The sequence below is a fragment of the Hoeflea sp. 108 genome, assembly GCF_000372965.1.
Lineage (GTDB): Bacteria > Pseudomonadota > Alphaproteobacteria > Rhizobiales > Rhizobiaceae > Aminobacter.
In genome coordinates this window covers 4,903,171-4,958,603 of the sequence record NZ_KB890024.1, presented here as the reverse complement: position 1 = coordinate 4,958,603, position 55,433 = coordinate 4,903,171, and the positions used below count along the sequence as shown (strand labels likewise).

Here is a 55,433-nt window from a genome sequence, read left to right as displayed (position 1 = left end):
TAGGGCAGCATCTGGTCTGGTCTCCCACCGGCATCGTCACCATGGCCGAAGCCTGCAAGTCAATGGTCGAGCCGACCTTCGGCAAAGAGCTCAGGTGGAAGGTCCCGTTCAACTCCAGTTCGGACGAAAAACGTCTGCCGCGCCATCGCGGCATGCCCGACAGCTGTTGTCGCCGAGCCAATGCTTGAGCGTCGGGGCGCAGGCGGAGCGGCGGCTTCCGCGAGCCAGCTCGACCAACCTTCTAATTGCCGGAGGGCAGTCCGAGACGCCGCCATTGGTCGCGCGGGATCGTCCCGCCGACGCGGAAGGTCAGCGACCGGATCGTGGTGGCGTCGGCGTCGACCTCACAGCGATAGCTCAGCTCGTGCCATGCCGTCCGCGTGCGGAACGCGGCCTCCGGAACGTCGAGCACGTTGCCCCGCTTCAGCGGCACGAGCGGCACCAGGTCGGGGGAATAGGACGCCTGCAGCAGTTGCTGCTGCAGCGCGCTGGCGCACAGCCTCGCGGCCCGCTTGTCACGCGGCACGCCGGCCATCGCGGTCGTGCTCAAGGCGTCGCCGCCCTGCGACTGCGGCCTCCGGACTCCTGGCAATCCCGAAAAGGGCTGCGCTGCGGCAACATCCGCATTCCGCTGGCTTGGCGCCCTGCTTGCCCCTCCGGGCTTCGTGAACTCCGAACGGCTGGGCTTCGCCGCGGCCGCGGGCCTCGGCTCGGGCGCCTTGGCCAAAGCGGGCAGCGCCAACTCGCCATCGCTGCCTTCGGCCCCAAGGGCTGGCGGAGCCGCAGCTGTCTGCTGGTCAGCACCTTCGGCAAGGCCGACTTGCTTGTCCTCGGCCTGCTGACCTGCGTCCTGGGGCGCGGCCGCCTGGTTGGGCGTGTCCTGGGCCGTGGCGACCTCGTTCGGCACATCCTGGACCGGCTGGGTATCCTTCGCCGCCTCCGCCTGCTTTTCGGCGTCCGGCCGCGTCTCAGCAGGTGGCTTCGCGCCGTCATCCGTCGCCGGTGAAGGTGTCTGCACACCTCCTCCCTGCTCGGCCGACTTGCCGGAGCCGGCATCTTTCTCCCCGAACTGGAAAACCGGCTTCAATACCTCGATCTTCGCCGGCTGGGCCGGCTCGGTTTCCGCCACAGGCGGTTGCTTCGGCTCCTCGGGCTTCTTCTCCTCGGGAGGCTTCGGGGGTGGCGGTGGCGGGGCGGGTTCCGGCCTCGGCTGTTCCGGCGGCGGCGCCAGCGTGACGTTCACCGCTTCCTCCTCAGGCTGCTGCGCAGCCCTCGGCTGGCTGTAGGCCACCAGCACCGCAATCAGCAGCCCGTGCAGGATCAGCGATGCGGGCAATGCCCACAGCGAGTCCCGACGTCGGTTGCTTGTCTCGTCCGCCATGCCGACCGATGTGGAGTGAAATCTGGGCGGCATCAAGCGCTATCGGGCAAAAATAGGCGCCAGGGTGTTGGACGGTGCTGCGAGGGAGCAAAGGACCGACTACGGAATGGCGGTCTTGGATGGCGTGGGCAGGGTTGCGGCCGCCCGCAAAAAAGTCGGCGCGCCGCCGGCAATTGCCAGCGGGCCTACGCCCGATGGGTGCACCCTCTGAACCTGGCAGCTAAGTTCCCGATCGCGTGGTGGCCCGCCTTTTTCGGCGGCCTTACGCTTGTCTTTCGGTGCCTGTCGCTGGTTGGCCGATTCTGGCGGGTCGCGGCCTGCCGCCTGTCCGACCGAGGAACTCGATGCATCGCGGAAGGACAACTCGCGCCGTGCGTTTCCGACATCCTGAAAAGCCGGCTTAGAATCGGCTCATCTCCCTCGCCGGAGCCTGGTACGCACCGGGTGTACGGAGCCGATTTCGGCTGACACGATGCATGACCTCAGGGGAACACCGCTTTCGCGTCCGGACGGGATGCGCGGCGCTCCAGAGCGCCTGAGCGCCAGCGCCGGCGAAAAATTGCAAGCCAGCTGTTGGGAGCCGTTGCCGCCATTCGTCCTGCGGAGGCAAGCGAAGGATTGCGTTTCATGGCATATCCAGGTGACGGTGGCGCCGTGCAATCGGCAGGAGGGTTCCGATGTTCCCCATCATGACTGCTTTTGCAAATTCGCCCGACGAAGGCGCGGGACAGGCGCGCGACATGCGCGTCCGCTGGGCGTTCGAGGAGGTCGGCCAGCCCTATGACGTCAGGCTGGTCTCGTTCCCGCAGATGAAGCAGTCGGCGCATCTGAGGCTCAACCCCTTCGGCCAGATCCCGACCCTCGAAGATGGCGGCCTCGTCCTGTTCGAGTCGGGTGCCATCGTGCTTGAGATCGCCGAGCGGCATGCCGGCCTTCTGCCCGGCGATGTCAACGGCCGGGCGCGGGCCGTCATGTGGATGTTTGCGGCGCTGAACACGGTCGAGCCGCCGATCGTCGAATACGACCAGGCCGACCTTGTCGAGCGCGACAAGCCCTGGTTCGGCCAGCGCCTGCCGATGCTGCAGGACCGCATCCGTGTCCGCCTCGGCCAGCTGTCCGCGGCCCTTGGCGAGGCCGACTGGCTCGACGGCGCGTTCAGTGCCGGCGACCTGATGATGGTGATGGTGCTGCGGCGTCTCTACGGCTCGGGCCTGCTGGAGGAATTTCCTGGTGTTGCTGCCTATGTCGCCCGCGGCGAGGCGCGGCCCGCTTTCCAGCGCGCCTTCGCCGCCCAGCTCGCGGTTTTCACCGCGGCGTTGTCAGGCTGATTGTTCGGTGGGGACAGCGTTTCCGTCCCTACCGCTAAAAAGCTAGATCACGTTCAGTTCGCGGAATGGGCGGCCCTCAGCGATGCGCTGGTAGCCGAAGGCCGAGCAGTCGATCGAACGGTAGCCGCCATGGACGATGAGCTCGGCCAGCGCCTTGCCGACCGCCGGCGCCTGTTGCAGGCCGTGGCCGGAAAAACCGTTGGCGAAGATGAAGTTGTCGACCTCGGGATGCGGGCCGATGACGGCGTTCTGGTCGAGCGCGTTGTAGTCGTAGTGGCCGACCCAGGCGCGCGTCGCCTTGATCGCCTCGAAGGCCGGCACGCGGGTGGCGAGCGCGGGCCAGATCACTTCCTCGAACAGCGACCAGTCGGGGTTGAAATCCTGTGGGTCCGCCGCCTGCTCGCCGTCCTCGCTCTCGGCGCCGCCGGTGATGTACATCGAGCCCTCGGGGCGAACATAGACGCCGCTGGGATCGACCATCAGCGGCATGTCGTCGAAGCGGTCGCGCGCCTCGAACACGAAGACGTTGCGCTTGCGCGGCTCGACCGGCAGCACCAGGCCGGCCATGGCCGAAACCTTGCCGGCGTTGGGACCGGCGGCGTTGATGACCGTGCCGGCATCGATCTTTTCGCCAGTGGCGAGCGTGACCGCGGTCAGGCGGTTGCCCTGGCGCTCGATGGCTGCCACCTCGCCGGTGATCAAGTCGACGTTTTTGGTCTTCAGCGCCTTGCGGAACAGGCCGAGCATGGCATGCGCGTCAAACCAGCCTTCGCCCGTCCGGCCATAGGCGCCGGCGGTGATGCCTTCGGTCGAGATCCATTTGAAGCGCCTGGCAAGCTGGTCGGCGTCCTCAAGCACGATGTCGGCGCCCTCGGCCATCTGCGCGTCGTGGTTGGCCTTGAGGATCGGCAGGCCGTTCTCGCCGGCGAGGATCAGATAGCCGCCCTCGCGGAAGCCGATGTCGGCATCGGGGCCGAACTCCTCCTTCAGGCGCCGGAACAGACCGAGCGTGAACTGCGACAGGCGGATGTTCTCGGGAATGGAGAATTGCTGGCGGATAGAGGCGCAGGACAAAGTGGTCGCCGCGTTGGCGAATTGCGGGTCGCGCTCGATCAGCGCAATCGAGCCGGTGAAACCCTCGTCGCGCAGATAGTAGGCGATCGAGCTGCCGACGATCGCGCCGCCGATGATGACCACGTCGTAGCGTGCCATGAGATGATTCCGTCTGTTCGGATGGAAGAGAAAACCAGTTACGCCACTGCCCCGCAAGCTCTTGCAAGGGCCAGCGTTGCCGGGCAAGAAGACCAGATGTCACATTCTCTGCCCCGTCCGCGCCGTTCGGCGCTTTTTGTGCCGGCCACCAACGAGAAGGCCATCGCTAAGCTGCCCCAGCTTGCCTGCGACGCCGTCATCTTCGATCTCGAGGATGCCGTGCTGCCCGAGCACAAGGCAGCTGCCCGCGAGCGGCTGGCGCGCTTCTTTGCCGAGCGACCTGAAGGCGGGCGCGAATATGTGGTGCGTATCAATTCGCTTGCCAGTCCCTGGGGTGCTGACGATCTGGCGGCGGCCAGCGGCTGGGCAACGGACGGCGTGGTGCTGCCCAAGGTGGAAACGGCGCGCGATCTGCTCGAAGCCAATGACGTGCTCGACGAGGCCGATGCGCCCGATACGCTGAAGCTCTGGGCGATGATCGAGACGCCGCGGGCATTGCTCAATCTACCGGCCATATCAGAACTCGGCCGCGATCCTTCGGCCCGGCTGTCGTGCCTGATCGCCGGCCTCAACGATCTCGCCAAGGACACCGGCGTCAAGATCACGCCCGATCGTCGTTATCTCCAGCCCTGGCTGCTGCAGATGGTGCTGTGCGCCCGGGCCGGCGGCGTCGACATGCTCGACAGCGTGTCCAACGATTTCCGCGACCTCGATGCCTTTGCCCTCGAATGCGGTGAAGCCGCCGCCATGGGCTTTTCCGGCAAGAGCATTATCCACCCGGCACAGATCGGCCCGGCCAATGCGGCGTTCTCACCTTCGGACGAGGCGCTTGCCGAGGCGCGCGCGGTGGTCGATGCCTTCGCGCTTCCGGAGAATACTGCGTCAGGTGTAATCTCGCTCGGCGGCAAGATGGTCGAGCGGCTGCATCTGGCCGAGGCCGAACGGCTTCTGGCGCGGGCGACACAACTCGAAGGCCTCAGGCACTGAAGAGGGAGACTGACATGAAACTCTACCGCTTCCTCACCGGCCCCGACGACGCCACCTTCTGCCACAAGGTGACCGCAGCCCTGAACAAGGGCTGGCACCTGTTCGGCTCGCCGACCTATTCCTTCGACGCCGAAACCAAGACGATGCGCTGCGGCCAGGCGGTGGTGAAGGATGTCGACGGCGTCGAATACGACCCCGGCATCAAGCTCGGCGATTTCTGAGAGCAGGGGCGGCGAGGCTTAGTCGACCGAGGCTTCCAGCCGCTCCATGTCGTCGTCCGACAGGCCGAAATGATGGCCGATCTCGTGGATCAGCACGTGGGTGACGATGTCGCCCAGGGTTTCTTCGTTCTCGGCCCAATAGTCGAGGATGGCGCGGCGGTAGAGGGTGACGCGGTTGGGGCCTTCGCCGGTCTGCGGATTCCAGCGCTCGGCAATGCCGCGTCCCTCGAACAGGCCGAGCAGGTCGAAGGGCGTCTCCAGCGACAGGTCGTCCATGATCTCGTCGGTCGGGAACTCGGCCATCTGGATGACGACATCGCCGGTCAGCTGGCGAAATTCTTGCGGCAGGTGTGCGTAGGCTTCAAGCGCCAGGAGTTCCATTTCCTCGATCGAGGGCGAAAGCTGGTCGTGCCAGGCGCGGGTCTTGTAGATGCGGGCCATTCTTTGTCCTTTTGAGGGCATATAGCCTTTCGCCGCTTCGCTTACGAGGCCTTTGCCACGCCGGGGGTAAATTAGCCGCAAAACAGCGCGTGCCTGGAGAGGAATAAATTCTCCTTGAATCGGCTTGACTCTCCGTGGTGCCTCTGGAATCTATAGGAACATAACAGGAACAACTGATAGGAAAGCAGATCGACATGGCAACCAGCGCCGTGGCGCGGGATGTCGTTTTTGCCCTGCGCCAGAAGATAGCGAAGATAGAGGGAACGCTGCCCGAGAGGCTGGCCGCGCCTTCCGACGGCCAGCCGGTCGCGGGGCTTCTGGTCCGCCGCAACGGCCTTGCCTCGGCACGCGATTTCTTCCTGCCGACCGGCGTCGATCGCCTCGACGAAACGCTCGGCGGCGGCCTGCCCAAGGCGGCGCTGACCGAGATCCACGGAACTGAAACCCGCAATGCCGGTGCCGCCGCAGGGCTGGCGTTTTGTCTCGTCAGCCGCATGCTGAGGGAGCGGTCGCGGCCCAGGGATCTCGTCCTGTGGGTCGGCACGACCGAGGTCTTCAGGGAAGCGGGATTTCCCTACGCGCCGGGCCTGGACAGGTTCTTCGGCATTCCGGCTGAAAGCCTCCTGTTCGCCGAAGCGCCGAAGCCGGCCGATGTTCTCTGGATCGCCGAGGAAGCCGCCCGCATCGAGGAGATCGCGGCCATCGTCGTCGAGCTGCGCGGCAATCCTCGCATCGTCGACCTCACGGCGACGCGCCGCCTGCATCGCCGGGCTCAGGACAGCGGCCGCCCCGTCTTCCTGCTGCGCCAGTCGGCCGAACCGGAGCCGACGGCGGCACCCGTCCGGCTTGTCGTCTCGCCTGCGCCGGCGACGCTGCGGCAAACACTTCTTGGGCCGCTGGTCGGTTCGATCGGCGCGCCCGCCTTCGCCGTCGAGATCGGCAAGAGCCGCACGGCTCTTCCCGGCAGCTTCATTCTGGAATGGAACCCCGATGCACACACCCTCACCGAGAGAAGTCCAGAGAATCGTGTCGCTGTGGTTTCCCCATCTCGCGGCCGAACGCGTCCTCCGGCGCCGCCTGGGGCGATCCTGGCGTTCAAGCCCGCAACAGGTCAAGCCGTTGGTGATCAGCCACCGCGAGAGCAACACCCAGCGCATCGCCGGCCTCGACGCGCGGGCTGAGGCTCTCCGGCTCAAACCGGGCATGGGCATCGCCGAAGCACGCGCCATGCACCCCGACATCGACGTCGTCGAGGCCGATCCCGAGGCCGACCGCAGGCTGCTCGAAGGCTTGGCCGACTGGTGCGACCGTTACACGCCGCTTGTCGCCCTGGACGGCGTCGATGGGCTGTTCCTCGACATTTCAGGCTGCGCCCACCTGTTCGGCGGCGAAAAGGCGTTGCTCAACGATCTCATGATGCGTTTCTTCCACCAGGGTTTCGACGTCCGTGCCGGCCTTGCCTCGACCCCGGGTGCCGCCTGGGCCGCCGCCCGCTTCGCCAGTGGCCAGATCCTTGCTCCGGGCAACGAGCGCAATTTCCTCATCCGCCTGCCGCTGTCGGCGCTGAGGATCGACGTCAAGACGAAGGCGAGCCTCGAAAGCGTCGGCCTGCGCACCGTTGGCGCGATCATGGACGGGCCGCGCGCGCCACTCGTCCGCCGTTTCGGTGCCGAACTCATGGAGCGCCTGGACCAGGCGCTGGGCCGGCTCGAGGAGGCGATTTCGCCGCGCTTGCCCATAGCCCCGCTCTCGGTCGAACGGCACCTCGCCGACCCGCTGTCGCTCGTTGACGACATCGAGCGGCTGATCAGCCTGCTCGCCGCCACCCTCAAGGTCGATCTCGAACGTCGGGAAGAGGGCGCGCGCGGGCTCGAACTTTTGCTGTTCAGGGTCGACGGCATGGTCAGCCGCATAACGGTCGGCGCCTCGCGCCCCATCCGTGAACCGGTACTGGTGCGCAGGCTGTTCCATGAGCGGCTGGCGACGCTCGGCGATACCATTGATGCCGGCTTCGGCTTCGACCTCGTGCGTCTTTCCGCCTTGTCGACGGCCCGGTTCGATGCTCGCCAGGCCGATCTTGCCGGCGAAGTCGAGGATGGCGGCGAGGAATTGGCGATCTTCGCCGATCGCATCGGTGCGCGTCTTGGCGAAACCGCGGTGCTTGAGGCCGTCCCCGTCGAGAGCCATTTGCCGGAACGTGCCGCGCCCGCCCGGCCCTATGCCCGGGAGGAAGCCCGCAAGGAGATGGTCGAGCGGCCGGCCACGGGGGCACCAACGGCGACGAGACGACCAAGGCCGGCCGATCGCCCCATCCGCCTGTTCCGCCAGCCCGAACTCATCGATGTTCCGGCAACCGAGGTTCCCGACGGCCCGCCGCTCAATTTCCGCTGGCGCCGGGCGCTGCATCGCGTGGCCCGTGCCGAAGGGCCCGAGCGCATAGCACCCGAATGGTGGCGTGAGGCCGCGGATGCGCCGACGCGCGATTACTATCGCATCGAGGATGCGGAGGGCCGCCGCTACTGGCTCTATCGGCAAGGCCTCTACACTACGCAGGCGGTACCGCGCTGGTTCCTGCACGGGGTCTTCGCATGAACATGGTCGTCGCAGCCAGCTATGCCGAATTCGGCATCCAGTCGAACTTCTCGTTCCTGCGTGGGGCCTCTGCTCCGGAAGAGCTGGTGATCGCGGCCAAGTTCCTGGGACTTTCGGCCATCGGCCTTGCCGATTGCAACACGGTGGCCGGTGTTGTCCGCGCGTGGAAGATGGCGGAGACGGAAGGGTTGGCCTACCACCCGGGATGCCGGCTGGTTTTCGCTGATGGAACGCCCGACATGCTCGCCTACCCTAGAAATCGCAAGGGGTGGGGGCATCTGTGCCGCATGCTCACTGAGGCGAATGCTCGACCTGAAAGCAAAAAGGGTGCCCCGCTTCTTTATCGGGAGGATCTTTTCGAGTGGGGGGATCTGCTGTCACTTGCAGTCCTGCCCGACGTCGCCGCCGCCACGCAAGATGACGTTGCGCTTCTGCGTAGTCTAAAGGAGCGGTTCGGAGCCTCCTTGTGGCTGGCGGTTGCGCCGAATTTCGGCGGTGACGACCGCTTCAGGATCGAGCAGGCCGCGACAATGGCCGCCATGGCAGGAGTGCCGCTGATGGCGACCAATGACGCGCTCTACCATGCCCCGGGGCAGCGCGCCCTGCAGGACGTCCTGACGGCGATCCGCCTCAGCGTGCCTGTTGCCGAGGCCGGTTTCGAGCTCAGGGCGAACGCCGAACGCCACCTCAAGGAGCCTGTCGATATGGCGAGGCTTTTCCGCAGCCATCCGGAGGCACTTGCCGAGACGCTGCGCTTCGCCGACAGCCTCTCTTTCTCGCTGAAGGAGCTCAAATACAATTATCCAGACGAGCCGACGGAATCGGGCCTCGAACCGCAAGCCGAATTGGAAAGGCTGACCTGGGAAGGGGCGAAAAAGCGCTACCCTGACGGTGTTCCGGAGAAGGTGCAGGGCATCATCCGGCATGAGCTCGGCATCGTCGAAAAGCTCAACTACGCCCGCTATTTCCTCACCGTCCACGAGATCGTGAAATTCGCCCGTTCGGTAGGTATCCTTTGTCAGGGGCGTGGGTCGGCGGCCAATTCGGTCATCTGTTTCTGCATCGGCATCACCGATGTCGGGCCCGACATCGTCGACGTGCTCTTCGAACGCTTTATCTCGGAAGAGCGTGGCGAGCCGCCAGATATCGACGTCGACTTCGAGCACGAGCGGCGCGACGAGGTCATTGCCTTCATCTACAAAAGATACAGCGCCAAGCGCACCGCGCTCGCGGCTTCCGTCGTCACCTATCGCGGTCGTTCGGCCCTGCGCGAGGTCGCCAAGGCGATGGGTCTGTCCGACGACGTCAGGGGCGCCATGTCGGGCTCGATCTGGGGCTGGTATTCGTCCGAACTGGGCGAGAAGGAAGCGACTGCTGGTGGCCTCGACAAGGCGGATCCGGTGACGCGGCATGTCATCGACCGCGCCAACGAGATCATGGGCTTTCCCCGCCATTTGTCCCAGCATGTCGGCGGCTTTGTCATCACCCGCGATCGGCTCGACGAGATCGTGCCGATCATCAAGACGGCGATGGACGAACGCAAAATGGTCGAATGGGACAAGGACGACCTCGACGCCGTCGGCATATTGAAGGTCGATGTGCTGGCGCTCGGCATGCTGACCTGCCTGCGCAAGGCCTTCAAAATGCTTGAGGTACATTACGACGAGCGTGACCGCCATGGCCGCCCGCTCGAGTTGGCGACGTTGCCGCCGGAGGATCCCAAGGTTTATGACATGATCTGCCGGGCCGACACGCTCGGCGTCTTCCAGATCGAGAGCCGGGCGCAGATGTCGATGTTGCCGCGCCTCAGGCCGCGCGAGTTCTACGATCTCGTCATCGAGGTGGCGATCGTCCGGCCCGGTCCCATCCAGGGCGACATGGTGCACCCTTATCTCCGTCGCCGGCAGGGCAAGGAGGACGTCGACTTTCCCAAGACGGAACTTGAGGACATTCTCGGCAAGACGATGGGTGTGCCGCTGTTCCAGGAGCAGGCGATGAAGATCGCCATCGTCGCCGGCGGGTTCACGCCCGGCGAGGCCGACCAGCTCCGGCGCGCCATGGCGACCTTCAAGCGTACCGGTACGATCGGCAATTACCGCGACCGCATGATCAAAGGCATGGTCAAAAGAGGCTACGAGCGCGACTTCGCCGAGCGCTGTTTCAAGCAGATCGAGGGTTTTGGTGAGTACGGCTTTCCCGAGAGCCATGCCGCGGCCTTCGCACTACTTGTCTACGCCTCCTGCTGGTTCAAGGCCTATTATCCCGATGTGTTCTGCGCGGCGATCCTGAACGCGCAGCCGATGGGTTTCTACCGGCCAGCTCAGCTGGTGCGCGATGCACAGGATCATGGTGTCGAGATCAGACAGATCGATATCAACCACTCCGTCTGGGACTGCACCCTCGAGCGGTCGGGCTTCGACCCGAAACGCATCCAGCAACGCCACGCCGAAATGCGGGATGTCATCAGGACCAGCCACGCCGTCCGGCTCGGCTTTCGCCAGATCAAGGGGCTTTCCGACAAGAAGATGCAGACATTCGTCGAGCGGCGCGGCAAGGGCTACGTCTCGGTGCGCGATGTCTGGCTGCGCTCAGGACTCGACGTCGGCGAGATCGAGCTGCTCGCCCAGGCCGACGCCTTCCGCTCGATCGATATCGACAGGCGCGCAGCGATGTGGGCAGTACGGGCGCTTGACGGCAGGAGTGCCGCTGAAATGCTGCCGTTGTTCGACCGCCCCGATGTCCAGCTGGTCGACAACGAGCCCCAGACGCAGCTGCCGCGCATGCCGCTCGGCGAGCATGTCATCCACGACTACCGCTCGCTGGGCATGTCGCTGAAGGCGCATCCGGTGGCCTTCCTCAGGCATCACCTCGACCGTGCCGGTATCACGCCCAATGCCCGGCTCGGCGACGTGCCCGATGGGCGGCGCGTCTCCGTCGCCGGGCTGGTGCTTGTCCGCCAGCGACCGGGCAAGGGCAATGCGATATTTCTTACGCTGGAGGACGAGCATTCGATTGCCAATGTCATCGTCTGGTCGCGGGTTTTCGACCGCTTCCGGCCCGTGATCATGGGGTCGAAGTTCATCCGCGTCACCGGCAAGCTGCAGAAAGAATCCGACGTCATCCATATCGTTGCCGACAAGATGGAGGATTGGACGCATTGGCTGGCGGCGATGTCGGAGGAATTGCAGGCGAGTGCTGATGCCGGAACCAGGCCGGCGCCGGAAGCACGGGCAAGTGCCGCGGACAAGGCCGCGCGTGATCCGCGCATTCTGCAGAGCTACGAAACCCTGGCCCGCAAGGCGAGCACCGTCATGCCCAAGGGCCGCAACTTTCAATAGAGGGACAGCAGAGCACAGATGGCTGCCGAGGTTTGCTACCGCTCCGCAGGCGGGAATGGAGGCACGGCGCGACCACTTGGCTCGGGTGCGACGCCGCGGACAGGCAGGGTCAGGTGCCCGGATTTGTTTCCGGCTCGCCGATCTGCCGCGCTTCTGAAGGCAGCATGACAGGAATGCCGTCGCGCACCGGGTAGGCAAGGCGAGCCAGACGGGACACCAGTTCGCCGCGCTCTGCGTCCCAGACGAGCGGCCCTTTGGTCAGCGGGCAGGCGAGCAGTTCGAGCAGCTTGACGTCGATGTCGCGTTTGCCGGTTTCGCCCATCTTTGGCCTCCTGTCGTCTGACGGACCTTCTTTATCCGCCTCTCACCGTACGGCAATTGTCCGGAGTATTTTGCCAGGCCGGGATTGCAGCGGTTGCGCGGACCATTGCCCGAGCCCATGCAGCCTGACGCCTTCTACTGAAGACTTGGCCCGAATTCGTCGTTCTCGCGCGCCAAAGTCATTTCGGTGATGGCGATCAGCGTCTCGGCGCGCGTCTTGAGGTCAGGAGCTTCGAGCAATGCCTGCTTTTCGGCCGCGCCATAGGGCGCCATCATCGACAGCGCGTTGACCAGCATGACGTTGTCGGCCCGGCCGACGCTCTCCCAGTCTGCCTCGAGCTCGTTGGCCTGGAGGTAGGTGCGGAAGGCTCGCAGCAGCGCCGGCCTGTCGATCTCACCTGCCAGATTATCCTCCGAAAGGTCGGTTGCAAATGGCGCGATCTTGCACTGGCGAAACGGAGTCTTGACCGTGAGTTCCTGTACCACCCTGAAGCGGCAGACGCCCTGGAGCGAGACGAGGTAGCGGCCGTCGCCGGTCTCGGCGAAAGAGGTGATGCGGCCGATACAGCCGACCGGGCAGAGCTTTGGTTCGCCGTCGGCCCGTATGGCGCCGTCAAGCGACGGCTGGATCATGCCGATCAGGCGTGAGCCGCCGACAACCTCGTCGACCATCTGGAGATAACGCGGCTCGAAGATGTTGAGCGGCATGCGGCCGCCCGGCAACAGCAGTGCCGCCGGCAGCGGGAAAACCGCCAGCGTCGTCGGTAGATCAGTGTCGAGCCGGTAGTGCGCGTTCCCTGCCTGCATCTTGTCCTCGCAGATGCCACATCATCTGGGGCTGCCGCGCCAGAGCGCAAGGCTGCCCCGTGCTGTTTACGAAAACAGCAGCGACGACAGCTTGCGCCTGGTGGCGAGCGTCACATCGTCGGTCATGCCCCAGGCCTCGAACAGCTTGAGCAGTTGCGCCCTGGCGCCGTCATCGTTCCAGGTGCGGTCGGTCTTGACGATGGCCAGCAGATTGTCCGCCGCCTCGGCGCGATCGCCCCTGGCGTTCTGGATCATGGCGAGGTCGAAACGTGCCTGATGGTCCTTCGGGTCGCTGGCAATGCGACGCTCCAGTTCGGCCGAATCGCCGAGCTCGGCGGCCTGCTCGGCGAGCGCGATCCTGGTGCGCACGGAAGCGAGCGGGGCGGCATCCGCCTTGTCCTCGGGCGCGCGGGCCAGCACCTCGGCAGCGCCAGCGGCATCGCCAGCCTCGAACAGGATCTCCGCCAGGGCGGCAATGGCGTCGATGGTATCAGGCGCCTGCTCGAGCACGGCGTCGTAGATCTGGACGGCCGTCTGCAGGTCGCCGGCGGCGCGGGCTTCGGCGGCGGCAGTCATGGCCTCCTCGATCTGGGGGGCTGCGCCACCTTTTCCTGCGACGCGATCGATGAAGTCGCGAATCTGCGTTTCGGGTACCGCGCCCATGAAGCCGTCGACCGGCTGGCCGTTCTTGAAGGCGATGACCGCCGGGATCGACTGGATGCCGAGCTGACCGGCAATGGCGGGGTGATCGTCGATGTTCATCTTGACGAGCTTGACGCGGCCGCTGGCGGCCTGGACGACGCGCTCGATGACCGGAGTCAGCTGCTTGCACGGTCCGCACCAGGGCGCCCAGAAATCGACGAGCACCGGCTGGTTGCGCGATTCCTGGATGACGTCGGCGGCGAAGGCGGCAGTGGTGGTGTCCTTGATGAGGTTGGCTGCCGGCTGGGCCGCAACGTCGCCTGCGCCAAACTGCACATTGGTGGCGTAGTTGCCGCTCAGGCCGCCGAAGGGATTGTTCTCGTTGCTCATCTTCACTCTTTCGATGTGTTGCCGGCCGGCGTTCGGAGGGGCTGTTCAGCCACCATGTGGCGATCAGGCCGAGACTTTCAAGATAACAGGATCGTGGCCCGTTGCCTTGACGAAACGCAACAGTTCGTCGCGACCGATCGACGTCGTTGCCTCATTGGTCAGCGGGTGGGCGTTGATGGTGGCGTTTTCCATCAACGGCGCGTCGAGCACGACCTTCACCTTACCTGCCGTATCGTTGATGAGGCCAAACACGGTGACGGCTCCCGGGATGACGCCGAGCAGTTCCATCAGCGCCTCGGGCTTGCCGAAGGAAACACGGCTTGCGGCGCCGATCAGCTGGTGGATCTGCTTGAGGTCGACATTGGCGTCTTCGTCGACGGTCACCAGGAAGAAATTGTCCTTCTTGTCCTTGAGGAACAGGTTCTTGGTGTGGCCGCCTGGGATCGCGCCGCGCAGGGCCTGCGAATCGGCGACGGTGAACAGCGGCGGGTGGTCATGGGTGGTGACGGAAATGCCGAGTTCCGCCAGATAGGCGAGCAGTTCGGCACGGGTCTTGGGGGCTGTCGTGGCGGTCATCGGGTTTTCCGGGAATTGCCGTTGCGCGAGGTTTATGGGCAAAGCCGGCTTTCGACACAAGCCCGGCTTTGCCAATCGGGGAAGCTTCCCGAGGGGAAATATGGGTTTGCGGGGGCTCTCGAAAAAAGTTCAAAAAAGAGCGGTTTTTCCCTGTTGCATTCGCCGCGGTCTTCGGCCATATAGCAGCCGTTGCGGCGACGAGCCGCGGCGAGCGGGTGTAGCTCAGGGGTAGAGCACAACCTTGCCAAGGTTGGGGTCGAGCGTTCGAATCGCTTCACCCGCTCCAATTACTCCACGATAAGGCCGCGGCTAACACCGCGGCCTTCGTCGTTTCTGGGGTCCGGCAAAGCTGACTGGTTGCCTATGGCCGCACGGCGGCTTTTCGTCTGCGAACGGCAAGCAAGATCAAGCCTTCCAGCCCGACGACCGTGCAGGCGGCCCAGAAGCCTATCTGAGCAAGATCGTGTCCGCTGCTGCGCAAGGCAAAGCCCAGGCACAGGAACGGGGCGTTCCACGTCAGGCAGCCAAGCGTGGTCGCTGCCAGGAACGTCTTGAGGTCGAGCCGCAGGGCACCGGCCGGCAGGGCCAGGTAGATGCGAACCGCCGGAACGACCTGGCCCGACAGCGTCACCCAGAAATGATTGCGGCGGTAGCCGTCCGTCAGCCGATCGTAGAAGGCCAGCTTCAGCAGCACGAACCTGCCGTAGCGGCTGACGGCCGCGCGGGCCCGTTGTGGACCGAGCGTCCAGCCAATTGCATACCAGCCAAGCCCGCCGAACACCGAGCCGAGCGTCGTGGCAACGATGGTGAACAGCAGAGCCGGGCCGTCCGGCACTGTCAATCCCAGCAGCATCAGCAGGATGTAGGAGGGAAACAGCGGCACGAATTTCTCGGCTATGGCGAGGCAGAAGATACCGGCAAGCCCGAAGCTCAGCAGCATCGCGACGCCTTGTGGCATGTCGATCGACACATCAGCGCTCATTGCACCTCTCAATCCGGTAGACCGAGGCCGGCGGCACGTTCCAGAGGGTCCGGCCGACAAAGGCTGAGGCGAGCTTCAGCTGGCCGAGCACGGAAGTGGGTACAGGACAGCGCGGGCCGTAGGTGATCTGGTAGAAGGCGCCGCCGGGCCTGAGGTGCTTGAATGCGCCGGCCAGGATGGCGGCATGCTGCTGGGGTTGCATGGCGCGGAAGCCGAGCCCGCTGACCACCGCGCCTGTTGTGGCCCGGTCGAACAAGGCGATGTCGCCGAGCCGCGTCGCGTCCATCTTGAGTACGCGCGCCCGCGGGAATCGCTTTTTCAACAGCTCCACAAAATCGGCGCTGAATTCGACCAGTGTCAGGTCGCTTTCGCGGACGCCGCGCCGGAGCAGAGAATAGGTGAACGAGCCGGTGCCTGGCCCCAGCTCGAGGACGGGTCCTGTGGCAGCGTTTATGTCCTGTGTCATCAGGTCGGCGACACGGGCGCCCGACGGGGCTACGGCGGCGATGCTGCGCGGATTGCGAAGCCAGGCCAGGAAGAAGGGTGGAATATCAGCGAGCGACATTCTGGCCATCCACGACAATGGTGTGAGAAAAGGGCGCGGGTTGTCGTTCGACCGTGAGGCCGCAGGTGGCAGGCAGCATTGATTGGGTCCTATCCAGTTGAGGGCCGGAGAGGTCACACGCCCGGATTGAGAAAACCTGTCAGGCAAAAGGATTTCGCAAACTGGGGTGCCTTGTTGCCGGTGAGGGCGGGAACGCCCTGTTGCGGGTGGCATGACAGGTTTTCTCAATGCAACCATGTGGCCGAGCGGCTAAACCATCCGGGCGAGCGGCGGAGCGGATTGATGCGCGTGCTTTTGGTGGAAGACGAGCAGGCCATGGTCGGGGTCCTGCGCAGTGGGCTGGTTCGCCACGACATGGTCGTCGATGACGTGGCCAGCCTCGCGGATGCGGAAGCCGCTCTCTACAGGGACATCTACGACGTGGTGGTGCTGGACCGGAGGCTGCCCGACGGAGACGGGCTCTCGCTCGTCAGGTCGCTGCGGGCCAACGGCAATGTGGTGCCGGTGCTGGTGCTGACGGCAAAGGGCGATCTGATCGACCGGGTTGCCGGCCTGGACAGCGGGGCCGACGATTATCTCGGCAAGCCTTTTGCCTTCGAGGAGCTGCTGGCGCGACTGAGGGCCATCATGCGGCGGCCGGTCAACCTGCAGCCCGACGTCGCCAATGTCGGCCGCATGTCGTTCGACTTCACCCATCGCGAAGCGCATGTCGGAGGCATTCACCTGCGCATGCCCCGGCGGGAATTGCTGGTGCTCGAGGCGCTGATGCGGCGTATGGGCCGCATGGTGCTGCGCGAAACGCTGATGGAAGCGGTCTTCGGCATGAACGACGACATCGAGTCGAATGCGCTCGACACCCATATCTCCAGGGTTCGCCGCAAGCTGGTGGACGCCGATGCTGGCGTCGTCATCAGCGGCATTCGCGGCGTCGGCTATCTGTTGCGCGAGACGCCGTGATGGCAACAAGGCCGCCGTCGCTCAAGTGGCTTCTGGTCAGCCGAATGGTGACGCTGCAGGCGGCCATGATCGCGGCGTTCCTGGTGCTGATCGTCGCTGCCCTGTGGGGCACAGGCTATCTCGTCGACGATTATGAGGGCGGCAGCCTCGATGTGCTTGCGGATGCCGTGGTGCGGGACGCCAATGGCGGGCTCGCCCTTGCGCCGACATCGGAACTGGCGCGGCTCAGGACGCATGCACCTGGCCTGTGGTTCGTCATGCGCGACAAGACGGGACACCGCTTGAGCGAAGGCACGATACCACCTGTCTATGCGCCCGTCGCCGGTATCATCGAGCAGCTGAACGACGCACGGTTGGGCCATCCGCTCGGCGACGAAGCCAAGCCCGACGCGATCGTCAAATGGACCGATACCGCTGCCGGCAAGGTGCAGATCCTGACCGGCACGCAAGGCCGGATGTCCGTCCAACGTTTGCTTGCGGGTGTCTCGGGTGGGTTCATTTCGGTGATCTTGCCGGTGATCGGTCTCATGGCGCTGGCGACGATGGTTGCCACACCGCTTGTCGTGCGCCGTTCGCTGGCGGGCCTGGGGCAGGCTGTGTCACAGGCCACGCGCATCGAGTTCGACAAGCGCGGTGTGCAGCTGCCGGTGAACGAGGTGCCGGTCGAAATCGGTCCGCTTGTCAGCGCCGTCAATGATGCGCTCCGGCGTCTCGATGCGGGGTACGAGCGCCATCAGCACTTCCTCGCCCAGGCCGCGCATGAATTGCGCACGCCGATCGCCATCCTGAACGCGCGTGTCTCGGCGCTGCCGGCAGGCGCGGACAAGAGAGAGCTGCTCGAGGATGCGGCGCGGCTGACCACGCTCGCCGGGCAGTTGCTCGATCTGCAGCGGCTCGACCAGAAGGGGAACCGGTTTGCATCGGTCAATCTCGTCGCCATGGCCAAGCAGGTGGTGTTCGATCTCGGGCCGCTGGCGCTCGCGGCGGGTTACGACATGTCGTTCGAGCCCGAGGTGGAGACAGTTCCGGTAGAGGGTGACCAGACATCGCTCGAACGGGCGCTGACCAATCTGGTGCAAAATGCCATCGATCATGGCGGACGCCGGGGCGTCATCACGGTACGCGTGGGGGCGGCCGGCTTCGTCGAGGTTTGTGACGAGGGGCAAGGCATTGCCGCCGACCAGCGCAAGGCCATCTTCGAACCGTTCAACCGCCTCAGGTCCGATGGGCGCGGCGCCGGGCTGGGACTCAACCTGGTGCGCGAGATCATGGCGCTGCACGGGGGGCAGGTCGCGGTTATGGAGACTGCGAAAGGGGCATGCCTCCGCCTTTCATTTCGATCAAGTGATTAGCCGGCTTTCTTTCGGCGCGCAGTTTCTATGAATCTAGCTGGACTCGGCGGGAAAGGGCGGGCGCAGTGTCTGCTTGCGGCCGGTGGGCTGGTAAGCGAAGTCGTCGACGATGCTGCCGCCGAGCAGATGTTCCGACACGATTCGGTCGACGGCTGCCTCGGTGACACCGCCATAATAGGTGCCTTCCGGAAAGACCTGGATGACGGAGGCGCCGGCTGCCCGCAGCGAGCCAAGGACCTCGCGCAGTGACGGCGTGCCTTGCTCGGTGAAGCCGAAGCTGGCGCCGGCGACGCCGGGCAGCGCGGCTGCGAGGTCGGTAAGTTGCTGCATCTGCTTGGGGGGCTGCGGCAAAGGCGGACTTTGCGACGAGCAGCACATGCGGTGTGGCACGGAGTTGTTTTCGGTTGAGTTCGACACCTGCAATCCCTGACCAGCCGGAGCGGGAGTGCGGTAACGCAGGCCGAACGGCGCCGGAACGGCAACCGATTCAACCGCGTCCCTGTGGTACACCCCGCCCACGGAACCTCACTTGGTCAGGCAGGTCTCCTGGCTCGCAGGTCGTCGCTTCATCGCCTGTCTTCCCGGCTTCATGCCAGTGACGCGGTGGGCAATGTGGCTCGCCGCTTACAGTTGCGGGGCAGCTTCGGCTTCTACGAATTCCCTCTTAGCTCCCGCCCAGAGGCGGGAGAACCATAACCGTGCGGCACGCTATAGTGGCGCGCCGGTCAAGCGCGCAAGCCGCGAAGCCGGCAACTATTCAGCCGCCTCGGCGAAGGCCGTCGGCAGGTAGTTGAGGATCGGCGCCAGCCAGCGCTCTGCCTCCTGGAGCGACATGCCCTTGCGCTCCGCATAGTCCTTGACTTGATCGCGCTCGACCTTGGCGACGCCGAAGTAATAGCTCTCGGGGTGCGACAGATAGAGGCCCGAGACAGACGAGCCGGGCCACATGGCCATGCTTTCGGTCAGGGTCACGCCAGCGGTTTTCTCGGCGTCGAGCAGGCGGAACAGCGTCGTCTTTTCGGTATGGTCGGGTTGGGCCGGATAGCCGGGCGCCGGGCGGATGCCGGCATAAGCCTCGCCGACCAGCTCGTCACTGGTCAGCTTCTCATCCTTGGCATAGCCCCAGAATTCCTTGCGGACGCGCTCATGCAGGCATTCGGCAAAAGCCTCGGCAAAACGGTCGGCCAGCGCCTTGACCAGGATCGAGGAGTAGTCGTCATTGGCGCGCTCGAAGCGCTCGGCGATCGCCACTTCTTCGATGCCCGCCGTCACCACGAAGCCGCCGACATAATCGGCCTTGCCGCTGTCGGATGGAGCGACGAAGTCGGACAGCGCCACATTGGGCCGGCCGTCGCGCTTGGTCAGCTGCTGGCGCAGCGTGAAGAAGGTCGCGAGCTCGCTCTGGCGGGTATCGTCGGCGAACAGCCTGATGTCGTCGCCGATTGTGTTGGCCGGCCAGAAGCCGATCACGGCCTTGGGCGCGAACCATTTCTCGTCGATGATCTTTTTCAGCATCGCCTGGGCGTCTTCGAACAGCTGACGTGCGGCCGCGCCCTGCTTCTCGTCCTCGAGGATCTTGGGATAGCGGCCCTTGAGCTCCCAGGTCTGGAAGAAGGGCGTCCAGTCGATGTAGCGGGCGAGTTCGGCGAGCTCCCAGCTCTCGAACACCTTTGTGCCGAGGAAGCTCGGCTTCGGCGGCGTGTAGCCGGCCCAGTCGACCTTCTGCGCATTGGCGCGGGCGCGGGCCAGCGGCAGGCGCTGCTTCTCGCGCTCGGAGCGCTCATGCGCCTCGGCGACCTTCACATATTCGGCCTGGATGCCCTCGACATAGCCGGCCTTCGCCTCCGGCGAGAGCAGGCTCGACACCACGCCCACGGCGCGGCTGGCGTCGGTGACATAGACAGCCTGGCCGCTGGCATAGCGCGGGTGGATCTTCACTGCCGTGTGGACGCGGCTGGTGGTGGCGCCGCCGATCAGCAGCGGGATGTCGAAACCCTCGCGCTCCATTTCGGCGGCGACATGGGCCATCTCGTCGAGCGAGGGCGTGATGAGGCCGGACAGGCCGATGATGTCGACATTCTGCTCGCGCGCGGTCTGCAGGATCCTGGTCGCCGGCACCATGACGCCGAGGTCGATGATCTCGTAGTTGTTGCAGGCGAGAACGACGCCGACGATGTTCTTGCCGATGTCGTGGACATCACCCTTCACCGTCGCCATCAGAATCTTTCCCGCGCTCCTGCGGTCGGAGCCTCCATTTGCGGCCTTCTCGGCCTCCATATAGGGCAACAGCACGGCGACCGCCTGCTTCATGACGCGTGCGGATTTCACCACCTGCGGCAGGAACATCTTGCCCGCGCCGAACAGGTCGCCGACGACATTCATGCCGGCCATCAGCGGGCCTTCGATGACATGCAGCGGCCGTTCGGCCTTCTGGCGCGCTTCCTCAGTGTCGGCGTCGATGTATTCGGTGATGCCATTGACGAGTGCGTGCTCGAGGCGTTTTTCGACCGGCCATTCGCGCCAGGCGAGGTCCTTTTCCTTGGCCTCCTTGCCTGCCGAACCCTTGTAGCGCTCGGCCAGTTCGAGCATGCGCTCGGTGGCGGTGCCGCCCGACTTCGGCACGCGGTTCAGCACCACGTCCTCGCAGGCCTCGCGCAGCTCGGGGTCGATCGATTCATAGACGGCCAGCTGGCCGGCATTGACGATGCCCATGTCCATGCCCGCCTGGATGGCGTGGTAGAGGAACACGGCGTGCATGGCCTCACGCACCGGCTCGTTGCCGCGGAACGAGAAGGACAAATTCGACACGCCGCCCGAGACGTGCACATGCGGGAGAGACTGCGTGATTTCCCGCGCGGCCTCGATGAAGTCGACGCCGTAATTGTCGTGCTCTTCGATGCCGGTGGCGACAGCGAAGATGTTGGGGTCGAAGATGATGTCCTCGGGCGCGAAGCCGGCCTGCTCGGTCAAAAGCTTGTAGGCGCGGGTGCAGATCTCGACCTTGCGCGCCTTGGTGTCGGCCTGGCCTTGCTCATCGAAGGCCATGACGACGACGGCGGCGCCATAGGTGCGGCAGAGGCGGGCATGATGCAGGAAAGCTTCCTCGCCTTCCTTCATGGAAATCGAATTGACGATTGCCTTGCCCTGCACGCATTTCAGGCCGGCCTCGATGACCTCCCATTTGGAGCTGTCGATCATGACAGGCACACGCGCAATGTCGGGCTCGGCGGCGATCAGGTTGAGATATTCGACCATCGCCTTTTTCGAATCGATCAGGCCCTCGTCCATATTCACGTCGATGATCTGGGCGCCGTTGGCGACCTGGTCGCGGGCGATGTCGAGGGCGGTGGCGTAGTCGCCTGCCGTGATCAGCTTGCGGAACTTGGCCGAGCCGGTGACGTTGGTGCGCTCGCCGACATTGACGAAGGGAATCTCCTCGGTCAGTGCGAAAGGCTCAAGACCCGACAACGCCATGATGGCGCGGTGCTCCGGCACCTGGCGCGGCGGGTGCTTGGCAACGACTTCCGCGATGGCGCGGATGTGCTCGGGCGTCGAGCCGCAGCAGCCGCCGGCAACGTTGATCAGGCCTTCGCGCGCGAACTCCTCGACCTGGGCGGCCATGAATTCCGGGCTTTCGTCATACTGGCCGAAGGCGTTGGGCAGGCCTGCATTGGGATAGGCGCAGGTGAAGGTGTCGGCGACATCGGAGAGCTCCGACAGATGCGGGCGCATGGCGTTGGCGCCGAGCGCGCAATTGAGGCCGATGGTGAAGGGCTTGGCGTGGCGCACCGAGTTCCAGAAGGCAGTCGGTGTCTGACCCGACAGGGTGCGGCCCGAGAGGTCGGTGATGGTGCCCGAGATCATGACCGGCAGGCGCACGCCCTTTTCGAGGAAGATCTCCTCGCAGGCGAAGATCGCCGCCTTGGCGTTCAGCGTGTCGAAAATGGTCTCGATCAGGATGATGTCCGAGCCGCCGTCGATCAGGCCGCGCAGTTGCTCGCCATAGGCGAGGCGCAGGTTGTCGAAGCTGACGGCGCGGTACCCGGGATTGTTGACGTCGGGCGAGATCGAGGCGGTACGGTTGGTCGGCCCGAGCGCGCCGGCGACGAAGCGACGGCGGCCGTCCTCCTGCTGGGCACGGATCGCGGCGCGGCGGACGAGGCGGGCGCCGTCTCGGTTGAGCTCGTAGACCATGTCCTCCATGCCGTAGTCGGCCTGGGCGATGGAGGTCGATGAAAACGTGTTGGTCTCGATGATGTCGGCGCCGGCCTTGGCGTAGCGGTAGTGGATTTCCTCGATCGCCTTGGGCTGGGTCAGGATCAAAAGGTCGTTGTTGCCCTGCTGGTGGCAGGCGCAGCCACCGAAGCGGTCGCCACGGAAATGATCCTCGTTGAAGCCGAGTCCCTGGATCTGCGTGCCCATAGCCCCGTCGAGCACGAGGATGCGCTCGCGCGCGGCCGACTTCAGCGCGGCCATCACCTCCGACCCATCCGATCTGGCGGAAACGGCCCCGAACAGGGCGTCGAGGGAGGAGGTGTTTTGCGACATTTTACGTCCTTTCGGCGACAGCAATGCGCTGTCACATAAAGACATCTTTATGTCAATATGTCGAGAGGGTCGGTTAGTTCCATGCAGACGGGGCTGATCGAGGACGTCGACGCAGCGAGCGCAACTTGCGCTTGAGTTGCTCTGCAAAGGCAGCGATCTCCACCCCGGCCATCCCTGGCCCGTACAAAGTGGCGAAATCCCTGTGTCGGCTGTCTCGCAGGGTCGAATGCAAGGCATTCCTCGACATCATGACCCTCAGCTTCCGCAGTGTGCGCCATTTGCCGAAGGCCGCGAACAGGTGGTCGAGGTTTTCAGAAATGACGGAACGCGTTTCGGGCAGATCGAAATCCTGTTTGGGCGAACTGCCGTTGGTGCCCAGTACGTGAGCTAGCGACGACCAGAAGCGAGCTGTCCCAATGCGGGGGACAAACAGCTCCGCTTGCTCGACCAGAACGCGCAATGCTTCTCGCCGCCGCTTTGCGAAGTGCTGGGTTGCCGGGCCCGTGGCCTGCCACATGGCTTTTATAGCCGAGCTTCCAGCAAAGGAATTTGCGCCGTGTTGACGATAGGCCGACAGCGGAATGTTGATAGTCGCCGACCCGCCCAGCGCATGGCCAAGCATGCAGAAATGCCCGTCGGCAGCCAGCCCGAACATCTGGTCGTCAGCTATCCTGGGCCTTGATAGGTCCAGTGCGGCGCGACGGAACATATTCGCAGTGCCAGGCGACCATGGCCAGCCGCCCTGCCAGGGGTCAAACACCGCCAAGCCTTGCAGGAGATGGTTGAATTTTTGGTCCGACACTTCGGAGAGCCTTGGCACCGCCCATTCGGGGCAGAAGGATGGATCTGACGATGAAGGGCCTAGCCTCGCATCCAGAGACACTATCCCGCCGTCGCCGTCGACTTCGATCACCGAGTTAGAGGTGAAAGCCGCCCTGCCCGCCAGCGCGAGATGCGCCTGGACGTGGGTCGAAGCAAAATCGGTGAACACATAGTCGTCCGAATCGACAAAACACACAAAGTCACCACGTGCGGCATGCAATCCTGCGAGGCCGGCAGCCAGCCCGCCGAGGTTCCGATCGAGCCAGATCGTCCTGAATCGTGGATCGTCGCCTATGGCCGCTTCGATCTCGCTGCGACTGTTGTCGGTCGAGCCGTTGTCGACGACGATGGCTTCGAGGTTGGGGTAGTCCTGGTTGCGAACAGACCTGATTGCCGCGCCGACGAAGCGGCCGTAGTTCCAGTTGCGGATAATGAAGGTCACGAGCGGGTAGGCAACCGGCTCCGGCGCCAGTTCGCTGAGAGCCATGCCACCCAGCGTCAGCCTGGAGTTGACCGAAGAAGTCGGGAGGTCCTGTAGTTTCTTGTGCATGCGTAATCCCTGAAAGGCCGGGCAGGGCAAGGCGTCTGGTCGCGGCGGCACATTGCATCAAGAAGGGGCAATATCAACAACCATTGCGGGAAATAATCGCAAGGCACCCATCCTGATTGCGGTTTCGCCCGGCCGGCAGCATGACAGGCAAGACCGAGCTCCTACAAGTGGCTTGTCGCGGTAACAATCTGCTATGGGTTGGCGTCTTCCCTTGGAGGCCGGAGGCTGGATGAGCACATCTGGTTACATGGGCTGGGCGCTGGTCGTGCTGCCGATAGCGCTGCAGGTTTTCTACTGCATCCGCGCGCTGTTGCGTCCGCATCGTGAGCCGGCTTCGCGCCTGGCATGGGTGGTGGTGATCATCGTCGCGCCCATCGTCGGTGTGGCTGCCTACATCCTGTTCGGCAACACCAATGTCGGCCGTCGCCGTATTGCGCGGCTGCGCGATGCGCTGAAGCGCTTGCCTTCGCTTACGGAAATGGGCTTGTCCGAGGGACAGCCGCCGATCCCCGAGCGCTATGCGCCGCTGTTCCGGGTTGGCCAGTCGATCAGCAACTATCCAGCGGTCGGCGGCAACAAGGCGCAACTGATGGCCGATTCCGACAAGGCGATCGATGCGATGGTGGCCGACATCGACGCCGCCACCGACCATGTGCACCTGCTATTCTACATCTGGCTGCCCGACACCAACGGGCTGAAGATGGTCGAAGCGGTCAAGCGCGCGGCGAGGCGCGGCGTGACCTGCCGGGTGATTGTCGACGACATCGGCTCGCGCCTTCTGCTGCGCTCGGAGCACTGGCAGGCGATGGCGGCCGCGAAGGTGAAGCTGGCGCGGGCGCTCCCGGTGGGCAATCCGCTGCTGCGCCCGCTCAAGGGGCGCATCGACATGCGCAATCACCGCAAGATCGCCGTTGTCGACAACCGCGTCACCTATTGTGGCAGCCAGAACTGCGCCGACCCGGCCTTCGCCATCAAGGCAGACTATGCGCCGTGGGTCGATGTGATGATGCGCTTCGAGGGGCCGGTGGTGCGGCAGAACCAGCACCTGTTCGCCAGCGACTGGATGGCCCATGTCAAGGAAGACCTGAGCCCGTTGCTGCGGGCGGTGAACCTGCTTGCCGGCCCCGGTTTCACGGCGCAGGTGGTGGGGACGGGGGCTGCCGTGCGTTATTCGGCCATGCCGGAAATGTTCATCGCCCTGATGAATTCGGCGCGGCGAGAGCTTATTGTCACCACGCCCTACTATGTGCCGGACGAGCCGATCCAGGCAGCGCTTTGCGCTTGCGCCCATCGCGGCGTCGAAACGACGATCGTCTTTCCCCGCCGCAACGATTCCTGGATCGTCGCCGCCGCGAGCCGCAGCTACTATCGCGAGCTGCTCGATGCCGGCGTAAACATCCACGAATATGAAGGCGGGCTGCTGCATTCCAAGACGCTGACCGTCGATGGCGAGGTGACGCTGATCGGTTCGGCCAATCTCGATCGGCGCAGTTTCGAGCTGAATTTCGAGAACAACATCTTGCTGCACGACATCAACGTGACCAGCGAGGTGCGGGCGCGGCAGCAGAACTATATCGAGTCGTCGGTCTTCATCAGCGATCGCATGGTCGCCAAGTGGAGCAGGTCGCGCCAGGTCTGGAACAACGCCATCGCCATGCTTGGACCGGTGCTTTAGCGCACTTTGTTCTTGGCCAATTCCAGACGGAAATGCGCTTCACATTTTTTCTGGAATTGCTTGGCCCGAGGTCAATCCAGCGCGCGGTCGAGGTGGGTGTAGCCGCCGTCGACGAACAGCCACTGGCCGGTGGTGTGGCTGGCCTTGTCGGAGAGCAGGAAGATGATGGTATCGGCGATCTCCTCCGACGTCGTCATGCGCTGCCCGAGCGGGATGCGGCGGGTGATCTCTTCAAGTCGTGCTTCGGGATCGTCGAAGGTCTTCAGCCACTTCTCGTAGAGCGGCGTCATCACCTCTGCCGGAATGACCGCGTTGACGCGGATGCCGTCGCCGCGCAGGGCGGCGGCCCATTCACGGGTCAGCGACAGCTGCGCGCCCTTGGCGGCGGTATAGCCGCTGGTGCTGCCCTGGCCGGTCAATGCCGTCTTGGACGATACGTTGACGATCGAGCCGCGCGATTTTCTCAGCCACGGCAGGCAGTGGTGGGCTGTGGTGTAGTAGTGGATCAGATTGCGCTCGAGCGACTCGCGGAAGGCGTCCGGGCCGGCCGCGAGATCGATGCCGTCATTGATGCCGGCGTTGTTGACCAGCCCGTCGATGCGGCCGAAGGTTTTTGCCACCTGTTCGACCGTAGTGGCGATCTCCGGGTCGTGCATCAGCTCGATCTGGACGAAGATCGAGCGCGGTGATGCTGCCTTCAGCTTCGCGGCGAAGTCTTCAGCCAGCGGGCTGCGGCCGAAGACGACAGGGATGGCGCCCTCGGCGGCAAGGCCGAGCGTGACCGCGCCGCCGATGCCGGCACCGCCGCCGGTGACGATGATTACTTTGTCCCTAAGGCCGAGCTCCATCGCAGCCTCCGTTAGCCCCTGAACTGAAAATCTTCGAGCGTCGCCGGCTTCATCTCGATGGAGAAGCCGGGTGCCGATGGCGGCATGTAGGCGGCGTTGCTGACAACGCAGGGTTCCTTGAAGTGCTCGTGCAGGTGGTCGACATATTCGACCACGCGGCCCTCGCGGGTTCCGGCAATGCAGACATAGTCGATCATCGACAGGTGCTGGACATATTCGCACAGGCCGACGCCACCGGCATGCGGGCAGACGAGCAGGTTGTACTTTGCTGCCATCAACAGCACGGCAAGGATTTCGTTGACGCCGCCGAGACGGCAGGAATCGATCTGCACCACGTCGATGGCACCGCGCATGATGAACTGCTTGAACATGATGCGGTTCTGGCACATCTCGCCGGTTGCGACCTGAACCGGTGCGACGCCTTCGCGGATCTTGCGGTGGCCCTCGACGTCATCGGGGTTGGTCGGCTCCTCGATGAACCACGGCTTGGCGAAGGCGAGGTCGCGCACCCAGTCGATGGCCTGGCCGACCTCCCAGACCTGGTTGGCGTCGATCATCAGCTGGCGGTCGGGACCGAGCACCTCACGGGCGATGCGCAGGCGCCTGATGTCGTCGGCCTTGTCCCGGCCGACCTTGAGCTTGACGTGGTTGAAGCCGGCGTCGACCGCTTCCTGGCAGAGCCGGCGCAGCTTCTCATCGCCATAACCGAGCCAGCCGGCCGAGGTGGTGTAGCAGGGGTAGCCTTCGCGCTCGAGGGTTTCCATGCGCTCGGCCTTGCCGGGTGCCTTTTCGCGCAGCATGGCGAGCGCTTCGTCAGGGGTGATGCAATCGGTGATGTAGCGGAAGTCGATGCAGCGGACGAGTTCTTCCGGCGACATGTCGGCGACCAGCTTCCACACCGGCTTGCCCACCATCTTTGCCCAGATGTCCCAGACGGCGTTGACGACAGCACCCGTGGCCAGGTGGATTGCGCCCTTGTCGGGCCCGATCCAGCGTAGCTGGCTGTCTGAGGTGACATGGCGCCAGAAAGCCCCCATGTTTTCGGTGACCTTGTTCATGTCCAGACCGACGACCAGGTGGCGCATCGCCTCGATCGCCGCGCAGCAGATTTCGTTGCCTCGGCCGATGGTGAAGGTCAGGCCATGACCTTCGATGCCGGGCGTGTCGGTCTTCAGGATGACATAGGCCGCCGAATAATCGGGGTCCGGGTTCATCGCGTCGGAACCGTCGAGATGCTGCGATGTCGGGAAACGCAGGTCGAGCACCCGCATGTCGATGATTCTGGTCATGGTCGTGGGTCCTCTGGGCATGAGCCCGAAAGGCTGGGGACCTTTCGGCTGAGTTCATGCGGATGAAACGAGAGCGGGATGGCGGCTTGGGGAGGTGCTATCCCGCTCCAAGGGTTCAGGCGGCGACGACGCGCTGCCTCTGCGTGCCCAGGCCTTCGATGCCAAGGGTCATCGTCTGGCCCGGCTTGAGATAGACGGGAGGCTTCTGCCCAAGGCCGACGCCGGGCGGCGTGCCGGTGGAGATGACGTCGCCGGCCTGCAGGCTCATGAAGCGGCTGAGATAGGCGACCACCTGCTGGACAGAGAAAATCATGGTCTTTGTCGAGCCGTCCTGGAAGCGTTTGCCGTCAACGTCGAGCCACATCTTGAGGTTCTGCGGGTCGGCGACCTCGTCAGCGGTGACCATCCAGGGGCCCGTCGGGCCGAAGGTGTCGCAGCCCTTGCCTTTGTCCCAGGTGCCGCCGCGCTCGATCTGGAACTCGCGTTCGGAAACGTCGTTGACGACGCAATAGCCGGCGACGTGGCTCATGGCGTCGGCCTCGTCGATGTAACGTCCGGGCTTGCCGATAACGACGCCGAGTTCGACCTCCCAGTCGGTCTTGACCGAATTGCGCGGGATTTCGACGTCGTCGTCGGGACCGACGATGGCCGAGGTCCACTTGTTGAAGACGATGGGTTCGGCGGGGATGGCAGCACCCGTTTCCGCGGCGTGGTCGGCATAGTTGAGGCCGATGCAGATGAACTTGCCGATGCGGCCGACGCAGGCGCCGAGGCGCAGGTCTTGCTGCGGCGTCCCGGCTACCAACGGCAGCGTCTCGAGGTCGATGCCGCGCAGGCGGGCGAGGCCTTCGGGCGAAAGCACGTTGCCGGCAATGTCATCGACGGTGCCTGAGAGGTCGCGGACGCGGCCGGAGGCGTCGAGCAGGCCTGGCTTTTCATTGCCCTTGGGGCCATAGCGGAGCAGTTTCATCTGGTGTCACCTTGGTTGGAAGAGGCCGGAGGCGGCGGGCCGCCTCCGGTGGATTGGATGCGTCAGTCGTAGAGGACTGCAGCGATCTCTGGCTTATCGATGTTCGACTTGTCGTAATAGTAGAAGCCGGTGTCGATGTGCTTTTCGACCGCTTCACCCTTGGCCGCCTTCACCGCGGCCTCGACGGTCTTGTAGCCGATGCCGACGGGGTTCTGGGTGATGGCGCCGGCCATCTGGCCGTCGCGGATCGCCGCCTTCTGCTGGGCGCCCGAGTCGTAGCCGATGATGACGAGCTTGCGGCCCAGTTCCTTGGCGCCGTTGACGACGCCGATGGCCGAGCCCTCGTTGGCGCCGAACATGCCCTTGAGGTCGGGGTTGGCCTGCAGGATCGCCTTGGTGATTTCGGTCGACTTGAGATGGTCGCCCTCGCCATATTCGATTGCGACGATCTCGACCTTCGGGTGGGCTTCCTTCATGCGGTTGACGAATCCGTCGCGGCGGTCGATGCCGGTGCGGCTGGTCTGGTCGTGGACGACGAGCGCGACCTTGCCTTCGTCGCCGATCAGCTCGGCCATCTTGTCGGCGGCAAGGGCTGCGGCAGCGATGTTGTTGGTCGAGGCGGTGGCCACCGGGATGTCGCTATCGACACCGGAGTCGAAGGCGACGACAGGGATCTTGGCGTCCTTGGCCTGTTGCAGGAGCGGGATCGCTGCCTGGCTGTCGAGCGCGGCGAAGCCGATGGCTGCCGGCTTCTTTGCAAGGGCTGCCGCCAGCATGTCGATCTGGCGGTCGACCTGCGATTCCGAATCCGGGCCTTCGAAGGTGACGGTGACGCCGAGATCGGCGGCAGCCTTATCTGCGCCGGCCTTCACGGCCTGCCAGAACTGATGCTGGAAGCCCTTGGAGATCAGCGGGATGTACATCTTGTCCTGGGCCAGCGCGAAGCTCGAGCCGTAGCCCAGGATGGCTGCAGCGCTAATGGCGCCGAGCACGGTGCGTCTAGTGAACATGTTTCCTCCTGATGTTCATTTTCGATGCGAATTGCCTGGAGCGTGTTCGCTCTCTTCTTGGTGTTGGCGCAGCAACGGGCTGCGCGAAGCAAGCCTTCCTCAAAGCCTGCGGCGCCGCAGAATGTCGGTGTAGACGGCGAGAATGATGATCGAGCCGGTGACCACGGTCTGCCATTCCTGGGCGACCGAAAGGATGCGCAGGCCATTGGCGAGCACGGAGATGATGAGTGCGCCGATGAGCGTGCCGATGATGGTGCCGCGGCCGCCCGAGAGCGAGGTGCCGCCGATGACGACGGCTGCGATGGCGTCAAGTTCGTAGCCCTGGCCGAGGGCGGGCTGGGCCGAGTTGAGGCGCGAGGCGATGAGCAGGCCGGCGATGCCGCAGATCGAGCCGGCAAGCGCGTAGACGGCGATCTTCCAGCGGTCGGTGTTGACGCCCGAAAGCCTGACCGCTTCCTCGTTCGAACCGAGTGCGAAGGTGAAGCGGCCGAGAATCGTGCGCTCGAGGACGAAGCTCGTCGCGATGGCGACCAGGAACAGGATCAGCACGCCGTTGGGGATGGGCAGGCTTGGGAGGACGGTGCCGATCAACGAGCCTTGCGAGATCTGGGTGAAGCCGGGCGTGTTGTTGAAATAGATCGGCCGCGTACCGGAGATCACCAGCGACAGGCCCTTGAGGATCAGCATCATGCCGAGCGTGGCGATGAAGGGCGGGATCTTGAGTTTGGCGACGAAGGTGCCGGATAGAGTACCACTGCAGGCGCCCGCGAGGATCGCGGCCAGCACGCCGAGGCCGAGCGGCATGCCCCAGAAGGTCAGCACCACGCCCGCACAGACGGCGCAGAAGGTCATCAGCGTGCCGACCGACAGGTCGATGCCGCCTGTGATGATGACAAGGGTCGCGGCGATCGCCAGCACGCCGTTGACCGACGTCGCCTGCAGGATGGCGATGATGTTGGACGTCTGCATGAAATTGGGCGAGGCAATGGAGAAGACGACGACCAGTGCAATCAGGCTGGCGAAGGCCAGAAGCCGGTGCTGCGCGCCCGAGAAGCGGGCGCCTGTCGAGACGTTCGCGGTCGATGCTGTCGCACTCATTTGGCCTCTCCCTTTGCCGGCTTATTGTTTTGCTCGCCCCTCAACGTGGCGAGATGCATGATCTCCTCCTGCGAGGCGCCGGAAGGCAGGATGCCGGTCAGCCGGCCTTCGCACATGACGGCGATGCGGTGGCTGAGCCTCAGCACTTCGGGCAGCTCGGAGGAGATGACGATGATGGCGCGGCCCTGCTGGGCCAGCGCGTTCAAGAGCTTGTAGATCTCGTTCTTGGCGCCGACGTCGATGCCGCGCGTCGGCTCGTCGAAGATCAGCACCTCGCAGTCGCGCAGCAGCCATTTGGCGATGACGATCTTCTGCTGGTTGCCGCCTGAGAGCAGGCGCACTTCCTGGCGGTCGGACGGCGTCTTGATGGCGAGCTGGTCGATGTAGCGGACGGCGGCCTGCTGCATGGCCGCTTCCCTGAGCAGGCCGCCGGGGCCGGCAAAGCGGGAAAGGCTCGCGAGCACGACGTTGTTGCGCACGTCCATGCCGGTGGCGAGGCCGAAATGCTTGCGATCCTCCGAGAGGTAGCCGATGCCGGCGCGCACCGCGTCCTCGGGCTTGCGGATGTCGATCTTCTTGCCGTGCATGAAGACGTCTCCGTGGTCGCGACGGTCGGCGCCGAAGATGGCGCGCGCCACTTCGGTGCGGCCAGCACCCATCAAGCCGGCGAAGCCGAGGATCTCGCCCTTGCGGACCGAGAAGGAGACGTCGCGGATCTCGCTGCCTCGGCTGATGTTCCTGACCTCGAGCACGACCTCGGAATTGGAATGGTCGGGCACGACTGGGCGTTCGTCCGACAGCGCGCGGCCAACCATCATGGCGATGATCTTTTCGACCGGGGTCTCGGCTGCGGGAACGGTACCGATGTATTCGCCGTCGCGCATGACGGTCACGCGGTCGGCGATGCGCTTCAGCTCATCCATCTTGTGGGAGATGTAGACGATGCCGACGCCCTCGGCCTTGAGCCTTGCGATGATGGCGAAGAGCTCGTTGATCTCGGCGTCGTTCAGGGCTGCCGTCGGCTCGTCCATGATCAGCACACGCGAGCGGTAGGACAGCGCCTTGGCGATCTCGACCATCTGCTGGCGAGCGATCGTCAGCCCGCCGACCGGCGTGCGCGGGTCGAGCTTGAGATGCATCGAGGCAAAGATCTCGGCGGCATCGGCGTTGAGCCTGGCTTCGTCGAGCAACAGGCCGCCGACCTTGCGCGGCTCACGGCCGATGAAGATGTTCTGCGCCGCCGTCAGATGCGGCATCAGATTGAGTTCCTGGTGGATGATGCCAATGCCGAGGTCTTGCGCCTGGCGCGGCGAGTTGATTTCGACCGGCTTGCCGTCGAGCAGGATCTCGCCGCCGTCACGGCGATAGATGCCGGCGAGGATCTTCATCATCGTCGACTTGCCGGCGCCGTTTTCGCCCATCAGCGCATGGACCTCGCCCGGGCGCAGGTCGAGCTGGGCATTGTGCAAGGCGCGCACGCCGGGGAAGGATTTTTCGATGTCCTTCATCGCAACGAGGGCGGTCATGTGCGGCCTCCCTCGATGCCGTAGAAATGGGCTGCCGTGCCGCCGAGGATCGCCGCACGCTCCGACTGGCCGAGGCCATCGAGCAGGCGGGCGGTGACCTCGTCCCAGAAGGCGAACGGGGCGGCCAGCGTCAGCACCGGCCAGTCCGAGCCCCAGATCAGCCGATCCGGCCCGAACCAGCTGAGCAGGTCGTCGACGGTGGGGCGCAAGGCAGCCACCGCCGCCTCGGGCGTCGACCGGCTTTCGGCCGGCAGTTCGGTTAGCAGGCCCGAGAGCTTGCAGCAGAGATGCGGATGGCCCGACAGTTCGGCCATGCCGAGCTTCCACAGCGCGTGGCGCGGGTCATCGGTGGGAGCGGCGAAGGCGGGCTTGGCGGCATGGTCGATGACGACCGGCAGGTCAGGATGCATCTCGACGAAGCGCCGGAGCGACTCGAGATGCTGGGGCAGCACCAGCGCATCGAAACGCAAGCCAAGATGCTTCAGCGCGGCAACGGTTTTTGCGTTCGGGCGGGTGGCGATCCAGTTGACGTCATCAAGATCCTGCAGCATCGGCCGCACGCCTTTGAAAATCGGATTGGCGGCGAAACGTTCGAGGGTGGTTACGCTGTCTGAAGACGACAGGTCGACCCAGCCGACGATACCGGCGACATCAGTGTCGTCGCGGCCCTGGTCGAGCAGGAACTGCGTTTCGGCTACCGTTGGCGCTGCCTGGACGAGGATGCGCCTGGCGATACCGGCGGCCCGCGCCAACGGGCGCATGTCGACTGCGCCGAAGTTGCGGTAGATCGGGGCGAGATGAGCGGCGTCTGGTGTCAGCCAGTCATAGTCGCCGCGCTGGAGCGCCCAGTAGTGGCAGTGGCCGTCGATCCTTGCGATCATGGCCGCCGCTCCGCCTAAATCGTGACGCCGCCGTCGACCAGGACCGCTTGGCCGGTGACGAAGCGCGACTCGTCGGACAACAGGTAGACGACCAGCGGCGCGATATCGTCGACGGTGGCGAGCCGGCCGATGGGCTGGCGGGCGATAAAGTCCTTCTCGGCCTGCACCGGATCGGCGGCGGTGGCGATGCGGCCGCGCAGCGAGGGGGTGTCGACGGTGCCGGGGCAGAGCGCGTTGCAGCGGACGCCGCGGCGCACATAGTCGGCAGCCATGCCCTTGGTGAAGCCGATCACGGCTGCCTTGGTGGCGCCGTAGAGCAGCCGGTTGGGGAAGCCTTTGATCGATGAGGCCATGGAGGCCATGTTGAGGATCGACACCGCGCCGGTCTCTTGGGCACGTTCGAGCATGCCGGGCAGGAACGCCTTGGTGGTGCGGTACATGCTCTTGACGTTGAGGTCGAAGCTGAAATCCCAGTCTTCGTCGCTGCAGTCCATGATCGTGCCGTTGTGGACGAAGCCGGCGCAGTTGAAGAGCCCGTCGAGCGGGGCCTGGCCGGCGGCGAAGCTTGCTACGGCCTTCGCGTCGCGCACATCGAGACGGTGTGCCTCGATGTTCTTGTGCTCGGCCGAAAGCGCTTCGAGCGCGTCATCATTGATGTCGGTGGCAATGACATGGGCGCCCTCATTGGCGCAGGCCAGCGCGCTGGCGCGGCCGATGCCCTGGGCAGCGGCGGAAATGAAAATGCGTTTCCCGCTTAGTCGCATAACCGTTGCTCCTCCCAGCAAACTGCTTGCGCTTGTCTATATACGAACATACTATTCATAAATGAACCGGCCTTGCAATGGGGAATCGTGAAGCCGGTCGACCGGGAGGATTTCGCGTCATGCCAAAAGGGCCGGCAAAGACCGCCAACAGCGTGGACAAGGACGAGCGCTACCGCGCGCCGGCACTGGACAAGGGGCTCGACATTCTCGAGCTGCTGTCGGAGCAGCCGGGCGGCCTGACCCGCGCCGAGATCGGCGAGGCGATGGGGCGCGGACCGAGCGAGGTCTATCGCATGCTCGAACGCCTGGTGGCGCGCGATTTCGTCAGCCGCTCGCCCGAGGGCGATCGCTACGCGCTGACGATGAAGCTGTTCATCCTCGCCCACCGCCACCCGCCGGTGCGCCGTCTGGTGGCCCGCGCCCAGCCGCTGATGGATGCGTTCTCGATCGCCGCCGGCCAGTCATGCCATCTGGTGGCACCCGACCGTGACGCGGCGCTCGTGGTGGCGCATGCCAGCCCGCCCGGCAACTGGGAATTCGGCATCCGCATCGGTGCTCACATCGATCTTCTGACCACCAGCTCAGGGCACATCCTGCTGGCCTTCCAGGACGAGCATTCGCAATCCGAGGCGGCTGCGCGCTGGGAGGGGACTGCGATGGCCGAAGCGCGGGAAAAGCTGGAGCCGGTGCTGAAGGCCTATCACGAGACGGGCCACCGTGTTGGGCCGAGCCAGCAGATGCGGGCCATCGAGGACATCTCGGTGCCAATCCTGTCGTCCGACGGATTTGCCATCGCGGTGCTGACCTGTCCCTACATACAACGGCTTGATGACCGGCAGGCCGATATCGATCAGACGCTGGCGCTGCTCAAGGATGTGGCGGCGAAGCTGTCGCTGTCGTAGGCGGGCAGGGGCTTTAGCTCTGAGCATCGGAGAGTTCTGCGCAACCCATCATCCTCACCCGTAAGGACGGAGAGAAGGTGCCGGCAGGCGAATGAGGGACGGCTGCGCCCCCTTCAAGGGAATTGCTGGCCTTGTGCCAATGAGGGTGGACCTCACGCCCCCGGCGGCACGACGCCCTTGCGCACGGCGAAGTCGGCGTAGAAGCGGCGTTCCTGGGTCTGGATGACTGCGTAGGCTTTCTTGGCGCGCTCGTAGAAGGCGAAGCGTTCGATGCCGACCATCTTCGTGGCCGTGTCCGCGATCAGCTTGCCGACCTCGCGCTGGACCTCGGGGATTTCGTCCGGCTTGCCGACCACTTCCATGCGGCCGAAGGCGTCGTCGACGAAGGTGTCGACCGGCATCACCGACAGCACAGCCTTCATGACGCTGACGATGTCGCCATCGATGCGCAGCGGCCGGCCAAAGACGGTCTGCCTGGCCATCGCGTCGGCCGGAAAATTGGCGTCGGCAATGATCAGGTCGTCGCCGTGCCCCATGGCGCGGAGCACGTAGAGGACGTCGGGGCCGAGCAGCGGGTCGATGCCAAGGAGCATTTTTTCACCTGTGCGGTTGAGGATGCGGAGCGGCTGCCCCTGCACTCCAGAATTGCAGGCCCAGAATTGCAGGCAAGTGAGGCCGCGCGCAAGCCGCCCGTTCTTGCGTTTCCTTCGGGCGGGAAATGGCTCCCGTCGCCCCGGAATCGCCTACGCGCCGCGCACAAAACCTTCGGAGGCGACGAGCAGGTTGCGCGTGTAGTCCTGCGCCACGTTGCGCGTGGCGAGGTCGCCGGCCTGCAGCCGCTCGACCTCCTGGCCGCCCTGCATGACCATCAGGCGTTCGCACATATGGGTGATGACGCCAAGATCATGGCTGACCATGATGAAGGTGAGCTTGCGGTCGCGGCGCACCTGTTCGAGCAGGTTAAGCACTTCGGCCTGGACCGAGGCGTCGAGGGCCGAGGTCGGCTCGTCGAGCAGCAGGATCGACGGTTCGAGGATCAGCGCACGGGCAATGGCGACGCGCTGGCGCTGGCCGCCCGACAGCTGGTGCGAATAGCGGAACCGGAAACTCGAACCGAGGCCGACCTCGTCGAAGGCGCGCAGGATGCGTTTTTCGGTGTCTCCGAAGCCATGGATGTCGAGCGGCTCCAGCAGCAGCCGGTCGACCGTCTGACGCGGATGCAGCGAGCCGTAAGGGTCCTGGAACACCATCTGGACCTGGCGGTAGAACGTCTTGTCCCTGACCTTGCCGAGGCGCTGGCCGGAGACGTCGATGGTGCCGCCGGAGACGGGCGCGAGGCCGGCCACGGCGCGCAGAAGCGTCGACTTGCCCGAGCCGGATTCGCCGACCAGGCCGAAGGATTCGCCTGCGTTGACGGTGAGGCTGACATCCCTCAGGGCGATGAAGTCGTCATAGACGACGCGCAGTCTGTCGATTGAGAGGGCATGGGTCACAGCATCCACTCCGGCTTGCGGTCGAGCACCGGCAGCGGATGCCTGTTCGCGCCAATCCTGGGCATGCAGTTGAGCAGGCCTTGCGTATAGGGGTGTTGGGCCTGCGACAGCTCCGAGGCCTTGAGCTCCTCGACGATCTTGCCGGCATACATGACGATGACGCGGTCGCAGAAGGTCGAGACCAGGCGCAGGTCGTGCGAGATGAAGACCAGGCCCATACCGCGGTCGATGACGAGGCGGTCGAGGATGCGCAGAATGTCGAGCTGGACGGTGACGTCGAGCGCCGAGGTCGGCTCATCGGCGATCAGAAGTTCAGGGCCGGCGATCAGCATCATGGCGATCATGGCGCGCTGGCCCATGCCGCCTGAGACTTCGTGCGGATAGAGATCGAAGACACGCTTGGGATCGCGGATCTGGACCGCAGCCAGCATGTCGAGCGCCTTGTAGCGCGCCTCCGACGTCGAGACCCGCTCATGTGTCTTCAGCGTTTCGACGATCTGGCGGCCGATGGTCATGACCGGATCGAGCGAATATTTCGGGTCCTGCAGGATCATGGCGACGCGCTTGCCGCGCAGCGCCCGCCGCTCGCCGGCCGAGGCCTTGAGCAGATTGATGCCGCTGAACTCCAGCCGCTTGGCCGAGATATGGGCATGCTCGGGCGTGAGCCCCATGATGGCGCGGCCGGTCTGCGACTTGCCGGAACCCGACTCGCCGACGATGCCCAGGCGTTCCTGGCCGAGCGAGAAGGTGACGCCGCGCACCGCCTGTACAGTGCCGGAGCGGGTGGGGAATTGGACGCGCAGGTCCTCGACGTGGAGCAGGTCGCTCATTGGCCGCTGCTCCGGGGATCGAGGGCGTCGCGCAGGCCGTCGCCGAGCAGGTTGAAACCGAGGCTGACGATGAGGATGGCGGCACCGGGTGCGGCGGCAACCCACCACTGGTCGAGGATGAAGCGACGACCAGACGCGATCATCGCACCCCATTCGGGCAGCGGCGGCTGGGCGCCTAGGCCGAGGAAGCCGAGACCGGCGGCAGTTAGGATGATGCCCGCCATGTCGAGCGTGACGCGCACGATCAGCGAGGAGATGCAGAGCGGCATGATGTGGCGCAGCACGATGCGCATCGGCGAGGCGCCCATCAGCTTGACGGCGGCGATGTAGTCGGAGTTGCGCACGGTCAGCGTTTCGGCACGTGCAATGCGCGCATAGGGCGGCCATGACGTCAGCGCGATGGCGATGATGGCGTTGCCGATGCCGGGTCCGAGGGCCGCGACGAAGGCCAGCGCCAGCACCAGCTTGGGGAAGGCGAGGAAGATGTCGGTGATGCGCATCAGCACCGCGTCGACCCAGCCGCCGGCATAGCCGGCGACCGTGCCGACCAGCAGGCCGATGGGGGCGGCGATGACGGCGACCAGCACCACCACCTGCAGCGTCAGGCGCGAACCGTAGATCAGGCGCGAGAGGATGTCGCGGCCCTGGTCGTCGGTGCCGAGCCAGTAGGTAGAGCTCGGTGGCAGCAGGCGGGCGTTCTTGAGGTCGCCGATGTAGGGCGAATAGGGCGCCAGCAGCGGCGCGAAGGCCGCCACGAACAGCAGGCCGAAGATCATCAGCATGCCGATGAGAGCCAGCTTGTTGGCCGCAAAGCGCTGCCAGGTGAGATAGGCGCGGCCAAGTCGGGCTTGCGTCCGCGATTGCGGCCGGTCGGTGAGAAGCCATTCGCGGCGGGTCATAGCGGTGTCACTCATCGGATGCGCGTCCTCGGGTCGAGCATGCGGTAGAGCAGGTCCGACAGCAGGTTGATGCCGATGAAGACCGAACCGATGACGATAGTGCCGCCGAGCACCGCGTTCATGTCGGCATTCTGCAGCGAGTTGGTGATGTAGAGGCCTAGGCCGGGCCAGGCGAAGACCGTCTCGGTCAGCACCGAGCCTTCGAGCAGGCCGGCATAAGAAAGCGCAATGACTGTCACCAGCGGCACGGCGGCGTTGCGCAGCGCGTGGCCCCAGATGATGCGGCGCTCGGACAGGCCCTTGGCGCGCGCTGCGACGATGTACTCCTGGCTCAGCTCGTTCAGCATGAAGGAGCGCGTCATGCGGCTGATATAAGCGAGCGAGAAATAGCCAAGCAGCGAGGCCGGCAGGATGATGTGGGCGAAGATATCCTTGAAGGCGGTCCAGTCGCGATTGAGCATCGCGTCGAGCAGGAAGAAGCCGGTGATCGGGGTGAAGGTGTATTCGAACACCACGTCGATGCGGCCGGGGCCGGCAGTCCAGCCGAGGCGCGCGTAGAACACCAACAGCGCCAGGAGGCCGAGCCAGAAGATCGGCACCGAATAGCCGATGAGGCCGATGATGCGGACGATCTGGTCGGCGAGGCTGTCGCGCTTGACCGCGGCCAGCACGCCGAGCGGAATGCCGACGGCAGCACCGATGATCGTGCCGAGGGTGGCGAGTTCCATCGTTGCCGGAAAGACGCGGCGGATGTCGGCCATGACGGGATTTGTGGTCAGCACCGAAGTGCCGAAATCCCCTGACAGCACGCCTTTCACGTAGAGATAGAACTGCTGGTAGTAGGGCAGGTTGAAACCCATCTCGATGCGCGTGCGCTCGACGACATGCGCCGGCGCGCGGTCGCCGACGATGGCGAGCACGGGATCGATGGGCACGACGCGGCCGATGAAGAAGGTCACGGCGAGAAGACCGAGATAGGTGGTGCCAACGATCACCAGGAAACTGGCGACCGCCTTGAGAATGGCGGAGGCGCGCCGGTTGGCGCGCCTCGCTGGCGTCTGTGTGTCAGCGGTGCTCAATGGTCAGATCCTTTTGCGCACGACCCCCTGAGGTCGGAGGTCATGCGCAGACTCGCATGGTTACAGCGGTGCTTGGCGCGCCCTGAGGACGCGCCGTCGCGAAGGATCATTCCTTGGTCACGGGAGCGACGAAATTCGAGTCGAAATTCGGCCCGAGCTTGTAGTTCTTGACGTTGCCGCGCAGGCCGGCGACCTCGGTCTGCTGGAAGACGAGGACGAACGGGCTGGTGTCGAGGGCTGCCTGCTGCAGTTCCTTGTACATCGTGGCGCGCTTATCGTTGTCGCGCTCAAGCAAGGCGGCCTTGGTCTTCTCGGTCAGCTCCGGCACGTCCCAGGCGTTGCGCCAGGCCAGCGTCTTCACCGTCCCGTCGTCGGCATTGTTCGGGTTGGAGGTGAAGGTCTCGGCGTTGGAGTTCGGATCCCAATAATCCATGCCCCACTGACCGATATACATGTCGTGGTTGCGGGCGCGGTACTTGGTCAGCGTCTGCTTGCCGTCGCCGGGGATGATCTCGAGCTTGATGCCGGCCTGGCCGACGGTCTGCTGGAAGGACTCGGCGATGCCGGTCACCGGTTGGGTGTTGCGTACGTCCATGGTGACGGTGAAGCCGTCCTTCAGCCCTGCCTTTTCGAGCAGTTCCTTGGCCTTGGCGACGTCGAATGTGAAGGGGTTGGAGTCGAGTGCGCCGAGCACGCCCTTGGCCTGGTAGGTCTGGCGGATCTCGCCGATGCCCTTGATCAGGGTCGAACCAATGGCGTCGTAGTCGACCAGATACTTCAACGCTTGGCGCACTTCGGGCTTCGCCAGGTTCGGGTTCTTCTGGTTCATGCTGATGTAGTAGACCGTGCCCTTGGGCGCGCTGGTGGTGGTCAGGTCGGCCTTCTTGGAGATGGCTTCGAGATCGCCCGGCTCGAGATTGCGGGCCACGTCGATGTCGCCGGCCTCAAGCATCAGGCGCTGCGTCGCGCTTTCCTTGACGTGACGATAGATGACGCGGGCAAGGGCTGCCTTTTCGCCGTAATAGTTGTCGTTGCGTTCGAGGACGAGGATCTCGTTGGCGCGCCAGTCGCGGATCTTGAACGGACCCGAGCCGGCATAGCCGGTCTTCAGCCAGCCGTTGCCGAAGTCGTTGTCGAACTTGTAGTCGTCGGTCGGCGTGACCGGAGCGACGTGCTCGAGCACCAGCTTGCTGTCCATGACGGCGCCGACGGTGGCGGTCAGGCAGTTCAGCACGAAGGACGGCGCGTAGGACTTGTCGACGGTGAAGACGAAGGTGTTGTCGTCGGCGGCCTTGGCCTTTTCGGTGACGTTGTCCTTGGTCAGGCCGAACTGGGTGAGAATGAAGGCCGGGCTCTTGTCGAGCTTGACGACGCGCTCGAACGACCAGGCGACGTCCTTGGCAGTGATCGGGTTGCCCGAGGCGAACTTCAGGCCTGGCTTGAGCTTGAAGGTGTAGGTCAGGCCGTCGTCGGAGACGGTCCAGCTTTCAGCGACGCCGGGACGTACCTTGGTGGTGTCGTTGATGTCGAGACGCACCAGCATGTCATAGGCGTTGCCAAGGAATTCGGCCGGGCTGAGTTCGAAGGACTCGGCCGGGTCGAGCGTGATGGTGTCGTCGATGGCCCAGGCCTGGACCAGCGTGTCGGCAGGCGTGACGGCCAGTGCCGGCGCGGAAAGCGCCATGACCGACAGGGCTGCGCCAGCAAGCATCAGACGGAAGTGCCCGTTCATTTTTCCGATAAACATGTCTTTCAGTTCCCCAAGTTGACGAAGTGTTTTTGTCGTTACGCCGCTTCATGCCAGGCCGAGCGCAGAACCCTCAGCCAGTTGTCGCGGCAGATTTTCTTAAGGTCGGCGTCACCGTAACCTGCACCAGAGAGGGCGGCAACGAGCTTCTGCAGGCCGGCGGCGTCGCCGATCTCGGCCGGAATGGTGGCGCCGTCGAAGTCGGAGCCAAGCGCCACGCAGTCGATGCCCATGCGCTCGACCATATAGTCGATGTGGCGGATCATGTCGGAGAGCGGGGTGTCGGCGCTCTTGGCGCCATCCTCGCGCAGCATGGTGACGGCGAAGTTCAGGCCCACCACGCCCTTGCTCTCCTTGACCGCGTCGAACTGCTTGTCGGTCAGGTTGCGGCTGATCGGCGTCAGCGCATGCACGTTGGAGTGGCTGACGATCAGCGGCTTGTCCGAGAGCTTGGCGACATCCCAGAAACCCTTTTCGGTGATGTGTGCGAGGTCGATGGCGATGCCGATGCGGTTGCATTCCTTGACCAGCCGCTTGCCGGCTTCGGTTAGGCCGGGGCCGGTGTCGGGGCTCGATGGGAAGGCGAAGGGCACGCCATGGCCGAAGACGGTGTTGCGGCTCCACACCGGGCCGAGTGAGCGCAGGCCGGCGGCGTAGAACACGTCGAGTGCCGCGAGATCGGCGTCGATCGGCTCGCAGCCTTCCATGTGCAGCACGGCGGCAAACTTGCCTTCGGCTTCGGCCGCCTCGATGTCTTTGGCGTTGCGGCAGATCTTCCAGCCGCCGGCGCGCTCGACGCGGAAAGCAATCGAGGCCATGTCGAGCGCGATGTCGAGCGACGGCGCGCGCTCTAGCGGCTTGCATAGAGGAATGGCATAGTGGCCGTTCTCGTCACGTACTTCGTCGGGCATGCTGGCGGAGGTGATGTAGATGGCGCAGAGACCGCCAGCTAGGCCGCCTTTTGCGGCGCGCGGCATGTCGATGTGGCCCTGATGGGTGCCCTCGATGAACTCGGACACTGGATCGGCGCCCTTGGCGGCATTCTGCCACAACCGGAAAAGCACGTCGTTGTGACCGTCGAAAACTGCCTGCATTACCCACTCCTGTCAGTGGGGGGCAGTTGAAGGATGACAGGCCGGGCGAGTCAACATACCGAAAGGCGTGCCTCCAGGCCCGAAACCCCGGTTCCGCTGGGGAATGCATGCCCAGGACCAACACTAACCCATGCCTGGACCACTCGCGCCTGAAAGGGCCGCTACGGTCCTCAAACAGGCTGGATATCAGGGGTTGGCGGCTGTCGGGCGTCTCGGCGGGTGACGTTGGGGCAGTGCCGTAACCCTGTTGGACGTTGTGTCGTGGCGCTTTTTTGTGCAGGCGGGTCGGGCGCGGTTGATTAGCCGTGCATCACATTGCCGATCCATTCATCACGACAGGACATATTCATTATGACAGAAGGCAGTCTTCTTGATCATGCACTCGTGCGCCTCGACGAGGCGGCAAAACATCTGAACGTCGATGCAGACGTGATCGAGAAACTGAAGTTTGCCCGCGAGACGACCAAGGCGCGCCTGATGATCCGCATGGACGACGGCTCGCGAAAATCCTTCCTGTCGTGGCGCTGCCGCTATGACGACACCCGTGGACCGACCAAGGGCGGCATCCGCTTCCATCCGGAATCGACCGCCGACGAGGTCGAGATGCTGGCCTTCTGGATGACCTTCAAATGCGCTGTCATGAACCTGCCTTATGGCGGCGGCAAGGGTGCGGTGCAGGTCGACCCGCGCAAGCTGTCGAAGGCGGAGCTCGAGCGCCTGTCCCGTTCCTACATCCAGGCCTTCGCCCGCATCATCGGCCCGGACCGCGACATTCCCGCCCCCGACGTCTACACCAACTCGATGATCATGGGTTGGATGGCCGACGAATACAGCCAGATCGTCGGCCAGGCCTCGCCCGCCGTCATCACCGGCAAGCCGCTGGCGCTGGGCGGTTCGCTTGGCCGCGGCGACGCCACCGCGCGCGGCGGCTACTATCTGGTCCGCCATCTCGCCGACGACCTCGGGCTGAAGGGCAGCTTGCGCATCGCCGTGCAGGGTTTCGGCAATGCCGGCCAGCACATCGCCCGCCTTCTCGCCTCTGACGGCCACAAGATCGTCGCCGTGTCGGATTCGGAAGGTGCGGTGCAGGCGTCCGGCGGGCTCGACATCGAGCGCCTCTTCACGGCCAAGAACAGCGGCCGTTCGGTAACCTCGACTGCTGGCCATGGCGGTCACGAGCTGCTCGACGGCAAGGCGCTGGTTGGCGTCGACTGCGATATCCTGGTGCCCTCGGCGCTGGAGAACATGATCCATATCGGCAACGCCGACAGCGTCAAGGCAAGGATCGTGCTCGAACTCGCCAACGGCCCGGTGACCTCGGAGGCAGATGCCGTCCTGGAGAAGAAGGGCGTCGTGGTGCTGCCCGACATCCTGGCCAATGCCGGGGGTGTGACTGTCTCCTATTTCGAATGGGTGCAGAACCGCCAGGGCTTCTACTGGCAGATCGAGGAGATCCACGACCGCCTGCGCGCCATCATGGAGCGCGAGGGTCGTGCCATCTGGCAGGTTTCCCGCAACAAGGAGATCTCGGTGCGCACGGCTGCCTATGTTCATGCGCTCGGCCGTCTTGCCGAGGCGATCGAGGCGCACGGCACGCAGAGCTACTTCGACAGCTAAGACAAGACACGCCGCCGGATCGACATGGCCCGGCGGCGTGGCGCGTTATTTTTCCGTTGCTGCGGGAAAGGTCTAGGCGTACGGCTTGGCTCGAAAGCCTGACTGATCCCCAGACAACCCATGCCTTGCAGGCAGAACCGGCGGCACGACAATGTCCTTCATTCCCGACTGGTCGACCATTCTTCAGTTTGCGGTCGCCACCTTCATCATCGCCATCACGCCCGGCCCCGACATGACCTTGTTCGTCGGGCGCGCGCTGTCGGAAGGCCGCAAGGCGGGCTTTGCCTGCATGGCAGGCGCTATGACCGGCATCGTCATCCACACGACGCTGGTGGCGCTCGGCCTGTCGGCGCTGATCGTCGCCTCGCCGCAGGCCTTCATGGCGCTGAAGATCGTCGGCGCCGGCTATCTGGTATGGCTTGCCTTCCAGGCCATCACCAAGGGCTCGGCGTTTTCGCCTGACACCACCAAGCGCGAGCCGCGCTCGGTGTTCCAGAACTGGGCGACGGGCCTCGGCATCAACCTGCTCAACCCGAAGATCATCCTGTTCTTCATGACCTTCCTGCCGCAGTTCGTTTCGGCCCACGACACCAATGCGCCGGGCAAGCTATTCTTTCTCGGAGGCATGTTCATCGTGCTGTCGCTGCCGGTCGTGGCGCCGATGGTGATCGCCGCAGACAAGTTCGCCGGCCTGCTCAAGAAGAGCCCGCGGGTGACACGCATCGTCGACTATCTCTTCGCTGGCGTGTTCTCGGCCTTTGCGCTGAAGATCCTTACGGCGCAGGCGAAGTAGGGGTGTCCCTGAGCGCGCCGGCGAAGCGGCCGGTGACGAACCAGTAGACGATGCCTCCGACCAGGCCGCTGCCAAGGATCGATACCGGCAGCAACGGGTCGCGATAGGCGAAGGCGCCTTCGCCGCTCTGGTAGGCGAGGCCGATGAAGACCAGTGCCACGAAGCCGCCCGCCAGCGCGTAGAACAGCCAGTCACGCTTGCCGAGCAGTTCGGCAAGCAGCATGACCACGACTGCGGGAACGAAGGCGAAATAGGCGACGAACAAGGCGAAGAAGGGGATGGTGACGACCATCGAGCCGCCTGCCACACCCTCCGGAATGTCAGGGGCGAAGAAGCCGACCGCGCCGAGGAAGATGACATTGAGGAAGGCGCTGGCGGCGAGCGCCGCCGCCGCGTAGCCCAGCACCATGTGGGCGAACTTGCCGAGATAGATGAGGACGCGGCTCACGCCTCGCCGTGCCCTGCGATCATCATCGCTTCGAGCGCCAGGCGCTCGGTCTTCTTCATACGCTCGGATTCCGACTTGAGCTGGCCGCAGGCGGCAAGGATGTCGCGGCCGCGCGGGGTGCGGATCGGCGAGGCGTAGCCGGCATTGTTGATGTAGTCGGCGAACTTCTCGATCGTCTCCCAGTCCGAGCACTGATAGTTGGTGCCTGGCCAGGGGTTGAAGGGGATCAGGTTGATCTTGGCCGGCACGCCCCTGAGCAGCTTGACCAGCGCCTTGGCGTCCTCGAGGCTGTCATTGACGTCCTTCAGCATCACATATTCGAAGGTGATGCGGCGGGCGTTCGACAGGCCGGGATATTTGCGGCAGGCGTCGATCAGGTCGGCGAGCGGATACTTTTTATTGATCGGCACCAGCAGATCGCGCAAATCGTCGTTGGTGGCGTGCAGCGAGATCGCCAGCATGACGCCGATCTCCTCGCCGGTGCGGAAGATTTCCGGCACGACGCCGGAGGTCGACAGCGTGATGCGGCGCTTGGACAGCGCCAGCCCATCGCCGTCGGAGGCGATCAGCAGCGCCTTCTTCACCGCCTCGAAATTGTAGAGCGGCTCGCCCATGCCCATCATGACGATGTTGGACACCTTGCGGCCTTCCGCCGGCACGATGGCGCCAGCGGGGGTGTCGCGGTCGGGGAAATCGCCGAGCCGGTCTCGCGCCGTCATCAGCTGCGCCAGGATCTCTTCCGCCGTCAGGTTGCGCACCAGCTTCTGCGTGCCGGTGTGGCAGAACGAGCAGGTCAGCGTGCAGCCGACCTGGCTGGAGATGCAGAGTGTGCCGCGGCCTTCCTCGGGAATGTAGACGGTCTCGATCTCGACCGGCCGGCCGGCGCCGCGCGGCGGAAAGCGGAACAGCCACTTGCGCGTGCCATCGGCGGAAATCTGCTCCTCGACGATCTCGGGACGCGCGATGGTGAAGTGCTTGGCAAGCTCGGCGCGCAGGTCCTTGGAGATGTTGAACATGTCGCCGAAGTCGGAGACGCCGCGGACATAGAGCCAGTGCCAGAGTTGCTGGACGCGCATCTTGGCCTGGCGTTCGGGGACGACGCCAGAGGTGACGAGAGCTTCCGCGAGTTCCTCGCGGGTGAGGCCGATCAGCGACTCCTTGACGGGCGCAGCAATTCGGGAGCGCAGCGCGTCGCGGGTGGCATCGGTGGTGAGGTCGAGCGAAACGGTCATTCGGGCTCAGCTAGCTATAGATATCGGCAAATGTAGGATTTTGGGGCCACATATCACAGGTCTGGCTCTGCGTCACGTTTTGGCGGCCATGCATTTGTGACTGGGCTTCGTTGCTTGTTAAGGATCGGGCTGCGATGCTACCTGGATGAGCAACATCCTTCACATCGCCCTGGTGGTGCTCGGCGTCAACCTTGCTGCCTTCATCGCGTTTTGGCGCGACAAGCGGCTGGCCTGCGCGGGCGCGCGCCGCATTCCCGAAAAGACTTTGCTGTGGCTTGCCTTCGTCGGCGGCAGCGTGGGAGCGGTGGCAGCGCAGCACCTGTTTCGTCACAAGACTCGCAAGGAGCCGTTCCGCTCGCGGCTCTACGCCATCGTCGCTCTGCACGCGATCGCCGTCACGGCGCTGGCAATCTGGCTGGTCGCGCCGCAATGGGTCGAGGGTCTGATGTCGCTGTCGCGTGGGCCGGAGGTCTCTTGAGCCGTCAAACCAGGGACAGAGCGTAGCGCTGCTCGAGGCGGCCGGTGCGGAGATTTGGCACGGGCGTGCCCGAAGCATGCCAGCCCATGCGTTCGTAGAGCCTCACGGCGCGCTGGTTGTCAGCATAGACCGAGAGCCGGACCTCGCGAAAACATCTTCCGTCCAGCCGTTCCGTCAGTGCGGACAGGAGTTCGCGGCCGGCACCATCGCCCCAGTGGTCAGGATCGACACCGAGATAGTGCAGCTCTGCGGTATCAGGTTCGCCGGGGATCGGGGCGATGGCGGCAAAGGCTGCTGCCCGGCCAGACGCGGTCTCGGCAATCAAAAGCAGAGCGCCTGGACCCAGCACTCTCGCTATCACCGGCCGCGCCTCCTCAAGCGTCGCCGGCTTGTCGTCTCCGTCGCGCGCAGCGGTGGCGCGCGCCCAGATCGATGCCGCGGCGTCGAGATGGGTAGCTGTGCCGTCGATGATCCTCATCGGAACCCCTCAACAAAAAAGCCGGGCGCATGGCCCGGCTTTCGAAACTGACTCGCGCTGCGCCTACTTGCAGGTGGTGATCGACGTCAGTGCCGCCGAAATGCCCTTGAGCGAAAAGACGTAGCTGGTCGGGTTGCCGCGGCCGGACTTGGCGGCGACCTTCATGTCGGCGCCGGTCTTCATCGCTGCGATCAGGGCAGGCTCTTCGGCGGCATTCTCGACCCAGGCCGACTTGCCCTTGGTGAACATGGAGAACGACTTGTCGCCGATCGTGACGGTGACCTTGGAGTTTTCCTGGAAATTGTAGCCGGCAATGAACTGCGGTTCGAACGACACTTTCTGGCCTGGGCGCTGGCTGACGAAGAAGAACATGTCGCCATGGTCGAGCGTCGGCGGCTGCTTGTCGGTCGGCACCGTCAGCACGTAGCAGACCTTGCCGTTCTGCGCCTGGTAGCTGTAGGTGCCCCAGGCATTGTGCTGTCCGATCTTGGTCGCCGACTGGGCCAGCGCGGGCACTGCCGAAACGGCAAGCGCCAGACCCGTAAATGTAGCTATCAATCCGCGCATTGGTTTTCCTGTACTTCAAATGGAGCGGGGGCAGGCCGGCAGCGCGCCCACCCGTTCGCTTCATTTTGATTTAATCTGGGTTACCAAAGGGTGAATCGCCCCACGAAAAGCAACATTCGCCCGCTGGTACCGTGGCCTGTCCCGTCGCGCGCAGGCACGACAGCTTGTCCCTTGCTCGGTTGAAGCCCGAGAAAGCGGCAAGAGTTTGACTTTTCATTTCATGATGAAACTAGGGGTCATGGTAAGCAGGGGAGGCGCTGAAACAGCCCGACCGCGCTCACACGTCCTGCGTCAAGGCTTCCCGCGCTGCAAGCCTGTGGGCGGGGGTGATATGAGCGCGCACGGCTGCAAACGCCGCCGTCAGCACGGCGATGTCGTCGGTGAAGCCGATGCCCACGAGCATATCGGGGACAGTGTCGAAAGGCAGGATGAAATAGGCAAGTGCCGCCAGCAGGATGCCCCTGGCGCGCAACGGCGTTTCCTTGTCCATGGCGCAATAGTAGCCGGCCACCACCTCTTCCATGAAGGGGATGTGGCGGGCTGCGGCCTTGGCCTTGCGCCAGAATTTTTCACGCACCTCGCCTTCGTTCGCGCCGATGCCGGCCGCGTCGTTGCGGAAATGGTCAAATCCGGGGAACTTCACCATCTGGGCAATCTCTCCTTCGGCACAGAATGTGGGAAAGCGCTGCCCCCGCTGCAAGATCGGTCGCTCAGGAACCGAAATAGGCGTTCATACGCTTGGCCAGCTTGAAGTCGAGTTCGGTAAGTCCGCCGGCGTCATGGGTGTTCAGCTTGACGTCGACGGTGTTGTAGACGTTCGACCAGTCGGGGTGATGGTCGAGCTTCTCGGCGGCAAGGGCTGTGCGGGTCATGAAGGCGAAGGCTTCGCTGAAGGTCTTGAACTCGAAGCGTCGCGACATCGACAGGCTGTCGCTGGCAAGTGTCCAGCCGCCGAGCGAAGCCAATCCGTCCTTCAACTCGGCAGGCGTGAGTTTCTCTCTGGTCATTTCGCGCTCCCATGGGTAATCGAGTATCTGTTTCAGAGCGCTCGCTGTCTTCGAATGCAAGAGGCTCTAGGTCTGTTCTAGGCAATTCCTGACGGAACGCCGCTTTCGCGGTTGTCCTGGAATTGCTGCAGCATAGCGCGGGAACGATGGTCGAGAAGCCGGTAAAATCCATCCTGTTCGTCTGCCTGGGCAATATCTGCCGGTCGCCGTTGGCCGAAGGCGTGTTCCGCGCCGTGCTTGCCGAGCGTGGGCTTGAGACGGCGTTTTCGATCGATTCGGCCGGCACCGGGGGCTGGCATGCGGGCTCGGCGCCCGATCCGCGCTCGATCGCCGTCGCCCTGCATCACGGCATCGACATATCCGAGCAGAAGGCGCGCAAGGTGACCTTGGACGACTTCGACGACTATGACCTCATCCTCGGCATGGACGGTTCGAATGTCGACGATTTGCACCGCCTTGCGCCGTCAGGTTCAGTGGCGCGAGTCGAACTGTTCCTCGGCCATGCGACCGGGCGGGCAAAGGATGTTCCCGATCCCTATTATGGCGGCGAGGGCGGCTTTCTCGACGTCTACCGCATGATCCGCGAGGCTTCCGAGGCGCTCGCCAGCCGGCTCGCCGCAAGCGAGTCGACGCCGTTGAGCCGCCAGGCCTCCTCGACGATGTAGGGGCCGCCGCCGACGCTGTCGCGCGACGACATCAGAACGAAGCGGCCGACCCGGAACGGTACGGTGGCGAAATTGCCGCGTGCCGAGAGGTAATGAGCCACGTCGAGCGGGCTGGTGTTGCGCAGCCGGGCGAGCGTGACATGCGGGGTGAATTTGCGCGGGTCGGACGGTACGCCCAGGCGCTTGCAGATGCGTTCGATCTCGGCCTGCAAGGCGTTGAGTTCGGGCGAGGGGGTGACGCCCGCCCATACCGCATGCGGCTTCTTCTGCCCGAAAGCGCCGACACCCGAAAGCGTCAGCGAAAAGCTCGGGCGGTCGACACGGTCGAGCGCCTCGACGATCTCGTCGGCAACATGACCTTCGACATCGCCGATGAAACGCAGGGTGAGGTGATAGTTCTCGACGTCTATCCAGCGGGCGCCTGACAGCCCTCCCCTGAGCAGGGAGAGCGATAAGGCCGCATCACGCGGAACTTCGAGGGCGGTGAAAAGTCGCGGCATGGCCAGGCTCCCTTCTCCTCGAATCGAAATTCGTAGCCTCAGCGAATCATCGATTAGACGGCCGGGCAAGCTGTTTGTTCAGCCGTTGCTGAATAGACAACGTTTGTGACGGACAAGTGTTGCAGCGATGCATGGCTGCCGGTTAACGCCTGATCATTTGCCGGCAATCGCCTTTTCGACAGTCGGCAAGGCGCGCTCGACCATGCGGTCGATACCTGTCGCGTTCGGATGCATGCCATCCTCGAGCAGCAGCTTGGGATCGCCGGCGACGCCGTCGAGGAAAAAGGGATAGAGGGTGGCGCCGTACTTCTCCGCCAGCTTCGGATAGATGCTGCCGAACTGTTCGCCATAGGCGTGGCCGAGATTGGGGGCGGCGACCATGCCGGCCAACAGCACTGGGATTTTGCGCTCCTTCAGCCGCGCAAGCATCTTGTCGAGGTTCTGCTCGACCAATGCCGGGTCGATACCGCGCAGCATGTCGTTGGCGCCGAGTTCGAGGATGACCAGTTGCGTGCCGTCCGGGATCGACCAGTCGAGACGGGACAAGCCGCCGCTGGTCGTGTCGCCGGAGACGCCGGCATTGGTGATCACCACATCGTGACCGCGCCTGCGTAGCGCGGCCTCCAGTTTTTCGGGAAAACCCTCGCCGGGCCCAAGCCCGTAACCGGCCATCAGGCTGTCGCCGAAGCCAACGATGCGGAAAGGTTCCGCCCAGGCGGGAAGCGCGGCCGCAAGCATCAGCAGGGCTGCGGCAAAGAGTTGTTTGAAAGCCATACAGTCAGACCCGATATGACGAAGACGATCCCCGCCCTTCAGTTTCCATATAGGACGAATTTGCCGTGACAGAAGCCGTCATCGAACTGAGGGATGTATCGCTCACACTGGGCCAGGGGGCCTCATCGGTCCACGTGCTGAAAGGCGTGAGCCTGGACGTTGCTGCGGGCGAAGCGACCGGCATCGTCGGCCCGTCAGGGTCGGGCAAGTCGACGCTGCTGATGGTGCTGGCCGGGCTGGAGCGCGTCGACGCCGGCACGGTGAAGATCGCCGGCGAGCTGCTCAACGGTCGCAGCGAAGACCAGATCGCCGCCTTCCGCGGCCGCAACATTGGCATCGTCTTTCAGTCGTTCCACCTCATCCCCAACATGACGGCGCTGGAAAATGTCGCCGTGCCGCTGGAGCTTGCCGGCAAGCGCGATGCGTTTGCCATCGCCGAGCGTGAGCTCGCGGCGGTCGGCCTTGCAGACCGGGTGACGCATTATCCAGGCGAGCTTTCCGGCGGCGAGCAGCAGCGCGTGGCGATTGCCCGGGCGCTGGCGCCGGAGCCGCGCATCCTGATCGCCGACGAACCCACTGGGAATCTCGACCAGGCCACCGGCCGGCAGATCGCCGACCTGCTGTTCGCCAAGGCCGCCGAGCGCGCCATGACGCTGGTGCTGGTGACGCACGACCCGGCGTTGGCCGCCCGCTGCGACCGCCAGGTGGCGATGCGGTCGGGGCGGATCGAGACTGCGACGGTTGCGCCGCTGGCCGAAAAGGTTCGGGCATGAGGGTGGGTGTTGCTGCCGCTGTCGGTTGCAGGGTTGTGCCGGGCGCTGAAAGGTTTGCGGGACAGCGCCCCCCTCTGGCCTGCCGGCCATCTCCCCCACAAGGGGGGAGATCAGCTTTCATCGCGTCCTCGGCCAACTTTCAGTGTCGCAGCAAGAGTGGCGGGAGCGCCGCTTCTAATCTCCCCCCTCTAGGGGGAGATGGCCGGCGGGGCAGAAGGGGGCAACGTAGAGAGCTTAAGCTTCGGAATGAGGCGCTCCCATGCTGAAGGATCTGCCTCTCGCCTTCCGATTCGCCTCGCGTGAGATGCGCGGCGGATTGCGCGGCTTTCTCATCTTCCTGACCTGCATCGCGCTTGGCGTAGCGGCGATCGGCGGCGTCAATTCGGTGGCTCGCGCCATTACCGCGGGTGTTGCCAGCGAGGGCCAGGCGCTGCTCGGCGGCGACATACGTTTCCAGCTGATTCAGCGCGAAGCGACTGATAAGGAGCGCGCATTCCTCGATAGCCTCGGCACGGTTTCGCACAACGCCGGCATGCGCTCCATGGCGCGGCTGGAGGACGGCTCCGACCAGTCGCTAGTCGAGGCCAAGGCGGTCGACGACGTCTATCCGCTCTACGGCCAGCTGTTGACGGAGCCGGCGCTGCCGCGCGCCGAACTGTTCGCCGAAAAGGCCGGGGCCTATGGCGCGGCGGCACCCGATCTGCTGTTCGAGCGCCTAAAGCTCAAACTCGGAGACCGCATCAAGCTCGGGGCTGCGACTTTCGAGCTGAGGGCCAAGCTCGTCACCGAGCCGGATGCGGTGTCCGACGGATTTGGGTTTGCGCCGCGGCTTCTGGTGTCAATGGATGGGCTGACCGCTTCGGGGCTGATCCAGCCCGGGAGCCTGGTCGAGCACGCCTACAAGGTGCGGATGCCGGTGGGCACAAGCGAGGCCGAGGTGACGGCCGTGCGCGAGCGCGCCAACGCCGAATTTGCCGAGGCAGGCTGGAGCGTGCGGACCCGCACCAATGCGGCGCCGGCCCTGTCGGCAAATATCGAGCGTTTCTCGCAGTTCCTGACGCTGGTTGGCCTGACCTCGCTGGTTGTCGGCGGCGTCGGCGTGGCCAACGCCGTACGCGCCTATCTCGACGGCAAACGCGGCGTGATCGCCACTTTCAAGAGCCTAGGCGCATCGGGTGGCTTCGTGCTGTCGGTCTATCTGATCCAGATCCTGCTCATCGCCGGCCTCGGCATCGCCATCGGCCTCGTGCTCGGCGCGCTGATGCCGTTTGCGGCAAGTGCGGCGCTGCAATCGGTCATCCCGGTGCCGGCAGAGGCCGGCGTCTATCCGGCGGCGTTGGCGATGGCAGCACTGTTCGGCGTGCTCGTGACGCTTGCCTTCGCCATCCTGCCCTTGGGGCGGGCTCGCGATGTACCGGCGACGGCGCTGTTTCGCGAAATGGGCTTCGAAGGCCGCGGCATGCCACGCTTCGTCTATGTGGCGACGGCGCTCGGTATTGCCGCAGCATTGGCCCTGCTCGCCATCTGGTTCGCCGGCGACCGGCGCATCGCTACCATCTTCGTCAGCGCGACTGTGTTTTCGTTCCTGGTGCTCAGGGTGGTGGGGCTGGGCGTGCAATGGCTGGCGCGGAAAAGCCCAAGGGTGCGTTCGACGGCGCTGCGGCTTGCCATAGGCAACATCCATCGCCCCGGCGCGCTGACGCCTTCGGTGGTGCTGTCGCTGGGCCTCGGACTGACGCTTCTTGTCACGCTGGCGTTGATCGACGGCAATCTGCGCCGCCAGATATCAGGCAGCCTGCCGGAGCGGGCGCCGAACTTCTTCTTCGTCGACATCCAGCCCGGCGAGGTCGACGACTTCGCCAAACTGGTCGAAACAGAGGCACCCGGCGGCAAGCTTGTGCGCGTGCCGATGCTGCGCGGGCGCGTCATGGCGCTCAACGGTACCGAGGTGCAGAAGCTCAACGTGCCGCCTGAAGGGGCCTGGGTGCTGCGCGGCGACCGCGGCCTGACCTATGCCAAGAACATTCCCGAGAATTCGACGCTGTCGCAGGGCACGTGGTGGCCGGCCGACTATACGGGTGAGCCGCTGGTGTCGTTCTCGGCACAGGAAGGACGCGAGCTCGACCTCAAGCTCGGCGACACGGTGACGGTCAATGTGCTCGGCCGCAACGTGACGGCGAAGATCGCCAATTTCCGTGAGGTGCAGTGGGAAACGATGGGCATCAACTTCGTCATGGTGTTTTCGCCCAACACCTTTGCCGGCGCGCCGCACAGCTGGCTGGCGACGCTGACGGAGCAGAAGGCCGCTCCCGCCGACGAAGCGAAGATCCTGAACGCGGTGACGCGCAGCTATCCGGCGATCACCACGGTCCGGGTCAAGGATGCGCTCGATGTAGTGAACCGGCTGGTCGCCCAGCTCGGCACCGCCATTCGTGCAGCTGCGGGCGTGGCGCTGATCGCCTCGGTGCTGGTGCTGGCCGGGGCGCTTGCCGCCGGCAACCGCGCCCGTATCCACGATGCGGTGATCCTCAAGACACTCGGGGCGACGCGCCGGACGCTGATTGCGGCGTTCTCGCTCGAATACATGCTGATCGGGCTTGCCACCGCCGTCTTCGCACTTGCCGCCGGCGGTGTCGCGGCCTGGTTCGTGGTTGCGCGAATCATGACGCTGCCGTCGCAGTTTCTGCCCGAGGTGGCAGTTGCGACCATCGTCGCGGCCCTGGTGCTGACTGTCGGCTTCGGCCTGGTCGGCACCTGGCGGGTACTCGGCCACAAGGCGGCGCCAGTGCTTAGAACCGAGTAATTCGAGGCGCCTTTCAAGGCTTGATCAAGTGCATTTGTATGAGAAATGTTGTCTCACGTAGCGTTTCACATGGTAACGGGCCTTGTTCTGGCCTGAAATAAGCATCATATTTGGCCACAGGCATGCTGGAGTCCCGCCAGCGGCGCCTGGGCGTATGCCCGACACCCGACGGGGCAGAAGCAACAGAGGAAACCATGTCTGACTTCAGAAATTACCAGACGCGCATGGCGACCACCGGTGCCCGCACTGATGCGTCGATCGATGAAGGCCTGCGCGCCTACATGCTCAAGGTTTACAACCTTATGGGCCTGGGCCTGGTCATCACCGGTATTGCGGCGTTCGCAACGATGATGCTGGCGACCACTAACGACCCGGCGACCGCGGTTGCGACGCTGGGCAACGGCAAGATGCTGACCAGCCTTGGCGTGGCGCTGTACGGCTCGCCGCTCAAGTGGGTGGTCATGCTGGCTCCGCTCGGCATGGTGTTCTTCCTGAGCGCCCGCATCCAGTCGATGAGCGTCTCGGGCGCGCAGACCGCATTCTGGGTCTTCGCCGGCCTGATGGGCCTGTCGCTGTCGTCGATCTTCCTGGTCTATACCAGCGCAAGCATCGTGCAGACCTTCTTCGTGACCGCGGCCGCCTTCGGTGGCCTGTCGCTGTTCGGCTACACGACCAAGCGCGATCTGACGGCCATGGGCACGTTCTTCGCCATGGGCGTGATCGGTCTTCTGATTGCGATGGTGGTCAACATCTTCCTGCAGTCGTCGGCCCTGCAGTTCGCCATCTCGGCGATCGGCGTGCTGGTGTTCGCAGGCCTGACCGCCTACGACACGCAGAAGATCAAGGAAATGTACTTCGAGGGTGACGACGTGCTCGTTGCCGGCCGCAAGGCCATCATGGGCGCACTCACGCTCTACCTCGACTTCATCAACCTGTTCTCGTTCCTGCTGTCGTTCCTGGGCAACCGCGAATAAGCAGATTTCGAGAGTTGGAGCATCCTTTGCGTGTCCAGATGGCCACGCGGCGCTCCAAGCCTGGACCATCAGACTTTGGAAGGGCGGCCAATGGCCGCCCTTTTCATTTGCGCCGAGCTTTGCTCTAGTGGAGGCAGAAAAATGGACTGCCTAAAAAATGAGCATCACAATACGCCACGCGCTTGCTGACGATCTCGACCGGATCGC

General features: G+C 64.4%; 53 protein-coding genes, 1 tRNA gene and 1 riboswitch (1 of these 55 running past the window's edge). Of the genes, 19 read left to right on the top strand and 35 right to left on the bottom strand.

From position 1 onward, the window contains the following. Positions 1-241: 241 nt before the first annotated feature. Positions 242-1,414, bottom strand: coding sequence for a DUF930 domain-containing protein (locus tag B015_RS0124660; RefSeq protein ID WP_245262270.1), 1,173 nt, complete (start codon positions 1,412-1,414; stop codon positions 242-244). Between the two features lie 644 nt (positions 1,415-2,058). Here B015_RS0124660 and B015_RS0124655 point away from each other — a divergent pair. Beyond that, positions 2,059-2,709 carry a glutathione S-transferase family protein gene (locus B015_RS0124655; protein WP_018430427.1) on the top strand — a complete coding sequence of 217 codons (651 nt, stop codon included), beginning with the start codon at positions 2,059-2,061 and terminating at the stop codon, positions 2,707-2,709. Between the two features lie 42 nt (positions 2,710-2,751). Here the strand turns inward: B015_RS0124655 and B015_RS0124650 are convergent, their stop codons facing one another. Further along, positions 2,752-3,921 (bottom strand): FAD-binding oxidoreductase, encoded by a 1,170-nt coding sequence (locus tag B015_RS0124650; RefSeq protein WP_018430426.1) that lies wholly within the window; start codon positions 3,919-3,921, stop codon positions 2,752-2,754. 96 nt (positions 3,922-4,017) lie between these two features. Here B015_RS0124650 and B015_RS0124645 point away from each other — a divergent pair, with 96 nt between their 5' ends. Together B015_RS0124645 and B015_RS0124640 are read left to right on the top strand one after the other, a co-directional pair. Continuing rightward, the gene (locus B015_RS0124645) at positions 4,018-4,908 is read left to right on the top strand and encodes a CoA ester lyase (RefSeq protein WP_026227686.1); all 891 of its coding nucleotides are present in this window, start codon (positions 4,018-4,020) and stop codon (positions 4,906-4,908) included. A 14-nt stretch (positions 4,909-4,922) separates the two neighbouring features. After that, on the top strand, positions 4,923-5,129 hold the full coding sequence (locus tag B015_RS0124640) for a DUF1737 domain-containing protein (RefSeq protein WP_018430424.1): 207 nt from the start codon (positions 4,923-4,925) through the stop codon (positions 5,127-5,129). A gap of 18 nt (positions 5,130-5,147) precedes the next feature. Here B015_RS0124640 and B015_RS0124635 read toward each other — a convergent pair whose 3' ends face one another. Next, positions 5,148-5,570 (bottom strand): metallopeptidase family protein, encoded by a 423-nt coding sequence (locus tag B015_RS0124635; RefSeq protein ID WP_018430423.1) that lies wholly within the window; start codon positions 5,568-5,570, stop codon positions 5,148-5,150. A gap of 194 nt (positions 5,571-5,764) precedes the next feature. Between B015_RS0124635 and B015_RS33950 the strand changes: the two genes are divergently transcribed. The 3 genes from B015_RS33950 to B015_RS0124620 are packed head-to-tail and all read left to right on the top strand — an operon-like array spanning position 5,765 to position 11,500. Further along, on the top strand, positions 5,765-6,751 hold the full coding sequence (locus B015_RS33950; RefSeq protein WP_018430422.1) for a hypothetical protein: 987 nt from the start codon (positions 5,765-5,767) through the stop codon (positions 6,749-6,751). Continuing rightward, positions 6,693-8,162 carry a DNA polymerase Y family protein gene (locus tag B015_RS0124625; RefSeq protein WP_018430421.1) on the top strand — a complete coding sequence of 490 codons (1,470 nt, stop codon included), beginning with the start codon at positions 6,693-6,695 and terminating at the stop codon, positions 8,160-8,162. The genes B015_RS33950 and B015_RS0124625 overlap by 59 nt, the downstream gene beginning before the upstream one ends. Next, on the top strand, positions 8,159-11,500 hold the full coding sequence (locus B015_RS0124620; protein WP_018430420.1) for an error-prone DNA polymerase: 3,342 nt from the start codon (positions 8,159-8,161) through the stop codon (positions 11,498-11,500). The genes B015_RS0124625 and B015_RS0124620 overlap by 4 nt, the downstream gene beginning before the upstream one ends. 109 nt (positions 11,501-11,609) lie before the next feature. Here the strand turns inward: B015_RS0124620 and B015_RS0124615 are convergent, their stop codons facing one another. The 4 genes from B015_RS0124615 to B015_RS0124600 all read right to left on the bottom strand — a co-directional run bounded on the left by B015_RS0124615 (position 11,610) and on the right by B015_RS0124600 (position 14,236). Next, positions 11,610-11,822, bottom strand: a complete 213-nt coding sequence (locus tag B015_RS0124615; protein ID WP_018430419.1) for a Trm112 family protein — start codon at positions 11,820-11,822, stop codon at positions 11,610-11,612. 134 nt (positions 11,823-11,956) lie between these two features. After that, positions 11,957-12,628, bottom strand: coding sequence for an LON peptidase substrate-binding domain-containing protein (locus B015_RS0124610; RefSeq protein WP_018430418.1), 672 nt, complete (start codon positions 12,626-12,628; stop codon positions 11,957-11,959). 66 nt (positions 12,629-12,694) lie between these two features. After that, a complete protein-coding gene (gene trxA, locus B015_RS0124605) occupies positions 12,695-13,660 on the bottom strand; it encodes a thioredoxin (RefSeq protein WP_018430417.1) in 966 nt (321 codons plus the stop codon). A 63-nt stretch (positions 13,661-13,723) separates the two neighbouring features. Beyond that, a complete protein-coding gene (locus tag B015_RS0124600) occupies positions 13,724-14,236 on the bottom strand; it encodes a prolyl-tRNA synthetase associated domain-containing protein (protein ID WP_018430416.1) in 513 nt (170 codons plus the stop codon). Between the two features lie 211 nt (positions 14,237-14,447). On the opposite strand from B015_RS0124600, the gene B015_RS0124595 reads away from it, so the two are divergent. After that, positions 14,448-14,522: transfer RNA gene (locus B015_RS0124595), tRNA-Gly, on the top strand. 75 nt (positions 14,523-14,597) lie between these two features. Here B015_RS0124595 and B015_RS0124590 read toward each other — a convergent pair. Continuing rightward, entirely contained in the window at positions 14,598-15,218 is a 621-nt protein-coding gene (locus B015_RS0124590) for a DedA family protein (RefSeq protein ID WP_018430415.1), read from the bottom strand. Beyond that, positions 15,208-15,783 carry a methyltransferase domain-containing protein gene (locus B015_RS0124585; RefSeq protein WP_018430414.1) on the bottom strand — a complete coding sequence of 192 codons (576 nt, stop codon included), beginning with the start codon at positions 15,781-15,783 and terminating at the stop codon, positions 15,208-15,210. Before B015_RS0124585 ends, B015_RS0124590 begins: the two co-directional genes overlap by 11 nt. A gap of 282 nt (positions 15,784-16,065) precedes the next feature. Here B015_RS0124585 and B015_RS0124580 point away from each other — a divergent pair, with 282 nt between their 5' ends. After that, on the top strand, positions 16,066-16,740 hold the full coding sequence (locus tag B015_RS0124580) for a response regulator transcription factor (protein WP_018430413.1): 675 nt from the start codon (positions 16,066-16,068) through the stop codon (positions 16,738-16,740). Continuing rightward, positions 16,740-18,092 (top strand): HAMP domain-containing sensor histidine kinase, encoded by a 1,353-nt coding sequence (locus B015_RS0124575; protein ID WP_018430412.1) that lies wholly within the window; start codon positions 16,740-16,742, stop codon positions 18,090-18,092. Before B015_RS0124580 ends, B015_RS0124575 begins: the two co-directional genes overlap by 1 nt. 33 nt (positions 18,093-18,125) lie before the next feature. On the opposite strand, the gene B015_RS0124570 is transcribed toward B015_RS0124575, so the two are convergent. The 3 genes from B015_RS0124570 to B015_RS0124560 all read right to left on the bottom strand — a co-directional run bounded on the left by B015_RS0124570 (position 18,126) and on the right by B015_RS0124560 (position 24,012). Further along, positions 18,126-18,422, bottom strand: a complete 297-nt coding sequence (locus B015_RS0124570) for a hypothetical protein (protein WP_018430411.1) — start codon at positions 18,420-18,422, stop codon at positions 18,126-18,128. Between the two features lie 188 nt (positions 18,423-18,610). Then, a riboswitch (cobalamin riboswitch) is annotated at positions 18,611-18,802 on the bottom strand. A 43-nt stretch (positions 18,803-18,845) separates the two neighbouring features. Continuing rightward, positions 18,846-22,640, bottom strand: a complete 3,795-nt coding sequence (gene metH, locus B015_RS0124565; protein ID WP_018430410.1) for a methionine synthase — start codon at positions 22,638-22,640, stop codon at positions 18,846-18,848. Between the two features lie 73 nt (positions 22,641-22,713). Next, positions 22,714-24,012, bottom strand: coding sequence for a glycosyltransferase family A protein (locus B015_RS0124560; RefSeq protein ID WP_026227685.1), 1,299 nt, complete (start codon positions 24,010-24,012; stop codon positions 22,714-22,716). A gap of 229 nt (positions 24,013-24,241) precedes the next feature. Here B015_RS0124560 and cls point away from each other — a divergent pair, with 229 nt between their 5' ends. Then, the gene (gene cls / locus B015_RS0124555) at positions 24,242-25,687 is read left to right on the top strand and encodes a cardiolipin synthase (RefSeq protein WP_157632823.1); all 1,446 of its coding nucleotides are present in this window, start codon (positions 24,242-24,244) and stop codon (positions 25,685-25,687) included. A 71-nt stretch (positions 25,688-25,758) separates the two neighbouring features. On the opposite strand, the gene B015_RS0124550 is transcribed toward cls, so the two are convergent. The 8 genes from B015_RS0124550 to B015_RS0124515 all read right to left on the bottom strand — a co-directional run bounded on the left by B015_RS0124550 (position 25,759) and on the right by B015_RS0124515 (position 34,073). Continuing rightward, positions 25,759-26,535 (bottom strand): SDR family oxidoreductase, encoded by a 777-nt coding sequence (locus tag B015_RS0124550; RefSeq protein ID WP_018430407.1) that lies wholly within the window; start codon positions 26,533-26,535, stop codon positions 25,759-25,761. A gap of 11 nt (positions 26,536-26,546) precedes the next feature. Beyond that, a complete protein-coding gene (locus tag B015_RS0124545) occupies positions 26,547-27,824 on the bottom strand; it encodes an L-fuconate dehydratase (RefSeq protein WP_018430406.1) in 1,278 nt (425 codons plus the stop codon). A 115-nt stretch (positions 27,825-27,939) separates the two neighbouring features. Continuing rightward, a complete protein-coding gene (locus B015_RS0124540; protein ID WP_018430405.1) occupies positions 27,940-28,794 on the bottom strand; it encodes a fumarylacetoacetate hydrolase family protein in 855 nt (284 codons plus the stop codon). A gap of 62 nt (positions 28,795-28,856) precedes the next feature. Next, positions 28,857-29,804, bottom strand: coding sequence for an ABC transporter substrate-binding protein (locus B015_RS0124535; protein ID WP_018430404.1), 948 nt, complete (start codon positions 29,802-29,804; stop codon positions 28,857-28,859). A 99-nt stretch (positions 29,805-29,903) separates the two neighbouring features. Then, positions 29,904-30,902 (bottom strand): ABC transporter permease, encoded by a 999-nt coding sequence (locus B015_RS0124530; RefSeq protein WP_018430403.1) that lies wholly within the window; start codon positions 30,900-30,902, stop codon positions 29,904-29,906. Then, the gene (locus tag B015_RS0124525; RefSeq protein ID WP_018430402.1) at positions 30,899-32,428 is read right to left on the bottom strand and encodes a sugar ABC transporter ATP-binding protein; all 1,530 of its coding nucleotides are present in this window, start codon (positions 32,426-32,428) and stop codon (positions 30,899-30,901) included. Before B015_RS0124525 ends, B015_RS0124530 begins: the two co-directional genes overlap by 4 nt. Further along, a complete protein-coding gene (locus tag B015_RS0124520) occupies positions 32,425-33,309 on the bottom strand; it encodes an amidohydrolase family protein (protein WP_018430401.1) in 885 nt (294 codons plus the stop codon). Before B015_RS0124520 ends, B015_RS0124525 begins: the two co-directional genes overlap by 4 nt. 14 nt (positions 33,310-33,323) lie before the next feature. Next, positions 33,324-34,073, bottom strand: a complete 750-nt coding sequence (locus tag B015_RS0124515) for an SDR family oxidoreductase (protein WP_018430400.1) — start codon at positions 34,071-34,073, stop codon at positions 33,324-33,326. Positions 34,074-34,192: 119 nt separating this feature from the next. Here B015_RS0124515 and B015_RS0124510 point away from each other — a divergent pair, with 119 nt between their 5' ends. Further along, entirely contained in the window at positions 34,193-34,975 is a 783-nt protein-coding gene (locus tag B015_RS0124510) for an IclR family transcriptional regulator (RefSeq protein WP_018430399.1), read from the top strand. Positions 34,976-35,127: 152 nt separating this feature from the next. Here the strand turns inward: B015_RS0124510 and B015_RS0124505 are convergent, their stop codons facing one another. The 7 genes from B015_RS0124505 to B015_RS0124475 all read right to left on the bottom strand — a co-directional run bounded on the left by B015_RS0124505 (position 35,128) and on the right by B015_RS0124475 (position 42,117). Beyond that, positions 35,128-35,568, bottom strand: coding sequence for an RbsD/FucU domain-containing protein (locus tag B015_RS0124505; RefSeq protein ID WP_026227683.1), 441 nt, complete (start codon positions 35,566-35,568; stop codon positions 35,128-35,130). 150 nt (positions 35,569-35,718) lie between these two features. Continuing rightward, a complete protein-coding gene (locus B015_RS0124500) occupies positions 35,719-36,468 on the bottom strand; it encodes an ABC transporter ATP-binding protein (protein WP_026227682.1) in 750 nt (249 codons plus the stop codon). Beyond that, on the bottom strand, positions 36,465-37,298 hold the full coding sequence (locus B015_RS0124495; protein ID WP_018430396.1) for an ABC transporter ATP-binding protein: 834 nt from the start codon (positions 37,296-37,298) through the stop codon (positions 36,465-36,467). Before B015_RS0124495 ends, B015_RS0124500 begins: the two co-directional genes overlap by 4 nt. After that, positions 37,295-38,212 (bottom strand): nickel transporter permease, encoded by a 918-nt coding sequence (gene nikC, locus B015_RS0124490; RefSeq protein ID WP_026227681.1) that lies wholly within the window; start codon positions 38,210-38,212, stop codon positions 37,295-37,297. Before nikC ends, B015_RS0124495 begins: the two co-directional genes overlap by 4 nt. Further along, positions 38,209-39,219 (bottom strand): ABC transporter permease, encoded by a 1,011-nt coding sequence (locus B015_RS0124485; RefSeq protein WP_085941135.1) that lies wholly within the window; start codon positions 39,217-39,219, stop codon positions 38,209-38,211. Before B015_RS0124485 ends, nikC begins: the two co-directional genes overlap by 4 nt. Before the next feature lie 163 nt (positions 39,220-39,382). Further along, the gene (locus B015_RS0124480; RefSeq protein ID WP_026227680.1) at positions 39,383-41,023 is read right to left on the bottom strand and encodes an ABC transporter substrate-binding protein; all 1,641 of its coding nucleotides are present in this window, start codon (positions 41,021-41,023) and stop codon (positions 39,383-39,385) included. A 38-nt stretch (positions 41,024-41,061) separates the two neighbouring features. Beyond that, a complete protein-coding gene (locus B015_RS0124475) occupies positions 41,062-42,117 on the bottom strand; it encodes a dipeptidase (RefSeq protein WP_018430392.1) in 1,056 nt (351 codons plus the stop codon). Between the two features lie 351 nt (positions 42,118-42,468). On the opposite strand from B015_RS0124475, the gene B015_RS0124470 reads away from it, so the two are divergent. Together B015_RS0124470 and B015_RS0124465 are read left to right on the top strand one after the other, a co-directional pair. Next, on the top strand, positions 42,469-43,734 hold the full coding sequence (locus B015_RS0124470) for a Glu/Leu/Phe/Val dehydrogenase (RefSeq protein WP_018430391.1): 1,266 nt from the start codon (positions 42,469-42,471) through the stop codon (positions 43,732-43,734). Between the two features lie 151 nt (positions 43,735-43,885). Further along, a complete protein-coding gene (locus tag B015_RS0124465) occupies positions 43,886-44,527 on the top strand; it encodes a LysE family translocator (protein ID WP_018430390.1) in 642 nt (213 codons plus the stop codon). On the opposite strand, the gene B015_RS0124460 is transcribed toward B015_RS0124465, so the two are convergent. After that, complete coding sequence (locus tag B015_RS0124460; protein ID WP_018430389.1) at positions 44,508-44,975, bottom strand: hypothetical protein; 468 nt, start codon at positions 44,973-44,975, stop codon at positions 44,508-44,510. The genes B015_RS0124465 and B015_RS0124460 overlap by 20 nt on opposite strands. Beyond that, entirely contained in the window at positions 44,972-46,207 is a 1,236-nt protein-coding gene (rlmN, locus tag B015_RS0124455) for a 23S rRNA (adenine(2503)-C(2))-methyltransferase RlmN (RefSeq protein ID WP_018430388.1), read from the bottom strand. The genes B015_RS0124460 and rlmN overlap by 4 nt, the downstream gene beginning before the upstream one ends. 145 nt (positions 46,208-46,352) lie before the next feature. On the opposite strand from rlmN, the gene B015_RS0124450 reads away from it, so the two are divergent. Further along, entirely contained in the window at positions 46,353-46,685 is a 333-nt protein-coding gene (locus B015_RS0124450) for a DUF1294 domain-containing protein (RefSeq protein ID WP_018430387.1), read from the top strand. Positions 46,686-46,689: 4 nt separating this feature from the next. Here B015_RS0124450 and B015_RS31550 read toward each other — a convergent pair whose 3' ends face one another. The 4 genes from B015_RS31550 to B015_RS0124430 form a co-directional block, all read right to left on the bottom strand. Continuing rightward, positions 46,690-47,163, bottom strand: coding sequence for a GNAT family N-acetyltransferase (locus tag B015_RS31550; protein WP_018430386.1), 474 nt, complete (start codon positions 47,161-47,163; stop codon positions 46,690-46,692). A 63-nt stretch (positions 47,164-47,226) separates the two neighbouring features. Continuing rightward, entirely contained in the window at positions 47,227-47,730 is a 504-nt protein-coding gene (locus B015_RS0124440) for an invasion associated locus B family protein (RefSeq protein ID WP_026227679.1), read from the bottom strand. A gap of 277 nt (positions 47,731-48,007) precedes the next feature. After that, on the bottom strand, positions 48,008-48,376 hold the full coding sequence (locus tag B015_RS0124435) for a YkvA family protein (protein ID WP_018430384.1): 369 nt from the start codon (positions 48,374-48,376) through the stop codon (positions 48,008-48,010). A gap of 64 nt (positions 48,377-48,440) precedes the next feature. After that, positions 48,441-48,737, bottom strand: coding sequence for a 4a-hydroxytetrahydrobiopterin dehydratase (locus tag B015_RS0124430; RefSeq protein WP_026227678.1), 297 nt, complete (start codon positions 48,735-48,737; stop codon positions 48,441-48,443). 146 nt (positions 48,738-48,883) lie between these two features. Here B015_RS0124430 and B015_RS0124425 point away from each other — a divergent pair, with 146 nt between their 5' ends. After that, complete coding sequence (locus B015_RS0124425; protein ID WP_018430382.1) at positions 48,884-49,402, top strand: low molecular weight protein-tyrosine-phosphatase; 519 nt, start codon at positions 48,884-48,886, stop codon at positions 49,400-49,402. Here B015_RS0124425 and thpR read toward each other — a convergent pair. After that, positions 49,306-49,902 (bottom strand): RNA 2',3'-cyclic phosphodiesterase, encoded by a 597-nt coding sequence (thpR, locus tag B015_RS0124420; RefSeq protein ID WP_026227677.1) that lies wholly within the window; start codon positions 49,900-49,902, stop codon positions 49,306-49,308. The genes B015_RS0124425 and thpR overlap by 97 nt on opposite strands. A 153-nt stretch (positions 49,903-50,055) precedes the next feature. Beyond that, complete coding sequence (locus tag B015_RS0124415; RefSeq protein WP_018430380.1) at positions 50,056-50,676, bottom strand: arylesterase; 621 nt, start codon at positions 50,674-50,676, stop codon at positions 50,056-50,058. Positions 50,677-50,741: 65 nt separating this feature from the next. On the opposite strand from B015_RS0124415, the gene B015_RS0124410 reads away from it, so the two are divergent. The 4 genes from B015_RS0124410 to B015_RS0124395 all read left to right on the top strand — a co-directional run. After that, the gene (locus B015_RS0124410) at positions 50,742-51,449 is read left to right on the top strand and encodes an ABC transporter ATP-binding protein (protein WP_018430379.1); all 708 of its coding nucleotides are present in this window, start codon (positions 50,742-50,744) and stop codon (positions 51,447-51,449) included. A 259-nt stretch (positions 51,450-51,708) separates the two neighbouring features. Further along, positions 51,709-54,252, top strand: coding sequence for an ABC transporter permease (locus B015_RS0124405; protein WP_018430378.1), 2,544 nt, complete (start codon positions 51,709-51,711; stop codon positions 54,250-54,252). Between the two features lie 194 nt (positions 54,253-54,446). Continuing rightward, positions 54,447-55,226, top strand: a complete 780-nt coding sequence (locus B015_RS0124400; RefSeq protein WP_026227676.1) for a Bax inhibitor-1/YccA family protein — start codon at positions 54,447-54,449, stop codon at positions 55,224-55,226. A 157-nt stretch (positions 55,227-55,383) separates the two neighbouring features. Further along, positions 55,384-55,433: the 5' end (the start) of a GNAT family N-acetyltransferase gene (locus B015_RS0124395; RefSeq protein WP_018430376.1), read on the top strand. Its footprint extends 526 nt past the window's final position; the window shows 50 of its 576 coding nt (coding positions 1-50); its start codon is at positions 55,384-55,386; its stop codon lies beyond the right edge, outside the window.

What these genes read in the sequence shown, in the direction of transcription:
- B015_RS0124560 (WP_026227685.1), bottom strand. Translation starts at nt 24,012, where the DNA reads ATGCACAAGAAACTACAGGACCTCCCGACTTCTTCGGTCAACTCCAGG.
- rlmN (WP_018430388.1), bottom strand. Translation starts at nt 46,207, where the DNA reads ATGACCGTTTCGCTCGACCTCACCACCGATGCCACCCGCGACGCGCTG.
- B015_RS0124570 (WP_018430411.1), bottom strand. Translation starts at nt 18,422, where the DNA reads ATGCAGCAACTTACCGACCTCGCAGCCGCGCTGCCCGGCGTCGCCGGC.
- B015_RS0124650 (WP_018430426.1), bottom strand. Translation starts at nt 3,921, where the DNA reads ATGGCACGCTACGACGTGGTCATCATCGGCGGCGCGATCGTCGGCAGC.
- B015_RS0124660 (WP_245262270.1), bottom strand. Translation starts at nt 1,414, where the DNA reads ATGCCGCCCAGATTTCACTCCACATCGGTCGGCATGGCGGACGAGACA.
- B015_RS0124480 (WP_026227680.1), bottom strand. Translation starts at nt 41,023, where the DNA reads ATGTTTATCGGAAAAATGAACGGGCACTTCCGTCTGATGCTTGCTGGC.
- B015_RS0124525 (WP_018430402.1), bottom strand. Translation starts at nt 32,428, where the DNA reads ATGACCGCCCTCGTTGCGATGAAGGACATCGAAAAATCCTTCCCCGGC.
- B015_RS0124415 (WP_018430380.1), bottom strand. Translation starts at nt 50,676, where the DNA reads ATGGCTTTCAAACAACTCTTTGCCGCAGCCCTGCTGATGCTTGCGGCC.
- B015_RS0124550 (WP_018430407.1), bottom strand. Translation starts at nt 26,535, where the DNA reads ATGGAGCTCGGCCTTAGGGACAAAGTAATCATCGTCACCGGCGGCGGT.
- B015_RS33950 (WP_018430422.1), top strand. Translation starts at nt 5,765, where the DNA reads ATGGCAACCAGCGCCGTGGCGCGGGATGTCGTTTTTGCCCTGCGCCAG.
- B015_RS0124505 (WP_026227683.1), bottom strand. Translation starts at nt 35,568, where the DNA reads ATGCTCCTTGGCATCGACCCGCTGCTCGGCCCCGACGTCCTCTACGTG.
- B015_RS0124425 (WP_018430382.1), top strand. Translation starts at nt 48,884, where the DNA reads ATGGTCGAGAAGCCGGTAAAATCCATCCTGTTCGTCTGCCTGGGCAAT.
- B015_RS31550 (WP_018430386.1), bottom strand. Translation starts at nt 47,163, where the DNA reads ATGAGGATCATCGACGGCACAGCTACCCATCTCGACGCCGCGGCATCG.
- B015_RS0124580 (WP_018430413.1), top strand. Translation starts at nt 16,066, where the DNA reads ATGCGCGTGCTTTTGGTGGAAGACGAGCAGGCCATGGTCGGGGTCCTG.
- thpR (WP_026227677.1), bottom strand. Translation starts at nt 49,902, where the DNA reads ATGCCGCGACTTTTCACCGCCCTCGAAGTTCCGCGTGATGCGGCCTTA.
- trxA (WP_018430417.1), bottom strand. Translation starts at nt 13,660, where the DNA reads ATGAGCAACGAGAACAATCCCTTCGGCGGCCTGAGCGGCAACTACGCC.
- B015_RS0124590 (WP_018430415.1), bottom strand. Translation starts at nt 15,218, where the DNA reads ATGAGCGCTGATGTGTCGATCGACATGCCACAAGGCGTCGCGATGCTG.
- B015_RS0124600 (WP_018430416.1), bottom strand. Translation starts at nt 14,236, where the DNA reads ATGACCGCCACGACAGCCCCCAAGACCCGTGCCGAACTGCTCGCCTAT.
- B015_RS0124495 (WP_018430396.1), bottom strand. Translation starts at nt 37,298, where the DNA reads ATGAGCGACCTGCTCCACGTCGAGGACCTGCGCGTCCAATTCCCCACC.
- B015_RS0124535 (WP_018430404.1), bottom strand. Translation starts at nt 29,804, where the DNA reads ATGTTCACTAGACGCACCGTGCTCGGCGCCATTAGCGCTGCAGCCATC.
- B015_RS0124440 (WP_026227679.1), bottom strand. Translation starts at nt 47,730, where the DNA reads ATGCGCGGATTGATAGCTACATTTACGGGTCTGGCGCTTGCCGTTTCG.
- B015_RS0124610 (WP_018430418.1), bottom strand. Translation starts at nt 12,628, where the DNA reads ATGCAGGCAGGGAACGCGCACTACCGGCTCGACACTGATCTACCGACG.
- cls (WP_157632823.1), top strand. Translation starts at nt 24,242, where the DNA reads ATGAGCACATCTGGTTACATGGGCTGGGCGCTGGTCGTGCTGCCGATA.
- B015_RS0124620 (WP_018430420.1), top strand. Translation starts at nt 8,159, where the DNA reads ATGAACATGGTCGTCGCAGCCAGCTATGCCGAATTCGGCATCCAGTCG.
- B015_RS0124470 (WP_018430391.1), top strand. Translation starts at nt 42,469, where the DNA reads ATGACAGAAGGCAGTCTTCTTGATCATGCACTCGTGCGCCTCGACGAG.
- B015_RS0124465 (WP_018430390.1), top strand. Translation starts at nt 43,886, where the DNA reads ATGTCCTTCATTCCCGACTGGTCGACCATTCTTCAGTTTGCGGTCGCC.
- B015_RS0124475 (WP_018430392.1), bottom strand. Translation starts at nt 42,117, where the DNA reads ATGCAGGCAGTTTTCGACGGTCACAACGACGTGCTTTTCCGGTTGTGG.
- B015_RS0124575 (WP_018430412.1), top strand. Translation starts at nt 16,740, where the DNA reads ATGGCAACAAGGCCGCCGTCGCTCAAGTGGCTTCTGGTCAGCCGAATG.
- B015_RS0124545 (WP_018430406.1), bottom strand. Translation starts at nt 27,824, where the DNA reads ATGACCAGAATCATCGACATGCGGGTGCTCGACCTGCGTTTCCCGACA.
- B015_RS0124615 (WP_018430419.1), bottom strand. Translation starts at nt 11,822, where the DNA reads ATGGGCGAAACCGGCAAACGCGACATCGACGTCAAGCTGCTCGAACTG.
- B015_RS0124430 (WP_026227678.1), bottom strand. Translation starts at nt 48,737, where the DNA reads ATGACCAGAGAGAAACTCACGCCTGCCGAGTTGAAGGACGGATTGGCT.
- B015_RS0124655 (WP_018430427.1), top strand. Translation starts at nt 2,059, where the DNA reads ATGTTCCCCATCATGACTGCTTTTGCAAATTCGCCCGACGAAGGCGCG.
- B015_RS0124645 (WP_026227686.1), top strand. Translation starts at nt 4,018, where the DNA reads ATGTCACATTCTCTGCCCCGTCCGCGCCGTTCGGCGCTTTTTGTGCCG.
- metH (WP_018430410.1), bottom strand. Translation starts at nt 22,640, where the DNA reads ATGTCGCAAAACACCTCCTCCCTCGACGCCCTGTTCGGGGCCGTTTCC.
- B015_RS0124520 (WP_018430401.1), bottom strand. Translation starts at nt 33,309, where the DNA reads ATGATCGCAAGGATCGACGGCCACTGCCACTACTGGGCGCTCCAGCGC.
- B015_RS0124540 (WP_018430405.1), bottom strand. Translation starts at nt 28,794, where the DNA reads ATGAAACTGCTCCGCTATGGCCCCAAGGGCAATGAAAAGCCAGGCCTG.
- B015_RS0124405 (WP_018430378.1), top strand. Translation starts at nt 51,709, where the DNA reads ATGCTGAAGGATCTGCCTCTCGCCTTCCGATTCGCCTCGCGTGAGATG.
- B015_RS0124435 (WP_018430384.1), bottom strand. Translation starts at nt 48,376, where the DNA reads ATGGTGAAGTTCCCCGGATTTGACCATTTCCGCAACGACGCGGCCGGC.
- B015_RS0124400 (WP_026227676.1), top strand. Translation starts at nt 54,447, where the DNA reads ATGTCTGACTTCAGAAATTACCAGACGCGCATGGCGACCACCGGTGCC.
- B015_RS0124530 (WP_018430403.1), bottom strand. Translation starts at nt 30,902, where the DNA reads ATGAGTGCGACAGCATCGACCGCGAACGTCTCGACAGGCGCCCGCTTC.
- B015_RS0124635 (WP_018430423.1), bottom strand. Translation starts at nt 5,570, where the DNA reads ATGGCCCGCATCTACAAGACCCGCGCCTGGCACGACCAGCTTTCGCCC.
- B015_RS0124510 (WP_018430399.1), top strand. Translation starts at nt 34,193, where the DNA reads ATGCCAAAAGGGCCGGCAAAGACCGCCAACAGCGTGGACAAGGACGAG.
- B015_RS0124515 (WP_018430400.1), bottom strand. Translation starts at nt 34,073, where the DNA reads ATGCGACTAAGCGGGAAACGCATTTTCATTTCCGCCGCTGCCCAGGGC.
- nikC (WP_026227681.1), bottom strand. Translation starts at nt 38,212, where the DNA reads ATGAGTGACACCGCTATGACCCGCCGCGAATGGCTTCTCACCGACCGG.
- B015_RS0124450 (WP_018430387.1), top strand. Translation starts at nt 46,353, where the DNA reads ATGAGCAACATCCTTCACATCGCCCTGGTGGTGCTCGGCGTCAACCTT.
- B015_RS0124640 (WP_018430424.1), top strand. Translation starts at nt 4,923, where the DNA reads ATGAAACTCTACCGCTTCCTCACCGGCCCCGACGACGCCACCTTCTGC.
- B015_RS0124585 (WP_018430414.1), bottom strand. Translation starts at nt 15,783, where the DNA reads ATGTCGCTCGCTGATATTCCACCCTTCTTCCTGGCCTGGCTTCGCAAT.